General features: G+C 48.6%; 58 protein-coding genes and 1 pseudogene (1 of these 59 only partly in view). 44 read left to right on the top strand and 15 right to left on the bottom strand.

What is annotated here, in order from left to right; all coding sequences use genetic code 11:
* On the bottom strand, positions 1 to 177 hold the 5' portion of the coding sequence (locus ACKTSG_RS05545; protein WP_407892750.1) for a Cof-type HAD-IIB family hydrolase. 612 nt of this gene lie to the left of the window's left edge; 177 of the gene's 789 nt are visible here — the first part of the coding sequence; its start codon is at positions 175 to 177; its stop codon lies off the left edge, out of view.
* Between the two features lie 169 nt (positions 178 to 346).
* Here ACKTSG_RS05545 and ACKTSG_RS05540 point away from each other — a divergent pair, with 169 nt between their 5' ends.
* From ACKTSG_RS05540 to ACKTSG_RS05515, 6 genes are all read left to right on the top strand, one after another.
* A complete protein-coding gene (locus ACKTSG_RS05540) occupies positions 347 to 2,179 on the top strand; it encodes a diguanylate cyclase domain-containing protein (protein WP_407892748.1) in 1,833 nt (610 codons plus the stop codon).
* A 145-nt stretch (positions 2,180 to 2,324) separates the two neighbouring features.
* Entirely contained in the window at positions 2,325 to 3,026 is a 702-nt protein-coding gene (locus ACKTSG_RS05535; protein WP_407892746.1) for an AzlC family ABC transporter permease, read from the top strand.
* A complete protein-coding gene (locus ACKTSG_RS05530) occupies positions 3,023 to 3,346 on the top strand; it encodes an AzlD domain-containing protein (protein ID WP_407892745.1) in 324 nt (107 codons plus the stop codon). Before ACKTSG_RS05535 ends, ACKTSG_RS05530 begins: the two co-directional genes overlap by 4 nt.
* Before the next feature lie 120 nt (positions 3,347 to 3,466).
* Positions 3,467 to 6,154: an HAD-IC family P-type ATPase gene (locus ACKTSG_RS05525; protein ID WP_407892743.1), complete on the top strand. Its 2,688-nt coding sequence runs from the start codon at positions 3,467 to 3,469 to the stop codon at positions 6,152 to 6,154.
* A gap of 77 nt (positions 6,155 to 6,231) precedes the next feature.
* Positions 6,232 to 6,741 carry a transcription repressor NadR gene (locus tag ACKTSG_RS05520; protein WP_407892741.1) on the top strand — a complete coding sequence of 170 codons (510 nt, stop codon included), beginning with the start codon at positions 6,232 to 6,234 and terminating at the stop codon, positions 6,739 to 6,741.
* 554 nt (positions 6,742 to 7,295) lie between these two features.
* The gene (locus tag ACKTSG_RS05515) at positions 7,296 to 8,945 is read left to right on the top strand and encodes a peptide ABC transporter substrate-binding protein (protein ID WP_407892739.1); all 1,650 of its coding nucleotides are present in this window, start codon (positions 7,296 to 7,298) and stop codon (positions 8,943 to 8,945) included.
* Between the two features lie 102 nt (positions 8,946 to 9,047).
* Here the strand turns inward: ACKTSG_RS05515 and ACKTSG_RS05510 are convergent, their stop codons facing one another.
* Both ACKTSG_RS05510 and ACKTSG_RS05505 read right to left on the bottom strand, forming a co-directional pair.
* Positions 9,048 to 10,565 (bottom strand): DHA2 family efflux MFS transporter permease subunit, encoded by a 1,518-nt coding sequence (locus tag ACKTSG_RS05510; protein ID WP_407892764.1) that lies wholly within the window; start codon positions 10,563 to 10,565, stop codon positions 9,048 to 9,050.
* A gap of 31 nt (positions 10,566 to 10,596) precedes the next feature.
* Positions 10,597 to 11,202: a PadR family transcriptional regulator gene (locus tag ACKTSG_RS05505; RefSeq protein WP_407892737.1), complete on the bottom strand. Its 606-nt coding sequence runs from the start codon at positions 11,200 to 11,202 to the stop codon at positions 10,597 to 10,599.
* 174 nt (positions 11,203 to 11,376) lie between these two features.
* Between ACKTSG_RS05505 and ACKTSG_RS05500 the strand changes: the two genes are divergently transcribed.
* Positions 11,377 to 11,799 carry a GNAT family N-acetyltransferase gene (locus tag ACKTSG_RS05500; protein WP_407892762.1) on the top strand — a complete coding sequence of 141 codons (423 nt, stop codon included), beginning with the start codon at positions 11,377 to 11,379 and terminating at the stop codon, positions 11,797 to 11,799.
* Between the two features lie 76 nt (positions 11,800 to 11,875).
* Here ACKTSG_RS05500 and ACKTSG_RS05495 read toward each other — a convergent pair whose 3' ends face one another.
* Together ACKTSG_RS05495 and ACKTSG_RS05490 are read right to left on the bottom strand one after the other, a co-directional pair.
* Complete coding sequence (locus tag ACKTSG_RS05495) at positions 11,876 to 13,510, bottom strand: peptide ABC transporter substrate-binding protein (RefSeq protein ID WP_407892735.1); 1,635 nt, start codon at positions 13,508 to 13,510, stop codon at positions 11,876 to 11,878.
* Positions 13,511 to 13,843: 333 nt separating this feature from the next.
* Positions 13,844 to 14,563, bottom strand: coding sequence for a GntR family transcriptional regulator (locus ACKTSG_RS05490; protein ID WP_407892733.1), 720 nt, complete (start codon positions 14,561 to 14,563; stop codon positions 13,844 to 13,846).
* A 96-nt stretch (positions 14,564 to 14,659) separates the two neighbouring features.
* Between ACKTSG_RS05490 and ACKTSG_RS05485 the strand changes: the two genes are divergently transcribed.
* The 16 genes and pseudogenes from ACKTSG_RS05485 (at position 14,660) to ACKTSG_RS05410 (ending at position 29,597) form a co-directional block, all read left to right on the top strand.
* Complete coding sequence (locus tag ACKTSG_RS05485; protein ID WP_407892731.1) at positions 14,660 to 15,406, top strand: MurR/RpiR family transcriptional regulator; 747 nt, start codon at positions 14,660 to 14,662, stop codon at positions 15,404 to 15,406.
* A 278-nt stretch (positions 15,407 to 15,684) separates the two neighbouring features.
* Complete coding sequence (locus tag ACKTSG_RS05480; RefSeq protein WP_407892729.1) at positions 15,685 to 17,025, top strand: PTS sugar transporter subunit IIC; 1,341 nt, start codon at positions 15,685 to 15,687, stop codon at positions 17,023 to 17,025.
* 93 nt (positions 17,026 to 17,118) lie between these two features.
* A complete protein-coding gene (locus ACKTSG_RS05475) occupies positions 17,119 to 18,576 on the top strand; it encodes a 6-phospho-beta-glucosidase (protein WP_407892727.1) in 1,458 nt (485 codons plus the stop codon).
* Between the two features lie 51 nt (positions 18,577 to 18,627).
* Positions 18,628 to 19,551 (top strand): ROK family protein, encoded by a 924-nt coding sequence (locus tag ACKTSG_RS05470; protein WP_407892725.1) that lies wholly within the window; start codon positions 18,628 to 18,630, stop codon positions 19,549 to 19,551.
* Position 19,552: 1 nt separating this feature from the next.
* On the top strand, positions 19,553 to 20,038 hold the full coding sequence (locus tag ACKTSG_RS05465; RefSeq protein WP_407892723.1) for a hypothetical protein: 486 nt from the start codon (positions 19,553 to 19,555) through the stop codon (positions 20,036 to 20,038).
* A gap of 261 nt (positions 20,039 to 20,299) precedes the next feature.
* A pseudogene (locus ACKTSG_RS05460) lies at positions 20,300 to 20,485 on the top strand (helix-turn-helix domain-containing protein); the annotation flags it as partial.
* A gap of 87 nt (positions 20,486 to 20,572) precedes the next feature.
* Entirely contained in the window at positions 20,573 to 22,234 is a 1,662-nt protein-coding gene (locus ACKTSG_RS05455; RefSeq protein WP_407892760.1) for a BglG family transcription antiterminator, read from the top strand.
* Between the two features lie 10 nt (positions 22,235 to 22,244).
* Positions 22,245 to 23,273, top strand: coding sequence for a M20/M25/M40 family metallo-hydrolase (locus ACKTSG_RS05450; RefSeq protein ID WP_407892721.1), 1,029 nt, complete (start codon positions 22,245 to 22,247; stop codon positions 23,271 to 23,273).
* 16 nt (positions 23,274 to 23,289) lie between these two features.
* Entirely contained in the window at positions 23,290 to 23,613 is a 324-nt protein-coding gene (locus ACKTSG_RS05445; RefSeq protein WP_407892719.1) for a PTS sugar transporter subunit IIA, read from the top strand.
* A 5-nt stretch (positions 23,614 to 23,618) separates the two neighbouring features.
* Positions 23,619 to 23,969: a PTS sugar transporter subunit IIB gene (locus tag ACKTSG_RS05440; RefSeq protein ID WP_407892717.1), complete on the top strand. Its 351-nt coding sequence runs from the start codon at positions 23,619 to 23,621 to the stop codon at positions 23,967 to 23,969.
* Positions 23,969 to 25,285, top strand: a complete 1,317-nt coding sequence (locus tag ACKTSG_RS05435) for a PTS sugar transporter subunit IIC (protein WP_407892715.1) — start codon at positions 23,969 to 23,971, stop codon at positions 25,283 to 25,285. Before ACKTSG_RS05440 ends, ACKTSG_RS05435 begins: the two co-directional genes overlap by 1 nt.
* 91 nt (positions 25,286 to 25,376) lie before the next feature.
* Positions 25,377 to 26,009 (top strand): RDD family protein, encoded by a 633-nt coding sequence (locus tag ACKTSG_RS05430; RefSeq protein ID WP_407892713.1) that lies wholly within the window; start codon positions 25,377 to 25,379, stop codon positions 26,007 to 26,009.
* Positions 26,010 to 27,077, top strand: a complete 1,068-nt coding sequence (locus ACKTSG_RS05425; RefSeq protein WP_407892711.1) for a M24 family metallopeptidase — start codon at positions 26,010 to 26,012, stop codon at positions 27,075 to 27,077.
* A 9-nt stretch (positions 27,078 to 27,086) separates the two neighbouring features.
* Positions 27,087 to 28,256, top strand: a complete 1,170-nt coding sequence (locus ACKTSG_RS05420) for a MalY/PatB family protein (RefSeq protein WP_407892709.1) — start codon at positions 27,087 to 27,089, stop codon at positions 28,254 to 28,256.
* A gap of 18 nt (positions 28,257 to 28,274) precedes the next feature.
* A complete protein-coding gene (locus ACKTSG_RS05415; protein WP_407892707.1) occupies positions 28,275 to 28,640 on the top strand; it encodes a Rid family detoxifying hydrolase in 366 nt (121 codons plus the stop codon).
* A gap of 27 nt (positions 28,641 to 28,667) precedes the next feature.
* The gene (locus tag ACKTSG_RS05410; protein WP_407892705.1) at positions 28,668 to 29,597 is read left to right on the top strand and encodes a lactate/malate family dehydrogenase; all 930 of its coding nucleotides are present in this window, start codon (positions 28,668 to 28,670) and stop codon (positions 29,595 to 29,597) included.
* 127 nt (positions 29,598 to 29,724) lie between these two features.
* On the opposite strand, the gene ACKTSG_RS05405 is transcribed toward ACKTSG_RS05410, so the two are convergent.
* Complete coding sequence (locus tag ACKTSG_RS05405; RefSeq protein ID WP_407892703.1) at positions 29,725 to 31,071, bottom strand: dihydrolipoyl dehydrogenase family protein; 1,347 nt, start codon at positions 31,069 to 31,071, stop codon at positions 29,725 to 29,727.
* 59 nt (positions 31,072 to 31,130) lie between these two features.
* Positions 31,131 to 31,559 carry a MarR family winged helix-turn-helix transcriptional regulator gene (locus ACKTSG_RS05400; protein WP_407892701.1) on the bottom strand — a complete coding sequence of 143 codons (429 nt, stop codon included), beginning with the start codon at positions 31,557 to 31,559 and terminating at the stop codon, positions 31,131 to 31,133.
* A 258-nt stretch (positions 31,560 to 31,817) separates the two neighbouring features.
* Between ACKTSG_RS05400 and ACKTSG_RS05395 the strand changes: the two genes are divergently transcribed.
* Positions 31,818 to 32,438 carry a hypothetical protein gene (locus ACKTSG_RS05395; protein WP_407892699.1) on the top strand — a complete coding sequence of 207 codons (621 nt, stop codon included), beginning with the start codon at positions 31,818 to 31,820 and terminating at the stop codon, positions 32,436 to 32,438.
* A 14-nt stretch (positions 32,439 to 32,452) separates the two neighbouring features.
* On the opposite strand, the gene ACKTSG_RS05390 is transcribed toward ACKTSG_RS05395, so the two are convergent.
* On the bottom strand, positions 32,453 to 33,241 hold the full coding sequence (locus ACKTSG_RS05390) for a Cof-type HAD-IIB family hydrolase (protein ID WP_407892758.1): 789 nt from the start codon (positions 33,239 to 33,241) through the stop codon (positions 32,453 to 32,455).
* A 389-nt stretch (positions 33,242 to 33,630) separates the two neighbouring features.
* Between ACKTSG_RS05390 and ACKTSG_RS05385 the strand changes: the two genes are divergently transcribed.
* From ACKTSG_RS05385 to ACKTSG_RS05365, 5 genes are all read left to right on the top strand, one after another.
* A complete protein-coding gene (locus tag ACKTSG_RS05385; protein ID WP_407892698.1) occupies positions 33,631 to 33,759 on the top strand; it encodes a hypothetical protein in 129 nt (42 codons plus the stop codon).
* Between the two features lie 13 nt (positions 33,760 to 33,772).
* The gene (locus tag ACKTSG_RS05380; protein WP_407892697.1) at positions 33,773 to 35,467 is read left to right on the top strand and encodes an oleate hydratase; all 1,695 of its coding nucleotides are present in this window, start codon (positions 33,773 to 33,775) and stop codon (positions 35,465 to 35,467) included.
* 234 nt (positions 35,468 to 35,701) lie between these two features.
* Positions 35,702 to 35,938, top strand: a complete 237-nt coding sequence (locus ACKTSG_RS05375) for a hypothetical protein (RefSeq protein ID WP_407892695.1) — start codon at positions 35,702 to 35,704, stop codon at positions 35,936 to 35,938.
* Between the two features lie 514 nt (positions 35,939 to 36,452).
* Entirely contained in the window at positions 36,453 to 37,691 is a 1,239-nt protein-coding gene (locus ACKTSG_RS05370) for an MFS transporter (protein WP_407892693.1), read from the top strand.
* A gap of 51 nt (positions 37,692 to 37,742) precedes the next feature.
* Positions 37,743 to 38,294: a TIGR01440 family protein gene (locus ACKTSG_RS05365; protein WP_407892691.1), complete on the top strand. Its 552-nt coding sequence runs from the start codon at positions 37,743 to 37,745 to the stop codon at positions 38,292 to 38,294.
* 111 nt (positions 38,295 to 38,405) lie between these two features.
* On the opposite strand, the gene ACKTSG_RS05360 is transcribed toward ACKTSG_RS05365, so the two are convergent.
* The 6 genes from ACKTSG_RS05360 to recA all read right to left on the bottom strand — a co-directional run bounded on the left by ACKTSG_RS05360 (position 38,406) and on the right by recA (position 42,971).
* Positions 38,406 to 38,987, bottom strand: a complete 582-nt coding sequence (locus tag ACKTSG_RS05360) for a hypothetical protein (protein WP_407892689.1) — start codon at positions 38,985 to 38,987, stop codon at positions 38,406 to 38,408.
* Positions 38,987 to 39,190 carry a bacteriocin gene (locus ACKTSG_RS05355; RefSeq protein WP_407892687.1) on the bottom strand — a complete coding sequence of 68 codons (204 nt, stop codon included), beginning with the start codon at positions 39,188 to 39,190 and terminating at the stop codon, positions 38,987 to 38,989. Before ACKTSG_RS05355 ends, ACKTSG_RS05360 begins: the two co-directional genes overlap by 1 nt.
* A gap of 110 nt (positions 39,191 to 39,300) precedes the next feature.
* A complete protein-coding gene (locus tag ACKTSG_RS05350; protein WP_407892685.1) occupies positions 39,301 to 39,528 on the bottom strand; it encodes a hypothetical protein in 228 nt (75 codons plus the stop codon).
* Positions 39,521 to 40,258, bottom strand: a complete 738-nt coding sequence (locus ACKTSG_RS05345; protein ID WP_407892683.1) for a LytR/AlgR family response regulator transcription factor — start codon at positions 40,256 to 40,258, stop codon at positions 39,521 to 39,523. Before ACKTSG_RS05345 ends, ACKTSG_RS05350 begins: the two co-directional genes overlap by 8 nt.
* On the bottom strand, positions 40,251 to 41,513 hold the full coding sequence (locus ACKTSG_RS05340; RefSeq protein WP_407892681.1) for a hypothetical protein: 1,263 nt from the start codon (positions 41,511 to 41,513) through the stop codon (positions 40,251 to 40,253). The genes ACKTSG_RS05345 and ACKTSG_RS05340 overlap by 8 nt, the downstream gene beginning before the upstream one ends.
* A gap of 213 nt (positions 41,514 to 41,726) precedes the next feature.
* Positions 41,727 to 42,971, bottom strand: a complete 1,245-nt coding sequence (gene recA, locus ACKTSG_RS05335; protein WP_407892679.1) for a recombinase RecA — start codon at positions 42,969 to 42,971, stop codon at positions 41,727 to 41,729.
* Between the two features lie 200 nt (positions 42,972 to 43,171).
* Between recA and ACKTSG_RS05330 the strand changes: the two genes are divergently transcribed.
* From ACKTSG_RS05330 to ACKTSG_RS05305, 6 genes are all read left to right on the top strand, one after another.
* Positions 43,172 to 44,161: an aldose epimerase family protein gene (locus ACKTSG_RS05330; protein ID WP_407892677.1), complete on the top strand. Its 990-nt coding sequence runs from the start codon at positions 43,172 to 43,174 to the stop codon at positions 44,159 to 44,161.
* Positions 44,162 to 44,269: 108 nt separating this feature from the next.
* Entirely contained in the window at positions 44,270 to 45,073 is an 804-nt protein-coding gene (locus ACKTSG_RS05325) for an HAD hydrolase family protein (protein WP_407892756.1), read from the top strand.
* 140 nt (positions 45,074 to 45,213) lie between these two features.
* Complete coding sequence (locus ACKTSG_RS05320; RefSeq protein ID WP_407892675.1) at positions 45,214 to 45,957, top strand: class I SAM-dependent methyltransferase; 744 nt, start codon at positions 45,214 to 45,216, stop codon at positions 45,955 to 45,957.
* A 444-nt stretch (positions 45,958 to 46,401) separates the two neighbouring features.
* On the top strand, positions 46,402 to 47,274 hold the full coding sequence (locus ACKTSG_RS05315) for an ROK family protein (RefSeq protein ID WP_407892673.1): 873 nt from the start codon (positions 46,402 to 46,404) through the stop codon (positions 47,272 to 47,274).
* Between the two features lie 215 nt (positions 47,275 to 47,489).
* On the top strand, positions 47,490 to 48,176 hold the full coding sequence (locus ACKTSG_RS05310; RefSeq protein WP_407892671.1) for an EAL domain-containing protein: 687 nt from the start codon (positions 47,490 to 47,492) through the stop codon (positions 48,174 to 48,176).
* 66 nt (positions 48,177 to 48,242) lie between these two features.
* Entirely contained in the window at positions 48,243 to 48,785 is a 543-nt protein-coding gene (locus ACKTSG_RS05305) for a 5-formyltetrahydrofolate cyclo-ligase (RefSeq protein ID WP_407892670.1), read from the top strand.
* 40 nt (positions 48,786 to 48,825) lie between these two features.
* Here the strand turns inward: ACKTSG_RS05305 and ACKTSG_RS05300 are convergent, their stop codons facing one another.
* Positions 48,826 to 49,311: a hypothetical protein gene (locus ACKTSG_RS05300; RefSeq protein WP_407892668.1), complete on the bottom strand. Its 486-nt coding sequence runs from the start codon at positions 49,309 to 49,311 to the stop codon at positions 48,826 to 48,828.
* 133 nt (positions 49,312 to 49,444) lie between these two features.
* Here ACKTSG_RS05300 and ACKTSG_RS05295 point away from each other — a divergent pair, with 133 nt between their 5' ends.
* The 9 genes from ACKTSG_RS05295 to ACKTSG_RS05255 all read left to right on the top strand — a co-directional run.
* Positions 49,445 to 50,461 (top strand): WxLIP family cell surface protein, encoded by a 1,017-nt coding sequence (locus ACKTSG_RS05295; protein WP_407892666.1) that lies wholly within the window; start codon positions 49,445 to 49,447, stop codon positions 50,459 to 50,461.
* A gap of 428 nt (positions 50,462 to 50,889) precedes the next feature.
* Entirely contained in the window at positions 50,890 to 51,486 is a 597-nt protein-coding gene (locus ACKTSG_RS05290; protein ID WP_407892664.1) for a WxL domain-containing protein, read from the top strand.
* A gap of 367 nt (positions 51,487 to 51,853) precedes the next feature.
* Positions 51,854 to 52,963 (top strand): GGDEF domain-containing protein, encoded by a 1,110-nt coding sequence (locus ACKTSG_RS05285; RefSeq protein ID WP_407892661.1) that lies wholly within the window; start codon positions 51,854 to 51,856, stop codon positions 52,961 to 52,963.
* A 173-nt stretch (positions 52,964 to 53,136) separates the two neighbouring features.
* Complete coding sequence (locus ACKTSG_RS05280) at positions 53,137 to 54,246, top strand: GGDEF domain-containing protein (RefSeq protein ID WP_407892659.1); 1,110 nt, start codon at positions 53,137 to 53,139, stop codon at positions 54,244 to 54,246.
* A gap of 537 nt (positions 54,247 to 54,783) precedes the next feature.
* The gene (locus tag ACKTSG_RS05275) at positions 54,784 to 55,167 is read left to right on the top strand and encodes a helix-turn-helix domain-containing protein (RefSeq protein ID WP_407892658.1); all 384 of its coding nucleotides are present in this window, start codon (positions 54,784 to 54,786) and stop codon (positions 55,165 to 55,167) included.
* 194 nt (positions 55,168 to 55,361) lie between these two features.
* A complete protein-coding gene (locus ACKTSG_RS05270; protein WP_407892656.1) occupies positions 55,362 to 56,360 on the top strand; it encodes an IS30 family transposase in 999 nt (332 codons plus the stop codon).
* A gap of 189 nt (positions 56,361 to 56,549) precedes the next feature.
* Positions 56,550 to 56,735: a hypothetical protein gene (locus tag ACKTSG_RS05265; RefSeq protein WP_054720191.1), complete on the top strand. Its 186-nt coding sequence runs from the start codon at positions 56,550 to 56,552 to the stop codon at positions 56,733 to 56,735.
* Positions 56,725 to 57,093, top strand: a complete 369-nt coding sequence (gene tnpB, locus ACKTSG_RS05260) for an IS66 family insertion sequence element accessory protein TnpB (RefSeq protein WP_054720188.1) — start codon at positions 56,725 to 56,727, stop codon at positions 57,091 to 57,093. The genes ACKTSG_RS05265 and tnpB overlap by 11 nt, the downstream gene beginning before the upstream one ends.
* Before the next feature lie 51 nt (positions 57,094 to 57,144).
* The coding region (locus tag ACKTSG_RS05255; protein ID WP_407892654.1) for an IS66 family transposase at positions 57,145 to 57,426 on the top strand (282 nt) is incomplete at its 3' end.

The raw sequence follows: 57,426 nt of genomic DNA, 5'->3' as shown, positions 1-57,426 counted from the left end.
CTCGCCTAAGCGCATCCAATCGGCAAGTTCATAATAATTGCGCCCAGTCGACAGCACCGTCAACACATGATTGGCTTTTAACGCTTTTAATGCGGCGAGATTTTCTGGTGGGATCTGCTTTTGGGGATTCAGTAAGGTTTTGTCTAGATCAAATAATGCCACAGCTCGATAAGTCACAAAAACGCCTCCAACGATTGATACGCTTATTTTAACACGGCGGCCAGGTGAAAGAACCTAGCGCCTTTGCGGGAATTTCTCATGAAACCTGGTCAAAGCGCCTGTTCAGGCAAAAATAATTGTGAGAAAATGGAACCGATCAGGCATCCAGCCAAAAGGGGGCAGCGGCTTGAACTTTAATTTTGGTGATCTTTCAGCAAGCATGTGGCTGGTTCAAACAGTTGCGGCGACGTTTTTCACGGCAGGCTTTGTTGGCATTGAATTGTATATTTGGCGACGGGCTTTTGGTGGGCAACGCGATGCGACCTTTTTTCGCTGGTTGTTGACGCTGATGCCGCTGGCGACTGGGGCGATCATGGCTTATGGCGGGTATGCCGGATTTATGGATGGCATGATGTTTACCAATATGGCGCTGTTTATTTTGCTGGTGCCGATTTTTGATGAGCAGATCGCCATTGGTGAATACGCGCTGCGCATGCTTGGTGTTGCTGGGATCTGGTGGATGCATCATGCCTCTGGCCAATCGGCTTGGGGGTATTTGGCGATGGTGGCGATGCTAGGCATCGGGATCGCCATTCGCCTGCGGGCTGATGAAAACCGTAATCGCTCGCGGACGTTGATGATCGTGGCCGCATTTGCTGGGATCGCGTTTTGGTATACGGTGCCACCGCTGGCTGCGGGATTGCGCGTAGATGGGCGCTTGGCCACGCAAGCCGTGGGGATGTTTTTGGTGATGGCGGCGTTGACGGACTTTTTTTGGAGTTGGCAATGGCAACAATTTCAAACCCATCAACAACTCAAAGATCTCGCCGCTTATGACAAGCTGACCAATGCGACCACTTATCAGCAAGATCAAGCCGATATCACGGCATTGTTTGAAAAAGCGCAAGCCGATCATCAACCGTTGACGTTGATGGCGCTAGATATCGACCGGTTGCGTAAGATCAATCAAGAATTCGGGCATTTGGCTGGTAATGCGGTGTTGATCCAAACTGCTGAAACTTTGCTTGGCGTGTTGAAAAAACATGACTTGCATGAGCACTTCTATCGCGCTGGCGGCGAAGCGTTCAATGTGGCTTTCCCCAACGCTTCGCCGGATCAACTGTTGCCAGTGATCCGCGAATGCTTTCAAGCGATCCATGACGGGCAGTTCAGTTATGAAGGCGTCGCGATCCCAGTGACCGCGTCGATCGGCGTGACTGAAGTGCAAGTTGGCGATGGCGTGGCCGATGATCTGTACAAACGCGCCGATGACAATGTGTATGCGTCAAAGCAACGCGGGCGCGACACGATCACGATCGATGGCGCGCCGGTGCAAGCCAATGAAATGCGCAGTATCGCGCCAAAGTATGCGTTTTTTGCGCAACCGATCATGGATGCAAGCGCGCAACCGCCGCAAGTTTGGTGCAATGAGTTATTATTGCGGACTTATGATATCGCCCAAGGCCGCTGGGTGTTGCCAAATTCTTTTGATTTGGCAATCGACTTGCAAGTCCAGTTGATCTATCAAGCTGTCGCCAATGCCCACAGCAAGAACGTGGCGATCAATTTGACCTTGGCGCAATTTGCTGACCCGCAAACTGCCTATGCTTTGATCGCTTGCTTACAAAGCCATGACGGCCCAGATGCGTTGACGGTGGAAATCGTGGATGTGCCAGATCTGGCAACCACGCGCAGTATTTCCGCGATCTACCGCGCTGCTGGCATCCAGATTCATATTGATGATGTCGGGTCGGATAACTCCTTTGAATTGGTGCAACAGCTGATCCCTTATGTCGACGGCGTGAAATTTGCCATGCAGAATTTGCGGCAAACGGAATCTACCCAACGCATTCAAGAGCGGATCCGCTTTTGGGCCGAGGTGGCGCAAAAAAATTCTTTGCAGATCATTTTAGAAGGAGTCGAAGCGCAAGCCGATATCGATTTTGTCGAAGCGCTAGGGATCCATTATTTCCAAGGGTACTTCTTTGCCAAACCAGCGTTGCCGCAGTTGGCGGCGTGAAGTTGCGGCATCGACGTTTGCTGAAATCGGCAAGCGTCTTTTTTTGTGAGCAGAAATCGCCGGTGTTTATGGGGTTAGGGTTGATAATGAAAAATAAACAGGTAAAATCTAATTAAGTTCTCATATTAAAACGCGAGGTGAGCGGATGGATGCGCAATTAGACTTTAAAGCGGGGATCAAAGACGTCATGCCGACAGTGTTTGGCTATATCGGCGTGGGGTTGGCGTTTGGCATCGTGGCCCATACCAGTCATTTATCAGTATGGTTCGTGTTGTTGATGTCATTGATCGTTTATGCCGGCAGTGCCCAATTTGTGATCACCAGCATGTTGCTGGCAGGCAGTCCCATCGGCGCGATCGTGGTGTCGACGCTGTTGATCAATGCCCGCATGAGCTTAATGAGCATGACGGTGGCGCCATATTTACAAGACGAATCTATGGGCCAAAATATTGCCATTGGGACTTTGTTGACAGATGAAACTTTTGCGCTGTCCATGAACAAGCTCAACTTAACGGATCACCATTTGCGGCCGGCTTGGTTTCATGCCGCCAATGTGGTGGCTTACTTAGTGTGGATCATTGCCACGGTGATCGGCGCGCTGATCGGCAGTTTGATCCCAGATGCCAAAGCGCTGGGGTTGGATTTTGCGGTAGTGGCCATGTTTATCGGCTTGTTATATTTGCAAATGATCACGGATCGCTCGAAGCCCTTTTTGCGTCATTTGACCGTGGCGGCTTTTGTGGGGGTAGTGATGGTGATCTTGATGCGCTTCATGCCAGGGTCGACAGCTATTTTAGTGGCGACGATCTTAGGGTGCTTATTTGGAATGGCGGTGGAACATCGATGAGTAAAGTGCTGATCACGATCATTTTGTGCGGGTTGGTCACTTGGCTGATCCGTGTGGTGCCGTTTGCGTTGGTGAAAGCCGCCACGCTGCCGAAATGGCTGCTGCAGTTTTTAAGTTTTGTGCCAGTGGCGATCTTAGCGGCGATTTTTGTTGAAAGCTTGTTGGTGTATCACCAAGGGCAATGGCCAAGCGTCAATACTGAGAATTTGATCGCCAGTATTCCAGCCATCATCGCTGGGGTGATCTCCAAGAGTTTGCTGGTGGTGGTGATCGTCGGGATCGTTGCCATGGCAGTGATCCGAGCGCTAGGTTGGGTCTGAATGTGACACCTAAAATATTGCCCGGGAAATATCGAGGCTGAGACTTGCACTAATTTTCCCATCCCCGTAAGATTAAATTAGAAGCAGTGACTAAAATATTAATTAAAAGGATGATGATATATGGAAGATCCCAGTGCGCAGATAAAAATGACCCACTTAACGGTGGCACAGGTGCAACAAACCGTCAAAACGCCTGACTTAGAGGCCGGCTTGACGCAAGCCGAGGCCGAAAAACGTTTAGCCGCAAATGGGCCCAACGCTTTAGCTTCACATCGCACCCCAAAGTGGGTCTTATTCGTGCGGCAGTTCAACAACTTGATCATTTACATTCTGATCGGCGCAGCGCTGATGACCAGCATGATGCGCTTGTTGACTGACACGATCATTATTGCCTTGGTGATCATTATCAATGCGATCATTGGCTACATTCAAGAAAGTAATGCCTCTGATTCGCTTGATCAAATCAAAAAAATGCTGGCCCATAATGCCACGGTTTATCGTGACGGCCAGCGCATCGACGTCCCTGCCGAAGAACTGGTGGTCGGCGACGTCGTGTTCCTTGAAGCTGGGGATAATGTCCCAGCTGACTTGCGCATCATTGATAGCGATAACTTGATGATGCAAGAAGCAGTGTTAACTGGTGAAACCAACTCCGTCGCCAAATCGCCTGACGCATTGCCAAGCGACACCCCGCTAGCTGAACAAGCCAATATGGCCTTTTCGTCAACGGCCGTGGCATCAGGTTCTGGGTTGGGTTTGGTGATCGCCACTGGCGCAGATAGTGAACTCGGGAAGATCTCCGCGGCAGTGGCTAACGCCAAAAAGCGCCAATCGCCAATGATGAAGCAACTTGATGGCATCGGCAAAGGGATCTCTTATGGGATCTTGGCGTTTGCGGTGGCCTTATTTATCTTTGGGTTGATCGGCGGCCACTATACCTTAGGGACTTTGGCGTTAGGGATCGTGACGATGATCGTCGGGTCGATGCCAGAAGGGCTACCAGCGACGACGAGTGTGATCTTAGCCATGGGTGTGCAAGCCATGGCCAAAAACGAAAACACCATTGTCAAAGACTTGCCTTCGGTTGAAGTGTTAGGTTCAGTGGATGTGATCGCCACTGATAAAACTGGGACGTTGACACAAAACGAAATGACTGTGACGCATATTTTGACGCCGCAAGCTGAATATGCCGTCAGCGGCACTGGGTATGCGCCAGCTGGGGACTTCACCTTGGATCAACAGGTGATCGCGCCAGCAGACCACCAAGATCTCGCGGCGTTGTTGTTAGCCGGTTATGAAGCCAACGATACCACGTTAGCGCAAATCGACGGAAAATATGAGATCAACGGCGAACCCACTGATGGGGCGTTTATCACCGCATATCAAAAGGCTTTTGGCGTCACTGAAGAGCTTGAAGAATTGGATCTGATGCCATTTGATTCGGATTTTCGTTACATGGCCAAGTTGGTGCGCTTAGCAGACGGCACCAAAAAGCTGTATATCAAAGGCTCGCCAGATAAGTTATTGCCGATGGCCAAACAAGCGGATCCAAACTTTGATGAGGCCCATTATTTGGCTTGGACCAGCGCTTGTTCGCAAAAAGGCCAACGCGTCATTGCCGTGGGTTCACGCGTGGTAGACGCAGATACGATCAGTCATGATCTGTTAGCTGAAGGGATCGACTTTTTAGGGTTGGCCGCATTGATCGATCCGCCGCGTCCAGAAGTGATCGCGTCGATCCGCGACATGCGCAAAGCAGGCGTGAAAGTTAAAATGATCACTGGCGATCACCCGCAAACCGCCCAAGCGATCGCCAAAACCTTGAGTTTGGCCGATGACCCACAAGTCGTCACTGGCGCGCAACTGGCAGCCATGAGTCCTGCAGATCGCGAACACGCGATGGTGTCAGCAGATGTGTTTGCTCGCACCACGCCGGCTGATAAATTGGCGATCGTACAAGCTTTGCAAAAAGCTGGCAACGTGACGGCCATGGTCGGCGATGGGGTCAATGACGCCCCAGCGTTGAAACAAGCGGATATCGGCGTGGCCATGGGTGAGTCTGGGACTGACGTGGCCAAAGATGCCGCCGACATGATCTTAACAGACGATAAGTTTACGACCATGCAACGGGCGATCAAAGAAGGTCGCCGGATCTATGACAACATCAAAAAAAGTATTTTGTTCTTGTTGCCGACTAGTTTTGCTGAAGGGTTAGTGATCGCGTTTACCGTGTTGACCCGCGATGATATGCCGTTAAATGCCAGCCAAATGCTTTGGATCAACATGGTGTCGGCGATCACCATCCAATTAGCGTTTATTTTTGAACCAGCAGAAGATGGGATCATGTTGCGGCCACCGCGGCCTAACGATGCCCCGATGATGAACAAGCATGACGTTTTCCAACTGTTGTATGTGTCGGTGCTGATCTCTGGGATCGGCTTGATCGCCCATGACTGGTTGTTGCGCAATGGCATCGCCAGCCCAGCAGTGGCATCAACGATGATGGTCAACATCATTATCTTAGGCAAGATCTTTTATCTGTTTAACATTCGCACCAAAGCGATCGTGTTTTCCAAGCAGTTCTTCTCCAATCCGCACGCCTTTTGGATCATTGGGTTGATGATGGTGTTGCAACTAGGCTTGACGTATTTGCCATTCATGCAAAGTGTCATGCGCACCGCAGCGATGAGCTGGCGTGAATGGGGGATCGCAGTCGCGGCAGGATTTATCACCTTGATCGTCACGGAGTGTGATAAGCTGATCCGGATTGGTCTGCATCGGCGCGCAGGTCGAGCGCGCTTCCAATAATTTTGTTAATAGACTGGTCAGCACTGGTGTTTTAGCGTAAGCTGGGGGTATAAGACAATGCAACGGAGGGATTTACTATGTTAACCAGTGCTGAACGTCAATCTCAGATTCAAATGGCCTTAGCCGACGCCAAAGCCCCGATCACCGCCACGGCTTTTGCCAAAAAGTTTGGGGTCAGTCGCCAAACGGTCGTCGGGGATGTGGCTTTGTTGCGGGCCCAAGGGACGAAACTGATCGCCACACCGCGCGGCTATCAGTTTGAAGATAGCGCCACAAAAACTGCTGTGATCGTTTGCAAGCACTCCCCAGAAGATGCCGTTAAAGAAATGCAGATCATTATCGATCATGGTGGCGTCGTGAAAGATGTCATGATCGATCACCCAGTATATGGCCAATTACGCGGCTCGCTTGAAGTGGCTTCAGAACAAGAGATCCACTTGTTTCACTCACGCATGTTGCAACATGAAAGCCATATGTTGTCTGAATTGACTGATGGCGTTCACCTACACACCATTGGCTATGAAAAGCCAGAACAGATCTCTGAGATCAAACAAGCCTTGCGTGAAGCCGGGTTCTTATACGAATAAGCCTCAGCACCTTTGCGCCACGATCACTTGGATCGCGGCGCAAAGGTTTTTTTGTGTTGCCGTGTCTATTAAAAAAGCGATGACGCAGCATTAAAAAATTCACACCAATTGGTTGCAATTGGTATCGTGTCATGATAGGATAATGACAAATTCTGGTAGCTTGGTTAAGGTGCTGATTTGACCGGATGGCCGCACTTGGCAAGGACACCCGAATCAAAAGTGATTGGTACCGCCGTCAAATCAGCGAAATCTTGATGCTTTTGGTTGCAGATAACAAATTATCCGGATATTTTATTTGACAGAGGTGAAAACCTCAGGTATGCTAAGCCCATATTAAAAAAAGGAGGGGCCGCTATGAACGAATCGATGAAACAAATGCAATGTTGCTGCGTATGCATGTGCAAGTCGACGCTGATGGCGGACTCTTGGACGGCATATTTGGCTAGGTAACGACTAGACCAAATTTTGGCGCCGACGCCTTCAGCGGATGCTTTTTGCATCGTTGGAGGATCGTCGGCGCCTTTTTGTCGTAAAAATCAATTGGAGGAATTGTGATGACGCATTTCAAAACTGCCGCATTAACTGTTGTGACCTTAGCATTAGGCTTGGTTTTGGCAGCTTGCGGCAACAACACCAAAAGCCAGTCGAATTCAGCGCCGAAACAGGAACTGAATTTAAGTGCCACCGCACCTTTGGCCACGATCGACTTGGCGCAAGCCACTGGCTACGGCCAAACTGGCAATGTTTACGAAAGCTTCTGGCGCTTAGGTCAAAATGGGAAAGCCATCGCCGGTTTAGCCAGCAAAGCCGTGAAGTCAAGCGATGGAAAAACTTGGACCATTACCATTCGCGATAACGCCAAGTGGAGCGATGGTTCGCCGATCACGGCCCAAGACTTTGTCTATTCTTGGCAGCGCACGATCGACCCTAAAACCAAGTCCCCGTATAGCTACTTGTTTTCTGGGATCAAAAACGCCGATGCCATCAACCAAGGCAAAGCCAAGCCTGACACGTTAGGGATCAAAGCTTTGGATACCCACACCGTTCAAGTCAGCTTAGACACGCCGATCGCGTATTTCAAAGTCTTGATGGCTTATCCGCTGTTTGCCCCGCAAAATGAAAAAACTGTCACCAAATATGGCAAGAAATACGCCACCACCAGCAGCAAAATGCTTTATTCTGGGCCTTTTGTGATCACTGGCTGGAACGGGACTGGCAACACGTGGACCTTTAAGAAAAACCCATACTACTGGGATAAAAAAGTGGTTCGCCTGCAAAAAATCAACTTCCAAGTGGTGGAAGACACCAGCACCGGCGTTAACTTATTCAACACCAACAAGTTGGATCTGACGCCACTGGCAGTTAACCAAGTGCCAAAATACGAAAAAGACAGCACCTTCCGTTCTTACGCATACTCGTATATTGCGTACTTGCAATATAACTTCGCCGCCAAAGATGCCACCGTCAAAGCCGCGATGAATAACCAAGACATTCGCTTAGCCTTTTCCCAAGCGCTAGATCGCAAAGCGCTGACCAAAAAGGCTTTAGGTAACGGTTCAGAAATTCCAAGCGGTTTTGTACCCAATGACTTAGCCAGTGATCCGACGACAGGCAAAGATTTCGCCAAGCAACAAACTGTCGCCAACACCATCAACTATGCCGCATCGTCAGCTAAAGCCCACTGGACCAAAGGCCTCAAAGCTATCGGTAAAACCAAGTTGACCTTGACGCTGTTGTATTCTAACGATGATCCAACAAGCAAAACCACGGCAGAATATATTGCCGGCCAACTCCCTGATCAATTACCAGGTTTGACCATCAACTTGAAAGCTTTGCCATCACAAATGGCCAAGCAAAAAGAAACCGATGGCGATTTCGACTTGGCGTTATCTGGTTGGGGTGCCGACTTCAATGACCCAATCAGCTTCTTGCAGATCCCAGAATCTAACACGCCTTATAACTACGGCAAATATTCCAACGCCCAATATGACGCCTTGATCCAAAAGGCAACGACGACTGATGCCAATGATGCCGCCAAGCGCTGGGAAGATCTGGTGCAAGCCGCGAAGTTGTTCAACCAAGCTCAAGGGGTGACGCCGCTGTATCAACAAGTTACCGCCTACTTGCAAAAAGGTGACGTCAAAGGTTTGACCCATAACACTGCAGGAACGCAGTGGGGGTATAAGACCGCTTATATCAAATAGCAACGAGACACCAAATAAGGCGCCTGCCACGCAAAGCCCAATGACTTTGTGCGACAGGCGCCTTATTGATTTCTCACCTTAAAGTTAACCCGGGAAATAGTTTTAGTTCAAGTCGCCAGAATCATGCGCCTCTTGCATCAAGAAGAAGGCGGCACCAGCGCCGATCACAAACACGATCGCGGCAGTTAACGTAATGCCGCGCATGCTGTGGGCGTAAGCATTCAACACCGTGGTTTGGAAATCATGGGCAAAAGGCGCTTTGCTCATCCGCGCAGAAAAGGCGATGCCATGGCCTGCAAAAGGACCAGCGTCGACTAAGACTTTTTGCAAGGATTTAACGGCGGCACTGGGTAGTGCGGCGATCTTGTTTAAATGCGTGCTTAAGTATTGTTCATAGCGGTGGTCTTGGATCAAGCCTAACCCCACGACCCCGACTGTGGTACCGATTTGCCGAAAGACGTTGATCAAACCGCTGGCCATGCCCATGGTTTGTGGGGCGACGCCTTCCATGCCGGCAGTGTTGAGTAAAGGATTGACCATCCCATTGGTGATCCCCATTAAGATCATCGCCGGCCACATTTGCCCAAAGCTCAAATGCGTGGTCATGGCATTCATCATCAAGATAAAGCCGACTGCCCCCAGCAATAAGCTGTAGCCGATCATTTTGCGCTTGGAAAAACGCGCCCCAAGCATCCCAGTGATCGGCCCTAAGATCAGTGACCAAATCGAGATCGTCAGCTGCCGCACACCGGTTTGCAAAGCCGAATAGCCAATGTAGTTTTGCATCAACACCGTCAAAAAGGCGTTAAACGAGTACATCGCGATCCCCAAACCTAAAGCGACAATGATGGTGCCGACAAAATGGCGACTGTTAAACATGGAAAGGTCAACCATCGGATCGGTGACGCGACGTTCAACGACAATGAATAAGAGCAAACCAATCACCGCAGCGATCAGCCAACCGGCCACACCTAAACGCGTCCAAGCCCAGCTGGTGTGGGCTTCTTTTTGGATCAAGCCGTAGATCAAGCTGAATAAGGTGAACGCCGATAACGCCATCCCGGCGAAATCAATGCGCTGTTTGGCGCCATAACTCGGCGTTTCGTTGACGTAAAAGGCCGTTAACAACACGGTGATGATGCCGACTGGGACATTGACGTAAAAAATCGCTGACCAGCCGAATTGGCCGACTAAATACCCGCCGATCAAAGGCCCTGAAGCCGTTGAGATCCCGATCACCGAACCTAATATCCCTAATGCGACGCCACGTTTTTTGCCAGAGAAGTTGGACGCGACTAACGCCATGGCCAATGAGTTCATCCCGGCACCACCGACAGCTTGCACCGCCCGGCCGATGTTCAACACCATCAAATTCGGCGCCATGCCGTTGACGGCAGACGCCACCACGAACAGCACGATCGAGGCCAAAAATAATTTCTTGCGCCCATACATGTCACCAAGCTTGGACACGATCAGTAAGCTGACGGCCAATACCAAGGTGTAAATGTTGAGCACCCATTGTAAGTTGGTGAAGGTCTCATTGAAATGCGTCGCCATGGTTGGCAAAGCGACATTAACGACAGTAACGTCTAATAACCCCATAAAGGTGCCTAGTGACATCGCGACTAAGGCGATCCACTGGCGATAACTTTTATTCACGGTTGTTTTCCTCAGATTCTGTTGTGATTTTTGGAACAGCGGTAAAATGCGCATCATCAGCTAAGCCATCCATGGCTTTGAGCTGTTCATCGACCCAAGCCAAGCGCGTTTGCGAAACCCGTAACGCCAACTGTAAGGTGCGCAGCGACCAAGACACGTCGACTTGCTTACTAGCGTCAGTCAAAATGTTGCGCAAATGACCGATCACACCACGGTAAGCGTCGATATCAGCGGTGGTGGCATCACGGTAATCGTTGAGTACGGTGCGCTGAAAGCCAACTGATTCGCGCCCGAGCCCACGGAATTTAAAGCGGAAGTTGGACTCGCGCTTAGCATCCATGGCGATCGGCGTGTGCATCAGCGCTTCAAAATGATCGATGCCACTAGGCGTGATCTTGGCCAATTTTTGGGTGCGGCCTTTGATCAGCTTGACTTCCAAGGTGATATAGCCGGCTTTTTCTAGTTTGTGCAACATGGGATACATCACGCCATTGGAGATCTGGCGCCGCGGCTCCAAGTTGCCTTCTAAGATCTTGCGCAGCTTGTAGCCGGTGCGATCGCGCACGATCAGCGCACTTAAAATCAATAATTCGTACATCACAGCCTCCTAATAGGTCGAAGCGACAGGTTCCAGTATACGTCGATACGACCTATTGTCAAGGCCAAAGGGGATGCTAGAATCAAAATATTGATATTTTGATCGATGACTGAAAGAGGTGATCCTTTGGAAACGACAGTAACGGTCACGAAAACTGATGATCTGACCCCAGCGATGTTGCTAGAAATCCTAGCCGCCAGAACCAAAGTGTTTGTGGTGGAACAAAATTGTCCGTATCAAGAAGTTGACGCTAAAGACTTTAACGCGTGGCATATCCAGTTGCGCCAAGCTGGGGCGTTAGTGGCTTATGCGCGGATCATTTCGCATGATGACGGTCACTCGATCAGCTTTGGGCGGGTGTTGGTAGTCAAAGCCCACCGCCATGAACAGTTAGGTCGAATGCTCGTCACCGAAACCTTAAAGGCAGTGCGGCGCTTATATCCAGATCAACAAATCAAGATCCAAGCGCAGAATTATTTGCGTCACTTCTATGCCAGTTTTGGGTTTCAAGCTGTTTCAGACATGTATTTAGAAGATGGGATCCCGCATGTCGATATGGTGATGCAAGATCATGCGGAGTCAAAATGCCACCACTAAGTTTGCCTTAGTGATGGCATTTTTGTATCGAATCAAAAAACCTCGCTGCAGATTCGCAGCGAGGTCATTCAAGCGCTTAGTTCAACTTAGCGCCGGTGTAGTTGAAGGTGTTGGCGGGGCTATAAGTCAAGCCGGTGATCTTGGGACTTTGTAAAGTGGATAAGACCCGTTGGTAAATTGGCACGACACCCATGTCTTTGGTCAAGATCTGTTGGGCTTGGACCAAATCGTCCCAGCGCCTGTCAGCGTTGGTGGCATCAGTGGTCTTAGACTTTTTGATCAAAGCATCATATTGGGCATTGCTCCACTTGCCGTCGTTGTAGGAGTTGTCTGAGGTGAACAGATCCAAGAAGCTGATGGCATCTGGGAAGTCAGCGCCCCAAGCGGTAATGACCATGTCGAATTGGCCGTTAGCAGAGCGGGTCAAGCGCGTCTTAAATGGCACCGTCGCAGTGGTGACTTTCATGCCAGGTAAGTTCTTTTCCAAAATGTTTTGCAAATATTCGGCAGTGGTTTTGGCGTTGGTGGTATCATCAGTCATTAATTCCAAGTTCAAACTGGACAAGCCCACTTCTTTTAAGCCTTGTTTGAATAAGGTTTTGGCTTTAGCTGGGTCGTATTTGGTGTATTGGCTGGTGCCTTTGGCCGCAGTTTTAGCAAAATCAACGGAAGGATCTGATGGGTCAGACATCAAACCAGCAGGGGTGACGCCTGTAGAAGCCAAAGAGCCGTCGTTGAGCACTTTTTTAATGTATTGATCGCGGTTCAACGCATAAGAGATCGCTTGGCGGATCTTCAGATTCTTAAAGGCCGGGATCTTCTTTTCGTTAAGTTCCAAGTAGAACGCAGACGTTTGCTTCAAGGCTTTGTAGTCTTTGTTGGACTTAGCAGAAGCGGCTTGTTGCCCACCTAATGTGACTTGATCCAACTTCTTGGAGTTGTACAAGTTCAAAGCTGTGGAAGAATCTTTGACCACTTGCGTCTTGATAGTTTTAATGTGGATATTTTTGGCATTCCAGTACTTCGGGTTCTTGGTTTCAGTCCAAGAGTTACCGGTCCCGTTCCAACCCGACAAGGTATAAGCCCCATTGGTCAAAATGGCTTTAGAGTTGGTGCCGTATTTGGCGCCATATTTCTTGACTGCTTTTTCAGATTGTGGGAAAAAGGCAGGGTTAGTCAACATGGTGTTGAAATAAGGGATCGGCTTTTCCAAAGTGACTTCAAACGTTTGGTCGTTGAGGGCTTTGACGCCTAAGGTATCAGGCTTCATCTTGCCAGCCATGATCGCATCGGCATTCTTGATGCCAGAAAACAGGTACGCATATTGGGCTTTGGTGGCAGGATCGACCGTGCGCTTCCACGCATAAACGAAATCTTGCGCGGTCAACTTCGAGCCATCGCTCCAAGTCGATTTGCGCAACTTGTAAGTATAGGTCAAGCCGTTGTTGGTGGCTTTGGTGACTTTAGTGGCCAGCCCTGGGGTCAACTTGGTACCTTGATAATGATATAACCCTTCCATGGTATCTGTTAACGCTTGCCCAGAGATCGCATCCGTGTTTTTGGATGCATCCATGGTTGAGATCACATCGCCTTCCATCCGGCTCCACGTATTGGTGTTGGTGGAACTGGATTTGCTACCGCCACACGCGGCCAAGATCGCAGTTAACGCCAGCATGCCAGCGCCAGCGGTAAAGAACTTCGCTTTCTTCATGCAAAAATACCCCCTCATGATTGTCCCGGCGCCGCCATTTCAATTATGGTAGCGCTCAATTATCGCCACTTTACCTGAGAAAAATTTCAAAGTAAAGACGATTATTTGAATTCACAGAATGCTTTAATCAAAATGAAATGACGGTGTGTTAAAAATGGCATTCACGTGCGGATATGGTGGCGGGGGAGCTATGGTAGCGTAAGCAAAGCGGCATTTTGTATTTTATCGACAGCGCCATGATCGCGGAAGCGTTTGATGAGAGGGGACTGACGGAGATGATGAGGCTTTTTCTCATTATTTTGGCGGAAAATCGGCGCCATGTTTCACGTGAAACTATTGATGATAAGTATTCATCATCGCATACCCACCCCAGCGGGCCAAATTGCGTACCGTGGAGAAATCGACATGTTCGCCAGTTGATAGCCACACGACTTGGGCGATTTCAATGACTGGTTCGCCGAGTTGGGCTTGTAAATAAACCACATCACGGGAAGTGGCTAAAGTCGCAGTGATATCACGCTTGGCGCCAGATAAGCGCAACCCTAAGTGGTCACACAAATAGCCATATAGTGAACCTTTCAACACATCACGCGACAAACCGGGTACCAGCTTTAACGGTAGAAAGTTGTGTTCTAAAAACCGCGGCGTATCGTCGACTTTACGCAAGCGGTCAATGACATACACTGGCTCTTCAGCCGTTAAGCCAAGTTTGCTTTGGACCAAAGGACTGGGCATGGTGACATTAAACCCCAGTAACTCACTGGTAACGTGTTGCTCTCCTCGGGTTTCAGTTAAGCCGCTAAACCATGATCTTGGTGTTTCTTCAGCATGCGTGGCCACATCGCCTAAGACATAAGTGCCTCGCCCGGATTGCTTATACACCAAGCCCAATTGCGCTAAACGATCGCAGGCTTCGCGAATGGTGACGCGCGAAACGTTGAATTCTTTGGCCAAAGTATTTTGATCTGGCAAGCGCGACATCGGGGGATAAACTTGATCATGGATACGACGCTTGATCTCGGCGGCAATTTTTTCATATTTAGACTCTGACATGATCGGCCTCCTGTTTCCTTCTATTATAACGCCAAATGGGAGCGCTTGACCGCTGTATGCCAATGGCGCATGATAATGAAGTTAGGAGGGGTGCCTGTGTTTTCATACGAGAAACTACAAACGCTCAACGAACTAGAAACAGTGGTTTATAACTACATCAACAAACACCAAACTGCAGTCGAAACCATGACGATCCGCGCCTTGGCGCAAAAGGCCCATGTGTCGACCAGCACGATTTTGCGTTTTGCCGAAAAAATGGGTTACGAAGGCTATTCCGAGTTGCGCTTTGCGTTAAAGCAATATCGCAAACATACCCAAGAAGTGGCGCGTGGGGAAACTTATGATATCACGATGCCACTGGCGGACTTTTTTTCAAAAGTCAATTCGGTGGACTTTGGCAAGTTGATCGACCAAGCCATGGACTTGATCGAGCGCGCGCCTTTGGTGTTGTTTTATGGGATCGGTAGCGGGAATTCCTTGGCGCAATACGGGGCGCGGTTTTGGTCTAATGCAGGGAAGTTGTCGTTACCGGTGATGGATCCATTCCAACCGTTTCCTGCGCATACGCCATTACCACAAGGCACTGTGATGGTGGTGTTGTCGGTTTCTGGGGAGACGCAACAAGTGATCGAATTGGTGACTAAGGTGCAACCAGAACATGTTAAAGTCATTGCCGTCACCAATCATGGCAATTCGACGTTAGCCAAAATGAGTGACTTGGTGATCAGCTATTATATGCCTGATTTGGTGCATGGCGATTTGAACTTGACGACTCAAGTGCCGATCGTATATTTGATCGAAATGATCGCGCACAAATTAGACTCTGAGCACAGCCAAAATTAATGCATCAAGCGTGTAATTTACGACATAGAAACATACTAAAGATAAGTTGTTTACGATCATGAAACATGTTACGCGAGCGTAACATGTTTTTTGATTGCTTACGTGTTTCTCAATCGTTAGAAAACGTATACAATATTCAAGCTGGCGCATACAATGTAACTTGTGATCATGATTCGTGCGTACCCCCCAGATACGCCGCTTACTTGGGCCCAGCTCAATTTTTATCCTGCTAGCGTGTGGGCGTTGGCAGCCGCAATCAATATATTGGAGTGAATAATATGAATGACTACCTGAACAACAAAGTGTTGCCAAAAGTCATGAAGTTCACCAACAGTAAGATCATCGTCGCGTTAAAAGACGGGATGATCTACACCATTCCGTTCATTATTATCGGGTCGGTGTTCTTGATCTTATCATCTTTGCCAGTCGAATCTTGGGCGGCTTGGATGAACAGTACCGGGTTGGTGCCATACTTCAACCAAGCGACGAACTTCTCGTTTAATGTTATGTCGCTGATCGCCGTAACTGGGATCGCTTATGAATGGGCGCATAATGAACACATCGCCCCAATGCCAGCCGGGATCACCGCGCTGATCAGTTTCTTGGTCGTCCTTCAACCAACGGCCCCGATCACTGATGGCACTGGCAAAGTTTTAGTGAAGAATGTTTCGCACTTAACTGGCTTCATTGATACCTCTTGGTTAGCTGGTAAAGGGATGGTCGCAGCGATCATCATCGGGTTGATCACTGGGTGGATCTATTCTTGGTTTGTAACGCATAACATTACCATCAAGTTGCCTGAACAAGTTCCGGCGAACGTCGCCAACTCGTTTATCGCCTTGATCCCAGCCGCGGTATTGGTTACCGGCTGGATGTTGGTTTACATGGCCTTTGACCATTTTGCTCACACGTCGATGTTGCAATTCATCTACAACGTGATCCAAACACCACTACAAGGGATCACCGATTCCTTTGGTGGGGCGTTGATCGTACCACTATTGATCTCATTTTTATGGTTCTTTGGGGTCCATGGTTCCTCGATCGTTTCAGGGATCATGACGGCGATCTTATTGTCTAACGGGACTGAAAATGCCAAATTGTTCCATGCTGGCAACTTGACGCAAGCTGCTGGTGGGCACATTTTCACTCAAGCATTGCTGGATCAATTCGGGACCGTAACTGGTGCCGGGATCACCATTGGTATGGTCGTGTACATGCTGTGGTTTGCCAAGTCTGAACAAATGAAGTCCTTAGGGAAGTTGGAAATCGTCCCAGCGTTGTTCAACATTAACGAACCGATCTTGTTCGGGGCGCCGATCGTGTTGAACCCACTGATGTTGATCCCATTTATGATCACCCCAATGCTTTCAATGGGGCTGACATATTTGGCGATCCAATTCGGGATCATTCCCCTATTTAATGGGGTGTACGTGCCTTGGACCACGCCGCCGATCGTTTCTGGGTTCTTAGTTGGTGGCTGGCGTACCGCATTGTGGCAAGCGTTGATGCTTGTGATGACCTTCTTTGTTTACTTGCCATTCGTTCGTCGCCAAGACAACGTGCTGTATTCACAAGAACAACAGCGTTTGGCTGAAGAAGAAGCGCAAGCTGCTAAGTAATCGGTAAAAATGTTAAGGCGAAATACCACGCAGGAGACTAGCTGTCGCCTGCACGGAATTTCGCCTTTGTTGACACAAGGAATGGAGTTAGTTATGGCACAATTGAGAAAAGACTTCTTATGGGGCGGCGCAGTGGCTGCCCACCAACTGGAAGGTGGTTGGCAAGCAGGCGGCAAAGGCGTCAGTGTCGCTGACGTGATGACCGCCGGCGCCAATGGGGTCGAGCGGCGGATCACCGATGGCGTCAAACCTGGTGAGAATTATCCCAACCACGAAGGGATCGATTTTTATCACCACTATCAAACTGATATCGATTTGTTTGCCGAACTTGGCCTCAATTGTTTTCGCACCTCCATTGCTTGGACGCGGATCTATCCTAATGGGGATGAAAGCAAGCCTAATGAAGCAGGCTTGAAGTTCTATGACGATTTGTTTGACGCACTGTTAGCCAAAGGCATTCAACCGGTGATCACTTTGTCGCATTTTGAAATGCCTTATCACTTGGTCAAAGCCTATGGTGGCTGGCGTAATCGTCAAGTGATCCAATTTTTCGTCAATTTTGCCACTACCGTTTTCAAACGCTACAAAGACAAAGTGAAGTATTGGATGACGTTTAACGAGATCAACAACCAAGCGGACTATTCTGGCTCGTTTGCAATGTTTACCAACTCCGGTGTGCAAGTCGCACCTGGTGAAAACGCTGAAGCCGTGATGTATCAAGCCGCGCATTATGAATGTGTGGCGTCAGCTTTAGCCGTACAGATCGGCCATCAGATCAACCCTGATTTTCAAATCGGGGCAATGATCGCCATGGTGCCATTGTATCCTGCCAGTCCTGATCCACGTGATGTATTCAAAGCAGAACGCGCGATGCAAGCCCGCTATTGGTTTGCGGAAGTTCAAGCGACTGGCCATTATCCTGCTTGGCTGACTAAGTATCAAGCAGATGCCGGCTTTGATCTAGATATCACTTTAGAAGATCGTGATGTATTGATGGCAGGAAAAGTTGATTATATTGGCTTTTCTTACTATATGTCAAACACTGTGAAGGCTAAAAAAGTTGAGCCAGATTCCTTTAAATATGAAGAGTCAGTCGATCAAGTTCGAAACGTCACCGTGCCGATCTCACAATGGGGTTGGCAGATCGATCCAGTCGGGTTACGCTATGCGATGAACTGGTTCACTGATCGTTTCCGCTTGCCGTTGTTCATTGTTGAAAATGGCTTTGGGGCCGTGGATCAAAAAGATGCCAGCGGCCACATTCATGATGATTATCGTATCAGCTATATGCGCGACCATCTTAAACAAATGAAACTCGCCGTCACCGTTGATGGCGTCGACTTGATCGGCTACACGCCATGGGGCTTCATCGATTTAGTCAGTGCCGGTACTGGGCAAATGTCCAAACGCTATGGGATGATCTACGTCGATAAAGACGATGATGGCAAAGGGTCTTTGGCGCGGTCAAAGAAAGATTCATTCTACTGGTTCCAACACGTCATTGCCACTAATGGGGAAGACTTGTCGGATGTTACGCCGGATTATTGTTAAGCGCCAAAAAGCCCGCCAAGCGGGCTTTTATCGTCAGAAGGGAAGCAAAACATGCGCAATTATGTCAGTTTTGATATTGGGGGTACGACCATCAAGTATGGCTTGTTAAATGAAAAAGGGGAGATCTTGAGCCATGCGGCAGTGCCAACGCCCACTGATCGCGATGAGTTATTAGGGGTGTTGACCCGCGTCGTCAAGCAGTACGCTGATCACCAGCCGCAAGCCATCGGCATCAGTGTGCCTGGTATCGTTCAACGCGATGGTTATATGATCACCGGCGGGGCGATCAAGTGTTTATATGAATGTCCTTTAGGCGCGCTTGTTGCCAAGGCGACTGGCTTGCCGGTTCATGTGGAAAATGATGCCAATGCCGCAACCATTGCTGAAGCCTGGCAAGGGGCGGCTCAAGGGGTCAAAGATTATCTTTTGTTGGCGCTAGGCACAGGCATCGGTGGCGGGATCGTGATCAATGGCGAAGTTTTCCGAGGCGCTCATGGCATGGCAGGAGAGATCGGCTGGAACATCACCCATGATATCGACTGGACGGATGATCTAGAAGCCAGTTCCTTGAATTTCCACGCGGCAGTGGTTTCTGGCTTATTGCGCCGCTATAATGCCAGCTTGCAACAAGTCGATCATGACGCGTCAAAAGTCACTGATGCTCGGCAGATCATTTCATTGGCACATGCTGGTGATGCCATCGCTGCGCCGATTTATCATGACTTTTTGGTGGATATTGGGGTCATGTGTTGCAACTTGTTGGCCACACTTGATCCGGAATTGATCTTGATCGGTGGTGGCATTTCAGCCAATGACCAATTCATTGAAGACTTACAAGCAGAACTTTCTGAGTTGTTGGCGCGGCACACCAGTTTGAATCGGGTGAAAAAGCGTGTCTTAGGCAAAGTGGTGGCAGCAGGCTTGCGCAATGATGCAGGACTTTTAGGCGCTGTATACCCATTAGTGGAGGCATAAAATGCTCAGTTATCACTTGTTGCGTCATGATCTGACCAAAGAGCAATGTTATTTACAGCGCTGGGCTAAGCGCGGCTATCAATTGACCAGCGTCCATGGGTCTTGGCATCATTTTGAAAAAATGGCCCACCAGCCTGCCGCAACCTTGCAAGTAGTGGGCATTGATGCGGATCCTGAAGCCAGCACGGTTTATACGCGCAGACTCGGCCGGCGGATCTTGTATCGTGTTGGGATCAAGTCAGGAAATGATGAACAAGCAGTCGCCGCTTATCATGCCTTCATGCTTGATCAAGGAACGCGTCAAGAGTGGCGCGGTGGCATGGCGATCGGCTTAGGGGTGCTGCTATACGGTATCAGTCGCATTGCTAGCTTTGGCAGCTTGCTGTGGCTAGGTTTAGGGGCATTGATCGTTGGTTATGGCGCTTGGACGATGTTTGTCGGTTTACACAATACCGTCGCTTCAACGCATACTGAAGCCGCACAATAGTTTCACGTGAAACGCTGGCCGGAAATGGTTGGCGTTTTTTTGCTGTGCGCGAGATTTGGAAGGTTAGCAAAACCATGAATAGTTAACGATTTGAGGCAAACTCAGCGTTCATCAGATTAATTTTGCGGTAATGTAAGAATTGTTTACCGTTTAGTTTGAAAGCATTTATCAAACTAGGTATGATCGAACATACATTAATTAATAAAACGTTTGCATCATCTCGTGCAAAAACCGGTCTGTTATAGCACAGAAATTGTCGGTATGATGAATATGGATAAAGGGGAAGATCATATGAGACCATATCAAATTATGCGTGCACTGCTTGACGCGACTGGATATGTATCAGTTGCATTTCTGATGGATCAATTAGGTGTGTCAAAACGCACGGTTCAAAACGAAATTGCGTACTTGAGAAAATCCGGAAAAGCACATGGTTTTATTCTCCATAATATCTATGCGAAAGGGTACTTTCTTGAAATAACTGATCAAGCAGCGGTAGATCAATTCACCCAAGACTTAAATTCAAACGAGGCGGTGGTAGACGAAGAACATCTTGTGATCGATATGATCGGCGAATTGCTGTTGGCATCTGGGACCTTTTTATCCGCGCAAAATGTAGCAGATGCCTTACAAGTCAGCAAATCTTTGATTTTCTCCAAAATCCAAACTGTGGCTGATTATCTCAGTGCCTATCATTTGGGACTTGAACGTAAATCTCATTATGGGATGCGTCTTCACGGTGATCATGCGGCGGTTCGCCAGTTGATGCTGGCATTGTATATGCGCGGTGACAATCACTTCAAATCAGAAACGGATAAACGCTTAGGTGATTTTTCAAAATATCAACGGATGATCGAATCCACGATCCACGCGCGAAATTTGCGCGTTGGCTATTATGAATTTCAGGTGTTGATGACATGGTTAAAGGTGATGGTGGTATACGCCCAACTTGTGTTACCGCAGTCATCGAAAATCACCACGCTAGGCCAAACCGCCTTTGATGACGTTTTGCAAACCATCCAAGCAGACTTTGATCTTACCCCTGATCCACAAGCACAAGCCGAATTTCAACAACTGGTACAAAATCTGGTACAGCCTTCGAACAAGCCTGATGTCAACGTTGATCGGCAAACGCTGGAACAGTCACTGAAAGCTTATTTTCGTCAAGTTGATGCCAAATACCAAATGGACTTTAGTCAAGATGACGATTTTCTCAAACAATTAACGACGCACTTGATGTTTTTATTCGATCGTTTGAATCAAAACATCAGTTATAAAAATCCCATGTTACTGGAGTTATGCATTCGCTACCCAATGATTTTCGATATCGTTTTGAAGTTCTCTTCATTCTTAGAAGCACAATATCATGAAGAGATCTCGTTGGATGAGTTAGGGTTTATCACCGTTCATTTCCTCAATCATGTGGAAAATGAGCGTAATAAACGGCTGAATCGCTATGATCGCGTCGCCGTGGTTTGTACCACTGGCGGTGGGGTCAGCAACTTGATCAGAACTCAGATCTTAGGCTTGTTTCCAACTTCAACGGTACAAACCTTTTCGTTTTGGGAAACCGCTGATCTCAAAGCCTTTGATCCTAATTTAGTCTTCACTGTGGTGCCTTTGGATATCACGTTGAATGTACCGACACTTTATATTAAGGAGCTGTTGACACGGCGCGATTTAGACAATATCAAGCAGATCTTGTGCTTGGATGATGCACCAGGAACTGAGGCGGTTGCCAAAGTCTTGACCAAAGATTATGTGGATCTGTTACATCATGATCTGTTTTTGGTTACCCAAGCCACGGATTACCATACCGTGATCAAACAAATGGCCCAACAACAGATCAAGCACGGCTACGCGTCAGCTGAATTGATCGATCAAGTGATGCAGCGTGAAGAGTATATGAGCACGATTTTCAAAAATGGGTTGGCCATGCCCCATCCGCTGGAAATGAATGCCAAGAAAAGTGGCATCGGCGTTGCTGTGATCACCAATGATCTTCAAGAAGCAAACCGCCCAGTGAAAATCGTTTTTATGGTCAACTTGGCCAAAGCGGATCTTGATTTATACCAAAATATCTCAAGCGGGTTATTCCAACTGATGCAAAGTCCAGAAAAAATCGCGCAAATCAATCGTCACCATGTATTTCAAGAGGTATGCGACGTGTTGAGAAGTTTCCCAACGTCGGACTAAGGAGGAAATGATGGACTGGAATTTATTAGAAGCACTGTCCAATGCCGATGCTGTAGCATCCAATGAAGATCAAGTGCGTGAACTTTTAAAATCGGCGTTAGCGCCTTATGCCGATACATTTGAATTTGATGGCTTAGGGAGTTTGATGCTCACCAAAGCTGCCGACCAGCCTAATCGCCCTACTATCATGTTTGCAGCGCATATGGACGAAGTGGGGTTCATGATCCGCAATCTTTCAGACATCGGCTTGGCGTATTTGCAACCTTTAGGCAACGTGGAAGCACGCGCCAAATCCATGCAAATGATGCGCGCGTATACCCAATCAGGCAAAGTGGTCAAAGGGTTGATGAACGTTGATACTGCAGGGGATGCTTATGTCGATTTTGGGTTTGATTCTCGCGAAGCATTATTAGCAAGTGGGCTGGATATCGGTGATGTCGTCGTTTTTGATTCAAGCTATCAGGTGCTATCTTCAGAAGGGTTAGTTGCAGGCAAGGCCATGGATGACCGAGCAGGATGCTTTGCTTTAGTAGAAGCGATGCTGGCGCTTAAAGATGAGGCGCTGCCAGTCAATGTCGTTGCCGCGTTTACCAGCAGTGAAGAAGTGGGAACTCGCGGCGGCCGCTTAGTCTCCAAGTTAGTGGCACCAGATGTGTTTTTTGCTTTAGATGTAGCCAAGCATCCTGAGTTAGATCGTGGGTTTACCGATCATCGGGTGCTAGGGGCGGGGCCAATGTTTGAATTTTATGACAAAACCATGGTTCCCAATCGCCGCTTGCTTAACTTGGTTCAAAGCATCGCCCAAAAAGCACAGATCGCCTATCAAAAAGATATGTTCAAAGGTGGCGGTACCGATGGTGGGACAGCACATTTGGAAAATGGTGGTACGGCATCAATGGTCATCGGCTTGCCTTTGCGCTATTGCCACGATCCATATTCGTTTGCCAGCCGAGCAGATCTTGAAGCAACGACAAACTTGATCCAAACTTTGGCCCATCAACTAGGACCAGATGAAATCGCACAGTGTTATCAATTTTAAGAGGATGGTGATGGGGATGAATGCAGCAGAACAGCAAATTATGGGATTGATCTCGTCTGCCGGAGAAAGCCGCGCCAAGGCGTTTCAAGCACTTCAAGCCGCCAGAAAGCGCGATTATGAAACCGCCCATGCGCTTTTAAAAGAAGCGGCTGATGTTGATGTTGAAGCGCACAATATTCAGACGAGTTTGATCCAAGCCGAACTCAGTGAAGGAGGTGAGAAACCAAAGATCAATTTATTGATGGTACACGCGCAAGACCATTATATGACTGCACAGTTGGCTCGAGATCTGGTCGAAGAAATGATCATGATCCTCGAATCTCGCGATAATGAGGAGTGAGAACAATGAAAATTGTCTTATGTTGTGTTGCCGGTCTGTCCACGACTATGTTGATGGATAGCATGAAAAGTGTGATCAAGAAGAGTCAAAAACTTGATATCAATAATTTTGAATTGATGGCGATCCCAGTTGAACAATTACCTCAAGAAATCGAAGGCACTGATGTGGTATTGCTTGGCCCTCAGGTTTCTTACAAAAGCGACTTTGTTAAATCAGTGACAGAGCCTTTGAATATTCCCTTCATCGTGGTTGATAAAGCCACTTATGGCGCCATGGATGGGGCAACGGTGATCAAAGAAGCGTTGATCGCTAAGCGGAAGCAAGAATTGAAGAACCAGGCAGGAGGTGAAGCGTGATGTTTGACAAATTCGAAGCCTTTATGTCGAAGTACTTCACCCCGTTAGCCGATAAGATGGATAAACAAGTTTATCTCAGTGCCATCAAAAAGGCGATGGTGGCGATGACCCCGATCTTGATCATTGGGAGTTTCTGTTTGATCCCTGATGCTTTGCCGAACATGATCGGCAAACATAATATCATTTCGGAATGGGTCACTGCCAATTCTGCGATCATTTCAATCCCTTATACCGTCGGCATGGGGATGATGGCTTTGTATGTTGCCGCTATTATCTCTTATCACTTGGCCGTTTCGCGCAAACTCGATGTGCCTGGATGTGTCACCATGGGGGTCATGGGCTTTTTGATCCTTGCGGTTGACTTCACCAAAGATGGTGCGATCGATGTGACGTATTTTGGGACCAAAGGGCTGTTTGTTTCCATGTTTGGGGCGATTTTAGCCGTAGAGTTGTTCCGCTGGTGCAAAAAGCGCAACTTTACGATCAAAATGCCAGAAACTGTGCCTGATTTTGTTTCCAAGTCTTTTGAAATGATCCCGATTTCGATCATCGTGATCGGCGCGTTTGTGATCATCCGGGTATTTTGTGTCAACGTCTTACACACCTTGCCACCGATGATCTTCAGTATTATTTTTGCCCCACTGGTTGGGTCAATGGACAACCCATTTGCTTACACGTTCTTGAAGATGTTGCAATGCTTACTGTTCTTCTTTGGGATCCATCCAGCAGTGCTCAGTCCGATCACCAGCCCGATCTCCACGCAGTTCTTAGCTGAAAATATTGCCAACTTTAAAGCCGGCGCAGCGCTGACGCACTTCTTTACCCCTGGGATGGATTCAGCCTTTGGGAACTTTACTGGTACTGGGGTCACCTTCGGATTGGTGTTCTGGTGCATGTTCTCCAAAGCTGCTGCCCAAAAGAAGATCGGCCGTATCGCCTTGATCCCAGCCTTATTTGGGATCAACGAACCGATCTTGTTTGGGGCACCAGTGGTGTTGAACCCGTTATTCTTCATTCCATTTGTTATCATCGGCCCACTGGTATCTTCTCTTGGGGGCTGGGCAATGCATTTTGGCTTGTTGAAAATGTCGATTTTCACGCCACCATATGTCGGGGTCTTTCTTGAAGGGTATCTCACGACGTTTGACTGGCGAAGCATCGTTGTCAATGGCCTGCAAATGGTCTTGTCAGTCTTGATCTGGTATCCATTCTTCAAACTTTACGAACGTCGCGAATTGCAACAAGAACAAACGAAGAAATCCGCGATCTCTAAAGAAGACGAAGCTTTGATCGACGATTTGGACTTAGACTTCTAATCTCATTGACCCATATTTGGCAGTAGCGTTTACCTGATCAATGGGTAAACGCTACTGTTGATTGAAGCGCATCGTTAAAGGAGGCAACATTATGAGCAAACATCATCGTCATGCATCGATTCGCCCAGTGCCGACACCCACCAAGGCACCATTGGCCATCGAATATGGTCGTGATCGCGTGTATGCATCAGTGATCGATTGGCTGGTGGGTGGCATCGTGAGTGGGTTACCAGGGGTGGTCGCTTATGCGATCATGACTGGCACGTCAAAGCCGCTCAAGAACTTATACGCCTTTGAGGCTGCAGGGTTTTCAGCTGGCACCACGATGATCATTGCCATTTTGTGCCTACTTTTTGGACTGGCGTATTACGTCGTGGTTCCTTGGGTCATCTTTCCTGGCCAAACGCTCGGTAAGCATTGGCTACATCTACAAATTGTGCATCCTGATGGGGCGCCGATGCGATTGCGTGATTATTTGATCCGCCAAGTCGTCGGACTCATTTTACTTGAAGGCGTCGCGACGGCTACGGCGACTTACGTTCGGGTGATGATCACCACAGCCACAAGATTTTATGTTGATGGCTACTTCAGTGTCTTTTGGAACGTGGTGACATTGATCTCGATGGTCTTAGTATTTGGCACCAAGAAACATTTGGCGATCCATGACTATCTTGCCCACACTGCAGTGGTCAAGCTGCCAAAGTTAAAAACGGAGGTCATTTAATTGAACGATTCTAGACTCGATGCCTTACGGGCACAAATGCGCGCACAGCAACTTGATGCGTTTATCTTGAATGAAAAAGCCAATCGCTATTATCTGACTGGTTTTACCGGCACTTATGGCGAGGCGTTGATCGCAGCAGATGATCAGTTTATTATCGCTGACGGGCGCTATTTTGAGCAATTAAAGACCCAATCACCTAACTTTACGGTGGTCGATAATCACATGCGCATGGTTGAAGCGCTCAACCGCTTGATCACTGATCGAGGTTATCAACGCATCGGCATTGAAGCGGAGTACATGAATGTCTCTGAATATTTAGGGCTGAAAGCCAGTCAAGCGACTTTGGTCCCAACCACTGACGTCATTGAGTCCTTGCGAATGATCAAAGACCTTGATGAACAAAAGGCGATTCAAAAAGCTGGCGCGATCGCTGATGAAACCTATCAATATATTTTGGGTTACATCAAACCAGGGATGACAGAAAAGCAAGTTGCCAACGAGATCGATCGTTACGGCTTGGCGCATGGTGCCGATGCCACTGCGTTTGAAACGATCGTGGCGTCTGGTGTGCGCTCGGCTTTGCCGCATGGTCACGCGTCTAATAAAGTGATTCGAGAACATGAAATGATCATCTTTGACTTTGGCTTTATGGTCGATCACTATTACTCAGATATCACCCGTACGTTGGCGTTAGGCTCGGTTTCGTCCAAGCTCAAAGAGATCTATGCGGTGACGTTAGCCGCTCAAAAAGCGGCCATTAACGCTTGTCATGCTGGCGTTGCGATGGCTGAAATCGATCACGTTGCCCGCCAAGTGATCACTGATGCCGGATATGGAGAATATTTCCTACATGGCACTGGGCACGGGTTAGGTTTGACTGTGCATGAATTTCCATTGTTAAACCAAGACAGCCAAACTGATCTTCAAGCCCATATGACCTTTACGGTTGAACCAGGCATTTATTTAGCGGCACAAGGTGGCGTACGGATCGAAGATGATGTGTGGTTGGATGCAAATGGCGAGCCGCTGGTAATGACCCACTCTCCTAAGGAATTCATTGAATTGTGAGGATGCGCAATGACAAAAGTTGATTTTGACACAGTTGTCGATCGTTACGGCACCTATTCAACGCAATGGGATTATGTGAAAGACCGCTTTGGCGAAGCAGATCTGTTACCTTTTACCATTTCTGATATGGATTTTAAAGCGCCAGACAGTGTCGGCGCCGTCTTAAAGCAAGTCGCCGACCGTGGCGTGTATGGGTATACGCGCTGGAACCATGCGGATTTTAAAGGCACCATTCAACAATGGTATCAGCAACGTTACCACGCCCAAATCTCCCAAGACTGGGTGGTGTATAGTCCTAGCGTCATTTTCAGTTTGGCTAAATTGGTGACCCAATTCAGTCACCCGAATGCCTCAGTGCTGACGTTGAGTCCATGTTACGATGCCTTTATTGCCACGATCGAAGCTAACGACCGCCGCTTGGTGCAATTGAACATCACCAATGGATTTACCCTTGAAAAACTCGAACAGGAATTTATCCGGGTGCGCCCTGAAGTGTTTGTCTTGTGTAACCCGCATAATCCCCTTGGCGTTGCTTGGTCGCCTGAGCAACTATCAGGGATGGCGCATTTGTGCAATGCCTATCATATCGCCATGATCAGCGATGAGATCCACTTGGATGTGATGCGGGCGGGTGTTACGCCGCACTCGTTAGCTGATTATTTCGATATTTTGAATGTTCCTTGTGCAGTGTTATCTTCCGCCAGCAAAGCATTCAACATTCCGGCGTTAGGGTGTTCTTACGGCTTGATCCCAGATGATCGCCAACGTCTTGAATTCTTATTTACTTTGAAGCAACAAAATGCGCTATCGTCTGTGCCATATTTAGGCATGTTGGCGACGATGACGTGTTACCAACATGACGCAGACTGGCTGGATCAGCTAAATGAGTACTTGGATGGTAATTTTGCTTACCTGAAACAATTTTTGGCAGAGCGGTTGAATTACCATTATGAGATCCCAGACGCGACATATTTAGCTTGGATCGACATTAAGCCCTTCGGTGTGTCGATGGCTGACTTACAAAACGAGTTAGTCCGTCATCAAAAAGTGGCGATCATGGATGGCCAAATTTATGGGGTTGGCGGCGTAGATCATCTGCGGTTTAATCTAGGTGCACCGCGCAGTAAAGTTGAAGCTGGATTGAAGCGGTTAACAAAAGCCATCGAAGCGTTACAATAATCCTGAGGAGATAATGTGATGAAAACTATTTATTCCAAAAATGCACCAGAACCGATCGGACCTTATTCTCAGGCCAAGACAGTTGGCGATTTGTTATTCATTTCCGGCCAGATCGGCATCGATCCGGCCACAGGCAAGTTAGCTGGCGATACTGTTGAAGCGCAAACCAAGCAAGTCATGGCTAATATCGAAGCGATTTTACATGCTGCTGGGAAAGATTTCTCTCACGTGGTCAAAACGACTTGCCTATTGCAAGACATCAACGATTTTGCTGATTTCAATGAAATTTATGCCGCATCGATGATCAGCAAACCCGCTCGTTCAACGTTTCAAGCGGTGTTGCCGGCAGACGCGCGCGTTGAAGTTGAAGTTATCGCAGAATAAGGTGCGCTCAACAAAAGGAGGAGACCAATGACGCATACAGTAGGAATTATCGGCATCGGCCATGTCGGCGCCGCGGTGGCTGAAGCTTTGGTGCTGCGCCAAAGCGTGTCGAAGTTGATTTTGATCGATAAACAAGACGCCAAAGCCCAAGCTGAAATGTATGATCTGGCTGACCAAAACACGTTTTTGACCCCAGGCACCCAGATCCAACAAATTGCCTATGCTGAAGCTTGGCAATTATCCGAGTGTGATGTGTTGGTCATGGCGGCAGGCAATATCAGCTTGTTAGGTGGCGAAAATGCCAATCGTTTGGCGGAATTGAAAAACAGCATCAAGATCGTTAAAGCAGTTGCGCCAAAAATCAAAGCGTCTGGCTTTAAGGGCATTTTGATCAATATCACCAATCCTTGTGATGTGGTGGTCACCTACTTACAACAACAAACCGGGATCGATCGCCAGCGGATCTTTGGCACTGGGACTTTATTAGATACCGCTCGGATGCGCCATGCCGTTGCGCGAGTTTTAGGCTGCAGCCAACAAGACGTTTCTGGATATGTGCTTGGCGAACATGGCGAGTCGCAATTTTGTGCCTGGTCAACGGTGCAAGTCAACGGCGTGCCAGTTGAATCCCTGGCACAAGCCAAAGGCATGAACTTGGACCAATTGAACCAAGAAGCCAAAGCTGGCGCTTGGCGGATCGTTGCGGGTAAAGGCTATACCTGTTATGGTATTGGCTTGACTGCCGCCACGCTTGTTGAAGCGGTGTTGAACGATTCGCGGCAAGCTTTTCCGTTGTCTGCTTACAGCGCTGAATTTGACGCTTATGTTGGGCAAGTCGTTCATGTTGGTCAACACGGTTTGCTGGATCATGTCGCTTTACCATTGCGGCCAGAAGAAGTGGACGCTTTTGCTGATTCCGCCAAGCAGATCCATCAACACGTGGCTGATATTCGTTAACATCAATTGTATCATGCACTTTGTATGATATTTTGACCAAATTACTGACATAACAGCATTTCAAAATTAAAAAAATCCGCCACTTTTGCTGAATGATCGGCAAAAGTGGCGGATTTTTAGCGTGAGATCAACGCGGCAAAACGGTAGCTAACAGATCTAACACGCCAGAAGTGGCACTTGGGAAGGCGAAGATCTGTTGTTGCAACATGGTGGCGGTATAGTGGCCATTGATCACCATCGTCAACACATTGATCAAGTCTTCGCTGTCGTCAGCGTACAAGCTGGCGCCAACTAAAGCACCGGCTTGGTCGAAGACTAACGTTGCTTCAGCGTCTAAAGCATGCTTATATTGGAAGGCCAACTGTTGGCCAAAAGGTAAGACTTGCGTGTGATATTTCTCTGGTTGTTCGGCGGCTGTGGCGGTAGAAACGCCGACTTCAGCTAAGCGCGGCATGCCAAAAACAACACTTGGGATCGCGGGATAGCTGATCGGTTGGGGGTTGCCTAAGATCACGCTGGCAATGTAGTTGGATTCAAAAGTTGCGACTGGCGTCAGTTTGGCTTGTGGCTTGTCGATCACATCACCACTGGCAAAAACGTTGGCCACTGCCGTTTGCAAATGATCGTTAACGGCGATGCCACGCCGCGAAACTTTGATGCCTAATGCTTCAAGGCCTAAGTTTTCCACGTTAGCGACGCGGCCGGTGCTGCCTAATACATAATCGGCAGTGACGCTCAAGCCGTTATTGGTGACCACCTTGTAGCCGTCAGCGGTTTTGTCGACACTGGCCACAGCTTCATTGAAATGGAAGTTGACGCCTTGTGCCATCATTTTAGCTTGCAGACGCTTGACGTAAGTTTGGTTAAAAGGTGCCAAAGCACGGTCGCTGAATTCGATGATATCAACAGCTTTGCCCATGGTGGCTGCCATTGACGCAAATTCCATGGCGATGATGCCAGCGCCGATAAAGACTAAGCGTTCAGGCATGTCGGGTAGATCGAGAAATTCGCGGCTGTCATGAATATGTTCTGCACCAGGAATATTTAAGGTAGCAGGGCGCTGGCCGGTACCTAAGACAAAGTAGTCACTGGTGTATGTTTGATCGCCTACCGAAACAGTATGCGCGTCAAGCAACTTGGCGCTGCCAGTGATCATGGTGATGCCCATTTGCGTGAACAAAGTGGTCATGGTTGGCGCCAGCGGGTCGATCACTTGATGCTTGTATTGCATCAAATCAGGCCAGCTGATCTGTGGCAATTCGTGCACCCCGCTGCCTTGGAAACGTTGCAGTTGTTCGACTAGTTGAAAAGGCCCATCTAAAGCGATTTTAGCGTCACATCCATAGTTGGTGCAGGTGCCGCCGACCAGGTCTTTTTCCACGATCGCCACGCGCTTGCCTTGTTGCTTTAAGGCTACGGCAGCGTGCCAAGTGGCATGGCCAGAACCGATCATCATCACATCAAAATCATTCATGAGTAGTACCTCCAGAAGTTTTTAGTCGTGCACGACTGATTAAGGATAAAACCACTGCCTTAAGCGTCTAAGGCAGTGATCAGTTTTTGATTTAAGGCAAGGGCTTGTTCATAGTCAGCTTCAGTGAGGCGATAGCGCCCTAAACACTCAGCTAAAGCTTGTTGGATCGCGGCTTCGCTGGTTTTGGCATGGGCGGTGAGGCTGACGATCAAGCGGCGTTTGTCAGTTTGCGGATGCTTGCGAGTGACCCAGCCGTGTTCTTCCAGCCGCTTGACTAAAGGCGTCAAGGTATTGGAATTTAGCTGCAATTCCTGGCCAAGATCGCGCAACTCGCGGTGATCTTGATTCCATAAAACCGTCAGCAGCAAATATTGCGGATAGGTCAAACCAAACTCGCTTAGTGCATCTTGATAAAACTTGTTGAATAAGCGATTAACGTTATAAACACTGAAACAAAGTTGATTGGCTAAATTAACATGGGTCGTCATGAGATGCTCCTTATTAGTCGTGCACGATTGAGATCACTATACGCCAACGTGATGGACTTGGCAAGTCTGAGGGAGGCTTAATTTTCTTGCACCTTGCCGCTTCAACGCAACAAACCCCAGAAGCCATCGCGCCTCTAGCGTACCAAACCGCTTCAGCTATCACTTGCAACCAGTTGATTTAGCACTTGTGGCGGCTTAAAGTTTGCCAAAAATGCTGACTTAAGGCACACTTGGGCCATCCAAAAGGAGGGGACAGCGATGAGCAAGCAAGTTTTTGTTGAAGGGGAGATCGTTAAGATCGATCAAGTTGCCACCGTGAATTTTTCCGGCCGGTCTCGGATCATGACCATGACGCTGATCATGCCAACGCGCCTAGATGTTACTGGCGGATCTCGCATCAATTATTTTCCTTGGGTGTTGTTGCCGACGTGGATCAAAGGGGCGTGGCGCCCTGGTGAGCATTGGCGTTTTGTTGGCCGATCGATCAAAAATACCGCGATCTTGCCAATCAGCAACGTGGCTGAAGTTCTGCAAGAATCGCGGGATCTGCGGGAATGGATCGCTAAATTTGCGATCAATTGGATCAACCAACATCAAGAACGGCATACCACCACAGCGTTATCGCATATCACGGCGAGTTTTGTCGATGGCAAAGTCACGCCGCAAAGGTGGTATTCGCGCTTGCGGTTCATGACTGGGGAAGAGGCGCCGTTGGTGGTGCCAGGCGAACAATTGAGTGAAGGGTTGGTGCAGTTGAATCGGCTACTGACAGTCGCCACTATGCCAGCGATCACCTTATGTGTGGTGACGCAGGCCACCAAGTTAGGACCCGATTCTTTGATGGCGGGAACCTTTGACATCAAAGACATGTCGCACTAATGTTTCACGTGAAACTAGTTGAACAGTTTCTCTAAATAAGCCAACACCCCAGCGTGATTATTATCAAGGGTGTGATCGTCTGCGATCGCGGCGACTTGCGGGTCAGCGTTTTGCATCGCGACGCCTAAGCCGACTTCTTGCAACATTTCCAAATCGTTGCCGCCATCACCGAAAGCACACATTTCACTAAGATCGATGCCTAAGCTTTGGCCTAAACGCTTCAATCCAGCAGCTTTGTTGACGCCTGGTTGGATCACGTCGATGTCGCCATGACCGCTGGAAGTGGGTACTGCCAAGCCTTTGGTGGCTTCTTTGATCTGCGCGACGATCGCGTCAGTTTGCTCTGGCGGGCAACCCATGGCGAATTTCAAAATGTTATCGTCAGGCAATTGGTCAAAGTTGTCCACGACGGCTAAGCGGGTGTAGTAGCGGCGAGTATCGTCGATCCATACTTGGCCTTCAGAACGGCGAATATAGGCACTGTTTTCACCACAAATCGACAGCTTTAGTTCTGGGATCTGCAAGAGGGCCTCCAGGACTTTTTTGGCGTGGTCTGGCGTAAACGTTGATGCGAATAATTTCTGCGTCGCCGTGCCACAGTACGCACCATTTTCACCTAAAAATAACACGTCAGGTTGGTCAAAAAACGTCTTCAATTGATAATATTGGTTCCCTGACGCGACTACAAAGCGCGTCCCTTGCGCTTGCAATTTCGGGTAAAGCTTGGCGAAGCGTTCACGGTCATAAGTCTTTTCATCAGATAAAAAGGTGCCATCCATATCAACAGCGATCAGTTTTGGAATCATTAGTTGCCCTCACAATATTTAGGAATGCCCTCAGTGTACCACGTAAGATAACGTTTGCAAAACCGGTATTATACAAAAAAGCCGCCATGGGCTTGGCGGCAAAAAAAGGGTTGGGGTTCACTTTGGAGGAGTGAATGATTCGACCAGCGGGAACTGATCAAACCAAGAAAATGAAAAAGTGGGTAGAAATAAGGGGGTAGCTCATTTCTATGTTTCCTATACTACCGGCGAAGTGTGACGAAAGTGTGATGCGCCGATGCCGTCTTTGTGGCTTTTATCAGAATAATAAATAGCGCTTACAAGGTTTGGACAAAACCATCACTTTGTCTAAAGCCAAGCGCTGATGCCGCGCGTTACCATCAAGTTGTAATCAGAAAGGATGATCGATGATGAAAAAATTCCTGACTTTTACCGCTTTGGCGGTCACCTTGGCAGCGGCGGCAGGCTATTATACCGCTAAGAAAATGGAACTCTTTAAAACGGATGAACATGACTATGACGAGTTTGAAGCTTAGGGGGGCAAAGCATATGGTGAAATCAAAAGCAGTCATGATCGGGGCTGGCTTGGCTAATATGGCCGCGGCAGTTTATCTGATCCAAGAAGCGCATTGGGATGGTCAAGCGATCACCTTTTATGCGATCGATGATCACGGGTCCAACGATGGTGCGGTGACGCTGGATACTGTGGATGAATATTGGAACAAAAATCATCCGATGGCAAACACCCTTGGCTACGTGGCCCGTGGCGGGCGGATGCTTAACTACCGCACGTATGTCGATTTAATGGATCTATTGGCACGCATTCCTTCAGCTACTGAGCCGAATATGAGTGCCGCAGAAGATACGCGCGAGTTTGATGCGGCTCACCGCACCTTTGATAAAGCGCGCCTCTTGCAAGGCGGCAAAGGGATCATCGATGCTGGTAAGCTGGGTTTGAATAACAAAGATCGTCTGTTATTGACCAAGTTGATCATGATGGGTGATTCAGAAGAAGAAAAACTCGACAATGTTACGATCGCCGAATACTTCAAAGATTCACCGCATATGTTCCAAACCAACTTCTGGTATATGTGGGAAACCACTTTTGCCTTTCGGGTGCAAAGCTCTGCTCAAGAGTTGCGGCGCTACATGCACATGATGATCTACGAATTCACCCAAATCGAGCACTTAGTCGGCGTCAACCGCACGCGCTACAACCAGTTTGAATCCATTATGTTGCCGTTGATCAATTACTTGAAAGACCAACACGTCAACATCATTTTAAACAAACGCGTCACGGACATGACCTTCAAAGAGACCAAAATGGGCGATGAGATCACCGTCACTGGCTTACAAATGACGGATACCGAATCAGGCGAAGAAGAATCTGTCGCTATCGACGCTGACACCGCGGTGATCTTCACCAACGGCTCGATCACTGATTCGGCAACGCAAGGCGATATGGATCACGCCGCTGGGGAAAACATGGATTATGGTGCCGCTGCTGGCTTGTGGAAGAACATTGCCGGCAAATTCTACAATTTAGGCAATCCCGACAAGTTTTTTGCTGATCGCAATGCCTCTGAATGGGTCAGCTTCACCTTGACGTCCAAAGACCACTTGTTGTTAAACGAAATCGCACGCATCACCACGCAAGTTCCTGGCAATGCGCTGAATTCATTCTTGTCCACCAAGGCGATCACAGATCTTGGCCAACAAGACGTCAACATGTCCATCGTGGTGCATCATCAACCGCACTTTACCACCCAAAAGCCTAACGAAACCGTGCTTTGGGGCTACTTCTTGTATCCACGGCGCCGTGGCGAATTCGTCGACAAGCCGTATATTGAAATGACTGGTCGCGAAATGGCTGAAGAATTGATCGGGCAGTTGTCCAAAGTTGATCCAGGCCCAGTGAACATCATGACCAAAAAAGATGCGATCATGGCCGCCATTATCAACAATATCCCAGTATACATGCCTTATGCCTCAGCATTGTTCAACAACCGCGCCAAAGCGGATCGGCCAAAGGTGATCCCGGCACATTCCACTAATTTAGCCTTCACGGGGGAATTTGTGGAACAACCTTACCAGATGATCTTCACCGAACAATCGGCGGTACGTTCTGGCGAAATCGCCGCCTATCATTTCGCCGGTTTGCCAATGAGTAAATTGGTCAAAACGCCGCGTTATGACAAAGATCTCAAGACCTTAGCCAAAGCCACCAAGAAAATGTTCAGCTAAAGGCTGTGACAGCAAGCGCCTTGGGGCCCCGATTCGTTTGTTGAATCGAGGCCCCAAGGTGTTTTTATCTCTACGCGTTTTTCAATCCGTGTTGCGATGTATAACAGTTAATATAAGTACCTAAATACGCTATGATTAACTTACAAATAATTAGTTAATCATCGGTTTTCATGGTAAACTATTGAAAGCAAGAAGTGACATGAGCGGTGGTCTCCCCATTGAGGAGGTGATGCGATGGCAGATTATGCCACCCATCCCAAACGAAAGGAGATCGGTCTTGTTTACGTTTGGTTACATTCACGTAACCATTATTGCCTGTATCTATTTGGTCGGCTACTATTGCGATGCGCTGAACTTCAGCGTCCGCAAAGCCACCAAGTTAGTTCGTTCTTTGAGCGAACTAATGCAGGCTGTCAGAAAACTCTGGCAAAAGTAAGCAAGCGAAAAGCCGCACTCACTTTGACAGGTTAGTTGCGGCTTTAGCTTAACATTAATCTGACCATCGCTCTTTAAGCGATCTTGCGAGGACGATATTATGTCCCGAAAACACCGTGCTTGCCGGCGCGGTGTTTTTGTATGGTCTAATTATATCATGACCACCATTATGAGAACAACTAGTGCGTTAATCAGAATCGATGATCTTAACTGCGATGCGCTGAACTTCAGCGTCCGCAAAGCCACCAAATTAGTTCGTTCTTTGAGCGAACTAGTGCAGGCTGTCAGAAAACTCTGGCAAAAGTAAACAAGCGAAAAGCCGCACTCACTTTGACAGGTTAGTTGCGGCTTTGGCTTAGGATTCACTTGACCATCGCGCTTGTGCAACAAGAGCAGGCGAGGACGATTTTGTCTCGGAACCACCATGCTTGAAGGCGCGGTGTTTTTGTTCCTAGATCTAAAGTGTTTGCCAGATGCGCCAAACAGTGGCATACTAATGCAGACAAAATAACGCCTGTCAGAGAGCAGGCATTTTGGAGGAAAATTACATATGCAAAAGGCAACTTCTATGCGCGCTTTAGACCACATGTCACATGAGCAAAAGCTTGTGATGGCATCTACGGCATCGGGATTCTCACTGGAAAACATGGATATCATGTTCCTGAGTTTCGCATTGACGCCGATCATCGCTGAGCTCCACATTTCCAGTGGGGCTGCAGGATTGATCGGGTCGATCACCAATGTCGGCATGTTGGTCGGAGGCGCGCTTTTTGGTATCTTAGGCGATAAGATCGGCCGCGTGAAAACTTTCTCGCACACGATTTTGATTTTTGCCGTCGCGACGGCGTTGATGGCTTTTGCCAATAACTTGTGGATGATCTACGGCTTGCGCTTTTTAGCTGGGATCGGTGCTGGTGGCGAATATGGCGTTGGGATCGCGTTGATCGCCGAATCGTTCAACCATGATCGCATTGGCCGCATGACGTCAGTAGCGGCGATCGGCGGGCAGATCGGGGCAATTATTGCCGCCTTAGCTGCCAGCGTGATCTTACCGCTATGGGGGTGGCACGCTTTATTTTTGATCGGGGTGTTACCAGTCGCGTTGACTTTCTTTGTCCGCAAACACCTTAAAGAATCTGAACAGTTCTTGCAAGCACAGCAAGTGGCCAAGCAAAAACATGAACGGGTCGCTTTTTCTGAATTGTTCAAGACTCGGCAATTGGCGACGCAGACACTAGGCTTGATGGTGATGACGATCGTGCAGATCGCAGGGTACTTCGGGTTGATGAACTGGCTGCCAGTGATCGTGCAAAAACAACAAGGGTTAAGTGTTTCTGGTTCAGCGTTATGGATGGTGGCGACCATTGCTGGCATGTGCTGTGGGATGGCGGTGTTTGGCAACATTTTAGATCACTTAGGCCCACGTTGGGCGTTTGGCTTGTTTCTGACCGCGAGTGCTTTGATCGTGTTTACCATTACGTTGGCGCATTCCAGTGCAGTGTTGGTCTTGATCGGCGCGGTGGTCGGCTTTTGTGCCAATGGGATGTTTGGCGGCTATGGGGCGGTGATCTCGCAATTATATCCTGCGCGCATTCGCAGTACAGCCAATAATGTGATCATGAACGTCGGCCGAGCCATCGGCGGATTTTCCAGCGTGGTGATCGGCTTGTTGATGGATCACTACACGTTGACTATCACGATGGGCTTTTTGTCTGCGCTATATGTGATCAGCTTGTTGACGATGTTGAGCTTACCTGGGCTCAAGCAATTAAGCGTGCGGCGCGCTTAACGTGCAAATTCTCACAGCGGTGTTACAATACAGGGCAAGGGAGGTGCGATCATGATCACGAAATCTGAATTACAAACCCAACTTGCCCAAACCGTTCAAGAGGTGTTGACTGCAGCCAAATTGCACAAAGGCGACTTGTTCGTCCTAGGTTGTACGACCAGTGAAGTGGTTGGCGGCCAAATCGGCCAAGCGTCTAATCCTGAAGTCGGCGAGTGGATCGTGCAAACCGTATTGGCACAATTGCGTCCAGCAGGCATTGAACTGGCGGTGCAAGGCTGTGAGCATATCAATCGCGCTTGTGCCGTGGAACGCCGCGTTGCTCGCGCAGAACATTTTGAAATCGTGAATGTGGTACCAGGGCTGCATGCTGGTGGGTCAGCTTCAATGGCGGCATTCAAGTTGTTTGATGATCCGGTTGAAGTGGAACACATCACCGCTCAAGCTGGCATCGATATCGGCGACACGGCCATTGGCATGCATGTGCAATTCGTTCAAGTGCCAGTGCGTCCTAGCCACACGCAACTCGGCGGCGCCCATGTTACGGCATTGCGCAGTCGGCCAAAGTATGTTGGTGGCAGCCGCGCGCAATATTTGCAACTGTAAAAAGCTGAGTACAAGTCGCTTTTACCCAAAAAACAAACAAGGTGTCACGCAAAGTTTGATTTCGCGTGACACCTTGTTTGTCTATATCGCTGCAGCGTTGGTCTCGTCTGGTTAGTCATTCACGTGATAATGGCCAGCGACGTTAGCGGAATCTGCTAGAAATTCCAACCCAGTGCCTTGGATCCAGTTTTTGAACCCGATGGCATTGATCGCATCATTGAGTACATAATCACTGTCCGTTGGCGGTAATTTGGCCAAACCAAACAAGTCATGTACAGGCAAGTGCCCTGGGTTTAGCAGCAAATGTTGTCCCACGATGGCACTGGGGATGTGCAAATAAACAGTCAGCTCGTCAGTTACCACCTGTAGCATCGTGCGGTAGATCGGACCTGGGTGATCGCCGATGGTGACGTTTTGCCGCGGGTCGATTTGGTTGACGAACACGTTGATCGACTTTGGGGTCAAGGTGAGGTCTTGGTGCAATTGCTGATGCAACACCAAATGATCATCAAACACCTGAATGGAAATATCAGACAGTAGCACGTTCATAAATCCCAACATACCGGATTTCGGCAGCTTGTTTTCGCCAAAGCGCATATTGCCGCATAACAACACGTGATGATCTAAGAATTTAGGATCATCTGGGAGTGCAAATAGTTGTGTTTGTGATAGATCTGCTTGAATGGTTTGCATCAGTCAAAACCTCCAAATAAAACTGCCAACCCTAAGATCAACAACAATGCGCCAAAGAAAAACCCATAGAAATTGGCATACATGATAAACGATGAGGTACTTTTGTTACCATGCTGCTTCACGTTTTGAAATTGTTTAAATGACGCGAAAAACTGCCAACCTGCGACTAAGATCATGGCGATACCTGCTAATTTCTCCCACATATTTATCCGCTCCTTTATCAAGCTCACCCATGGCACACTTTAAGGATACAACGCTTACATTCAAAAAAGTGCACCTTGCGCCAAACGTCGCAGATCGAAAGCCAAACGTTTCACATGAGAAAAACACTGATCGCCCCGCCGATCAAAATGATTCCGATCGCGAAGCTGTAATAGATCGCCAAGCCGCTAAAGCCGCTGGTCGCGCGAGTGCCATGCTTGCGCAGGCGCTGAAACTCACTGTAGCCAGAATACAGCTCCCAAAAAGCCACCAGCAATAATGCGACGCCGGCTAATGGCTGCCAAAGTGGGTGGTTCAAGGAAAAAATCGTACTAAGCATGCGAGCCTCCGAGTAATTGTTTGAGTTTGGCGAGTTTGCGAAAGCTGACTTCGATCTGCGCGCCGTTTTGCATGATCGCAAAGCGGTTTTTGGCGTCAAGTTTGCGTAGTTGCGTCAAGTTGATCAAGGCGCTTTTGTGGCAACGAAACAAACTGGGATATTTGGTGTTAAGCGCGGTTAAATTGCCGCGAAAGCTGGCCATTTCGTTGGTGGCGATCAGTTCGATCGTATCCGACTCACTAGCAGAGACCTGCAAGGCGATCACGTCAGCTAGTGGTAAGGCGTTGATTTGGCCGCCTTGGCTGTAGGCAAATAGTTGCGGTGCGTGCAACAGCCGCTGGGCATGACGCTTAGCCGCAGCCACTAGTGCTTGATGGATTCGCGCTAAGGTGTCGGCATTTTTTTGGATCAGATCCATCGGCGTGATCTGATTGGTCAAGATCAACAGCGCCGCTTCTGGATGGCTAGTGATAAAAATGATCTCAGCAGTTAAGCTTTTGGCGCGGATCGCTTTGGCCACGTCGATGCCAGATAAGGCTTGCCCACTTAATTCAATATCCAATAAGTATAAGCTGTCATCTGGGGCGTCTTGGGCTAAAAGGGTTTGGGCGTCGCCAGTGGCTAAAGTGAGTTTGGCATCCAACGCTTCGATCATACAAGTCGTTTGCACCTGCTTGGCATAAGCTTCGCGTTGTTGAGCAGAATCTTCTAATAGGTAGATATTAAGCATGCGGCACCTCGATGATCAAACTTTGGGCCAGTTGGTGGTGGTGTAATGTCGTCCGTGCTTGAATGCGCGGGTCTTGGCTGAGTTCGTGAATGATCGCCAAACCGTTTCCATGACCTGGGCCTTTAGAAGTGTGCGTCAGCGCACTTAACGAGAAATCTGGCGGTACGGGATTGATCACCGTAATGGCTACGCGCAAGTCCGTGGCTTCCAGTAAGCAGGCGGCACTTTGGCCAATGGCGATGGCTTCGATAGCATTATCCAGCAAAATGCCGACCCCACGCAGGACTGGCATGACCAAGTCCGCTGGTTGCAAGTCGATTTGGCCTTGGGTTTGGATCTGTAAATGACGTTTGGCATTTTCGGCTTGGGTCCATTTCAGGTATAACAAACTGCGCAGCGGCGTGCATTGGATATGGTCCAATACCGTTTGGTCAGGTTGTGATTGCGCCAAGGCGTGTTGGGCTTGGACCAGCAAAGCTTGATTGGCGACAGTATCGTCATTGAGCTGCAAGGTCGCCAGAATATTTTTGTAATCGTGCAATAAGTGCCGGTTATGGGTTTGCTGGGCTTCCAGTTCAGCGTAATATTTGGCCCGCGAGGCTTCGGCTTGTTGGGTCAACTTGGCTTGCATGTTCGCGCGGTAGGCTTGCAAGCCATAATAAAGCACTAACGCGTTGGCGGTGGCAAACAGCAACACTTCTGCCATCAGCAGCCAAGTGGTGGAATCTGCCAAGTTCAACGCTTCAAAACTGATTTGGATGCCATATAAGATCAAGGTGGTCGCTGCTGTATACCAAGTCAACAATAAGCGCGTTGACGCGTCGTTAAACGCCGCAAAGTGCGTCGTCAAATCGTAGCGCTTCGGCCATGCGCGCCAAGCGACGATCCAAATGCCGACATTGATCAGGATCGGGATCGCCAGATCTAAACCGGAGCGCGCTTGCGGCCAGATCTTGGCGCCAACGTTAATGGCGATCACCATGAAGTTGGTCAACATCAAATAACTTTCCCACATCAATAAGAAAGCCAGCACTTCATTGCGATGGCGCTGAAACAAAAATAAGCTCCACACGATGCCAAACGCCAGCTCGCCTAATGTCGTGAACGCCAATGAGATCACTGTGGTAAACGCCAAAGCCGTGACGACAAACCAGAACTTGATGCGATGATAGCGAATTTGTGATTGGACGCTGAAGATCAAGGCAAATAGCGGCATCACGATCACCAAATAATTAGGCCAAGAAACACTGTGCAAAACGCTCCCCCCAGATCTTGTTATCGCTTTAATTATGGGCGTGCAGGCGCAGGCGTGCAAGGCAAGTGAGACCATCTAACAAAATTGTTCGTTAGCAATGTGAAAAAAGGGCAGATAAAAACGCCAACGCATCGCACATTCAAAAGTTGAATGCGTGACACGTTGGCGCGTAGGTGTTGGGCTAAAATCAGCCTTGTTGGAGAAATTGTGGGATCAAACTAATTGGATCGGACCGTCGCCGTTATTGTGATCATTTGAGTCTTTGTCATCATCAAATGAAACATCAGGCTTGATCGTTTCAGGTTTAGGATCATCGGCTTTGTCAGCTGCTTTAGCAGATGCAGGTTTGGCAGCGGCAGACTTTTTGTTAGCGGGTTTGTCAGCTTTGCTATCATTATCAGCGTCTGCTTCAGGCTCTGGGTCAAACAAGAGCTTGCGCATTTTGGTCGTGATCTCATCGAGCATATCAGGATGTTCACGCAAGAAGTTGACAGCATTTGGCGCCCCTTGGCCAAGGCGTTCGTCTTTATAGCTGTACCAAGAACCGGACTTCTTGATGACATCATGGTTGACCGCTAAGTTCAACATGTCATCAACAGGTTCGATCCCGTGACCATAAGTCATCGTGGTTTCGATCTTCTTAAATGGCGGGGCAACTTTGTTTTTAACGACTTTGATGGTAGTGGTTTTACCGATGGGGTCGTCTTCGCCGGCGACTTTGATCTGTTTGGTCCCACGCACTTCCAAGCGGATGGTGGCGTAGAACTTCAACGCCCGGCCGCCTGGGGTAGTTTCAGGGTTCCCAAACATCACGCCGACTTTTTCACGGATCTGGTTGATAAAGATCACGATCGTTTGTGACTTGAAGATCTGTGCGGTGAGCTTACGCAAAGCTTGACTCATCATCCGCGCTTGTAAGCCGACGAATTGATCGCCGATCTCACCATCGATTTCAGCTTTAGGGGTCAAAGCGGCGACAGAATCGACGACGACGATCTGCACGGCCCCAGAAGATACCAACGCATCAGTGATGGCTAAGCCTTGTTCACCAGTGTCAGGTTGGGACAACAGCAATTCGTCGATGTTGACGCCAAGGGCTTTGGCATAAGTGGGGTCCATGGCATTTTCGGCGTCAACATAAGCGGCGATCCCGCCTTGTTTTTGCACAGAAGCCACAGCTTGTAGAGCAATGGTGGTTTTCCCACTGGATTCTGGGCCGTAGATCTCGACCACGCGGCCACGTGGGAAACCGCCCACGCCAAGGGCTGCATCCAATGATAAGATCCCAGTTGAAACGACTTCAACATTGGTTAAGGCTTTTTCGCCCATTTTCATGACGGCGCCATCGCCGAATTCTTTGGTGATCTTCTTTAATGCTTTGTCCAAAGCGACTTGGCGTGCGTCGGCGTCGGTGATCTCTTTGACGTTTTCACGTGAGTTGGTTGTTTTAGATGCCATTGATATCCCTCCTGGGTGATTACTATCTTCTATTATCGAACATTTGTTCCGATGACGCAAGCTTTTTCAACAATTTCTCCTTCTTTATCATATGCCAGCAAGCGGGGTCTGTCCAAGAATTGCCCAGTTTATGTAAGCGTTGACGCCAGCGGCCAAAAGGGTATATTAAACATATCCCAATCACAAAGGAGATCGGTATCATGACAGTGACCATGACGCATTACGGTACGAAAAACGGCGAACAAGAATATGAATTCGCGATGACTAACCACAACGGGTTAAAAGTCTTACTTTTAAATTACGGGGCGACCTTGGAAAAGGTGTTGACCCCTGCAGGCGATAATTTGATCTTATCTTTGGACAGCCCGCAAGCCTACGACCAAGAACGCAATTTCTTAGGCGGCACAGTCGGCCGGGTGGTCGGCCGTTTGCCTGGGCATGTGTGGCATTTTGGCGATCAGGAAATCGTTTTACCTAAAGGTGAAGGCGAAAACGCGATCCATGGTGGGGCAGAAGGCTTGGATACCCAAGTCTTTACTGGCAGCTACCGAGAGTTTGAGACTTATGATGACGTGACGTTCACTTTGTTGGATCCAGCCGGTCATAATCATTTCCCGGGAAATGTTTTGGTCACAGTGACGTATCGGTTGGATGACGACGACAAATTGACTTACCACGTGCAGGCGGCCACTGATGCACCAACGTTATTTAACCCGACGAACCATGTTTATTTTGCGTTAGACGGCGAAGGCTCAACGGTTGATGACACCACGTTGACATTGGCGTGTGATTATTACGCGCCGTTGACGGATCACTTACCGATCGATGGCTGGGCCCCAGTTGCTGGCACGCCATTTGATTTCACCCATGGTCAGCGCTTAGGCGACGTGATGCCAAAAGTGCTCGATGGTGCTGGGTTCGACCATCCCTTTTTAAACAAGTCAGCGCAAGCCGCGACTTTGGTGGGAGCAAGTGGCCGCAAAATGCACTTGACCACCACGGCGCCTGGCATCGTGGTGTACACGGCTAACCACTTCGATCATACTGGTATCGCCCATAACATTGGCGCCCATGCTGGCGTGGCGTTAGAAGCGCAGATCCCGCCAGCGAGTGGCTTAGATTGGTCGGCGATCACCTTGTTGCCAGAAAAGCCTTATGACTTGACCACTAGCTGGCAGTTTGAAGGGTAAAACCGCGAAAATAAAGGGAAAAGATGAGTTGTACCTACAAATTCGCTAGGTTCCAGACTATTGCAGTGTTAGAATGTAAACGTTGTCTATTTTAGGAGGTGATGCGCCATCGCAAAATATATTTTTACGGCCTTAGATGGCGCGTTGCTCAATGACTTAGGCAACTTGACCACGACGACGGCTTCAGCGTTGAATAATTTAGGCGCGCCGCTGTCGATCATCACTGGCCGCGCCCCTTTTGAACTCAACGGCGTGTTAAAAAGGCTTCAAACTGACGCGCCGCAAATCGCTTTTCATGGGGCGTTGATCTATGCGCCACGCACTGGCAAAAAAGGGCTACTTGGTGCGTGGCCGCTGGCGCCTTTGGCCATGATGGCATTGGTGCGCTCATTATTGGCTAGTTTTCCGGAGCTAGGCATTAGTGTGTTTGACGCACTGCATGGCTATGCTGTCAAAGAAGCCGCTGGCGAACGCTACAAGTTGCTAGGGCGCAAACGTTTGGCCGTGTTGCCGATGCAAGATCTGTTTGATGCCAAGCTCAAAGAAGTGTACATGATCTCTTTGCGTCTGGCGCAAGCCCAACAAGTCAAAGCTGTCGCCGATTTCTTACATCGCTTGCATTTGCGCGATATTCGCGTGGTGCCAGTCGGCGATCGCCAGTTGGATATCGTCAGCCGCGATGCGCGGCCCACGCGCGGAATCGACTACATCATGACGCGCTATCGCTTGTATGCCGGGGACATTGTATATTTTGGTTGTCACTATGACGAAGTGCGCATGGCGGATTTCGCTGGGGTGCAGATCGCCATGGGCAATGCTGAACCGGCGTTGCGCGCCGATGCTGATTACGTGACGGCGACGAATAACGATAATGGCGTCGCGTTGGCCTTACAACGCTTCAAGTTACTTTAAGCCGGGAAACCGGCTTTTTTCGTGCTGGATGGCAGGTAAATTGTTACACGTGAAACACACCTAGATAGCCAAATCGGACAAACTCGCCAAATTATGATAAGATAATAATGTTCTAACTAAATTTTAAGGAGTGGCGCAGCATGGAATGGGATGCAACAGAATATGATGCCGAACATGACTTTGTCTTTAAGAATGGTGAAGCGTTGTTGGCGCAAATGCCTAAAGCACCAGGCAAAGTATTAGACATCGGCTGTGGGACCGGTGAATTGAGCCAAGCACTTGCTGAAGCTGGATTTGATGTCGTTGGCATCGATCAAAGTGAAGCCATGCTGGATAAAGCCATCGCACATTTTCCAGCGGTGGAATTTAAACTCGGTGATATTTTGAATTTCGCCGGCAAGCCAGCGCAGTATGACGCCTTATTTTCAAATGCATGTTTCCATTGGATCCGTGCGCAAGACCGCTTAGCCAATGTGATGCATCGGCTACTGAAGCCTAATGGTGTGTTAGTAGCCGAATTTGGCGCTGCTGGCAATATTCAAACCATTATTGACGGCGTGAGTGCCCAATTGGCCAAATTAGGCAGTGAGTACCGCTCACCGTTTTATTTTCCAACTGAAGATGAATATCGCGACTTATTGCAGCGCCACGGCTTTCAAGAAGTGGACATCGACGTGTTTGACCGCCCGACCCCATTGAAAAATGGGCGCGAAGGGTTGCGCCACTTTGTCGCCCAATTTTTTGCTAGCGACTTAGAACCATTGACACCGGAACAACAAGCCACGTTATTTGACCAACTCGATGACGCCTTAGCGCCTAAACTTTGGCATGGCGATCATTGGGAAGCCGATTATCGGCGCTTACGCGTACGGGCCCAAGCATAAAACGTGACAGCGCTTTCTAAACCTGCTATACTATGTTTGCAAGAGTTGGGAGCATCTCTTGCACAACCGTTTGTGGGATGACGGATAGTGGTAGTGACGATCTTCTACATGTGATAAGATCGTGGGCGTGAAACGATAGATGGACCAGCGACCCTTATAGCGGTCGCTGGTCTTTTGTATACCCAGAGCGCTTCAAAGCGCTTTTAGTCGACTCGGTAGCCTAGCCTCAGTGCTTGCGCCGCATTTTGGCGCGAGTGCTGGGGCGTAGCTAGCGACATTGGCGTTGCTTTGAAGCGCTCGACGATCCAGAGCAACCCCAAAGTGCTTTTAGCTGATTCACTGCCGCTCAGCATTTTCCCATATGCCAACTTTGTGCAAACGGTCCATTTTTTTAGGCGGGATTTTGTGATAAGCTATAACCAAAACTTGGAGGCGCTTACGCATATGACAAAACAATTATTTGGTAGCATTGAAGCTGGTGGCACAAAGTTTGTCGTCGCAGTTGGTGATGCCGAGCTCAACATTATCGAAAAGGCGCAGTTCCCAACCACCACGCCTAAAGAAACTTTGGCAAAATGTGTGGATTTCTTCACGGCACATCCGGTATCGGCATTAGGCATCGGCTCATTTGGCCCGATTGATATTGACGAAAAATCAGCCACTTATGGCCAAGTCTTAGCCACCCCAAAGCCTGGCTGGGCCGGTGCTGATGTGGTCGGCACCTTAAAGGCTGCATTGAACGTGCCGATCGCATTCACCACTGATGTGAATGCCTCAGCTTATGGCGAATATATTGCCGGCTCTGGCAAAAATGTCGATTCATTGGTTTACTTCACCATTGGCACTGGCATCGGTGGCGGCGCCATTCAAAATGGTAAGTTCATCGGTGGCACTGGCCATGCCGAAATGGGTCATGCGCTATGTGTGCCGCGGCCTGATGATGATTATCAAGGCACTTGCCCATTTCACGGGCGCCACTGCTTTGAAGGCATGGCGGCAGGGCCTTCGCTTGAAGGCCGCACGGGGATCCCTGGACAAGACTTGCCACGCGATAACAAAGTGTTTGAATTTATCAGCGATTATATCGCTCAAATGCTGTTCAATACTTATGTGACCTTGCGCCCAGCAAAAATGATCTTAGGTGGTTCGGTATTATCGGATGCGGAATTGCCGATGGTGCGCCAATATTTTGAAAAGTACAACAACGGCTATGTAGCGACCCCAGATCTGGCAGATTTGATCGTCACGTCTAAAATGCCGAATAACTCTTCAGCAACTGTTGGCGATTTCGCCTTAGCCAAGCAAGTCTTAGGTTAAGTCGACCCGCCAAAAAGTCTTCATCAAAACCCGAACGCAGGGTGGCGATGAAGACTTTTTTAGTAAACAAGTTCACAATATAACGGACGATTTGGTAAAATTAAACTCGACTATTCGATGTGTGCACCTTTTTAAGCAAATCTGCACACATTGCAGGGTTTTACAGTATAATATTCAGTGAAGGTAATGAAGCGTTTTCCGGGGTGGTGATGGGCATGCGACGGTTTATCGGACAATCTAAGTTCTCTGGCGATGGCAGTCGCCAACATATCGGCTATGAATTATTTGCGCGCGAATATGAAGATGGACAGTGGTCGCTACCAGGAGATTTCAATACGATTTCGGCGATCGATATTCGGCGCATGTTATCAGAAGCGCTGTTGCATTTGGACTTCACCACGAAATTGGTGTCGTTCAACTTAGAGCAGCGGCAATTCATCGATCCAGAGTATGTCGATGCCGTGGCGTTGGCACAATCGCGCACACCGATCAAGTTGATCACCGAATTAACCGAGCGTCCCGATGCCCAAGTGACCTTGGCGCAGTTGCAACGCGGCGCCAAGCGGTTCCATGATGCCGGCTTAGAAGTGTGCATCGATGATGTTGGCACTGGCAGCAATGATCTGACTTTGGTTGAGGCGTTATCGCCATATGTGGACGAATATAAATTTGCGCTACAGAACTTGCGCCCATTCGATCACATTTCAGACATCGCCTCAAAGTTGAATTATTGGTACAATATCGCCGTCACCCATCATAAAGTCTTGGCCATTGAAGGGATCGAAACCGGACCTGGGGTGGCGGAACTGGAGCATGATTATCCTTGCGACATTTTGCAAGGCTACTTCTTGGCCAAACCTGCGCCGCTCCCTAAAGGCAACCAGCTACATTGGAATTTCTAAATGGATCAGATAGCCGTGCACAACTGCACGGCTGTTATAATGGAAAAAAATCAAGGAGGCCTAGCGTTGGAGAAAAAAGCATTTCGTGATGCCCAGATCAAAAGAATGCAACAAGCAGCGAGCCAAACGCAACAAGCCGCAGTAAACTTGATCACCCAATTAACGGCACTGCCGCAGTGGCAACACGCCCACACGGTGGGGTTAACGGTTTCCAGCCCGATCGAAGTGCCGACTGAAGCCTTAATCCAAGCCGCACAACAAGCTGGCAAAGTCGTGTTGTTACCGAAATGCTTACCGCATCGCCAAATGGATTTTTTGCCAGATCCTGGGGCAAATCAGCGGATCAAAAGTAACTTTGGGATCCCAGAGCCGCCTTATGCCGCGGCTAAAGTGGATAACCAGCCAGATTTATTGATCGTGCCAGGGATCGCTTATGCATTGGATTCGCATGCCCGGATCGGCTTTGGTGGTGGTTATTATGACCGGTTTTTGGCGCAATACAAAGGGCCAACTGTGGCGCTTGCGGCACCGGTGATGACTTACGCGACGGCGCAATGGCCGCTGGAAGCTTTTGATGTGTTATTAGAAACGATTTTAACGGTTGATTAATGCCGCTTGCGGAGAGATCACTTCTCCGCTTTTTTATTGGTCAGCTGGTGAAATAGCCCAGCGTTTTGAAGGCTAAAGGCGCTTGCGGCAAAGTCGGCGTTTTGTGCAGGATAAAGGCGGCCAAGTCGATCTTCAACAGTTGTTGGGCTTTTTGGACTTCAGTGGGCCAGTCGCTACCAGCAATAATGTGATCTAGCGGCGGTTGGGGATTTTGCGGGATATAGGTACTGAAGTAAGTTGCCACTGCGGTGTGATCATGTTCGCGAAAATAAGCATTGACCATTGACGGCAATGCGCGCTGATTGGACTGTTGCCAATCTGTTGCCGTCATCACATGCAAGCGCTCGTTGCGCACTGGCAAAGCTGGCTCTGGCCCGCCGATATTTGGCTGATAAGCCAGTAGCCATCGTGTGCGTGCCGGCTGGTGCACCCGATGGTCATAAACTTCTTGGATCAAGCCCACAATGAAGCTGAAGTGCGACTTGGTGATGGTGATGGTATTGTAATAGACCCGCGGCGTTTCCATAATGTCACCTCCAAGACTTACCATACTAGCTTTTGGTGATTTGTCATTTTCTAAGCCTTGTCAGCGGCAAATTTTCACTGCGCGGCGCAAAAAAGTCCGCTAAACTGTTCATAGAAAGAAAGGATCGGGTGCCATGAAAAAATTATTCTGCTTATTGGTCGCCTTGATCAGCTTGGCTTGTTGGTCGAAACAACCGGTTCAAGCTGCCAGTTTGCATTTTTCCGTTGCGGCACAATTGCCTAGCAATCAAGCCGATCCCAATGTGTCGTATTTTTCATTGAAAGTTGCGCCTGGCCAAACTCAAAAGTTAAAGCTGGTGATCAACAACACCGACCAAACCGCGCATCGCTACCGCATTGCCGTTGATCGTGCGACCACTAATACCAATGGAGAGATCGACTACACCAAACATCACCAACCGCGTGCCAAGTCGCTGGCGGCAGATATTGAAACCATGACACCGAAACCGTTCGTGGTGAAAGTGCCAGCCGAACAAAAACAAACTGTCAGCGTTAAGTTGACCATTCCGCAAACGCCTTGGCAAGGGTTGGTGTTAGGCGGCATTCAAGTGACGGAATTGGACACGCCGCAAGCGCCAAAGCCGAAAAAAGGGCTGACAATGGCCAATGAGTATGCCTATGTGGTGGGCTTAGCGCTACAAGAATCAGGCAATTATGCTGGGATCACCCCAAAGCTTACTTTGAAAAGCGTGGCTGCGCATCAGCTGAATTACCGCAACACCATCACTGCGACGCTGGAAAATATCACGCCAACGCCGATCCATCAACTTAAGCTCAAGGTGAAGATCACCAAAGCTGGCGCCAAGCAAACCTATATCCGTTATGAAAAAGCCGACATGGCCATGGCGCCAAACAGCACGTTTGCCTTTCCGATCAGTACCAACAATACGCCGCTGGTGGCAGGACATTACCATATGGACTTGCAAGCGACGACGGCCACGCAGAAATTTCATTTCGTCAAAGTCTTTACCATTACCGCCAAGCAAGCGCGGCAGTTGAATCAAACGGCAGTTGATCAGCAAGTATCGCCATTTCATTGGCTGTTGATCGGTGGTGGGATCATTTTAGGATTATTGTTACTGGCAGTGATCGCCTTGAGCCTCATGTTGGTCCGGCAGCGGCGTCATTAAAAACTGATTTAGATCGTGCACAAGCAAGCGATGTCCATTTTTCGGATATCGACTTGCTTTTTTTGAATAAAAATCATGATTTTGATGAAACGGTCAAAATCGTTTTATCACACCATAAACGGTCAGGGTGACAACAGGAATGACTGAAATGATGGTGATAAAGTGCGGTATGACGGAATTATGGCAAAAAAATAAAATTGCTTTTGACCAACTAAAAATAACATGGCGGAAATTAGGAAACCGCTACCAATGCGGCTTTCACACGTTTTGAATAGCAAAATTTGATATCGTGCCGGTGAATATGAAAGCGAAATTATTAAAATTAATTCATATTTATCTAGTATTTGTGAGACCTGTATGATATAACAGTAGTGTATTAATGCGTATATTAGCACCACTTGTCACTAACCGGTTTGGGGGAATCGTTAATGAACAAGCACCTTTCTTTCGTGTACCTTTCTGCGCTTGCCGCAGGAATGGCAACATGGTGTGCATTAGGCACACCGCTCACGGTTTTTGCTGATGACGTGCAAACGTCAAAAGCTTGTGTCACGTTCACAATGCCCAAAGACAGCGCGATCGCTGCCAGCGACATGCCGACCATCGACTTCAGCTCAACTGAGGTTTCATCATCTGCTCAAGACGTCACCGCAGATCGCGTTGACGCGCCAGTGGCAGTGACAAATCCTGGTTTTGCCAATGCGTGGAGCGTTTCTGTGGCGGCGTCGGATTTTACGAATGCCGACAACAGCCAACAGATCCATTCTGCACAATTGACTTTTGATGCGACAGCAGCGCAAAACAGCGATCGCGACTCTGTGGCCACAGCGCCAACAGTCACCGATACCACCATCACCACTGGTGGGGATGCGGCGGCTTTGGTCAAAGCCAGTCGCAATGGTTCAGCAGGCACGTTCAAGACGGAATTTGCGTCGTCTGCTGTACATTTGCATATTCCTGCCGGTAATACTGCCGGCAGTTATACAGCCAAGCTGAAGTGGACGTTGACTGACGCGATCGAATGAAAGGTGCGCGTTAATGCATTGGTGTGGTGTAAGTTTGGAACCACTTGCGGTTAGAAAATTTTGTTTTAAAAAAGCTTGCCTTTGATAGGCTTTAGCGATATGATGAATAAGTAATCAAGAACAAGTGAATTTAACCGCTCACCTAAGCACAGGCCTTATGGCACGCTTAGGACGACCCGTCCGCAGGAGTATTTCGATACTTGCTGTGACGGGCCGTTTTGCTCTTGTACAGGTTTCTCGATGATCTTCCCCCAAACCATCATCGACTAATCAGTGATGTGTGTGCATATACGAGCCATTCAATTGGCAATAAGTTCCGCAAAAAGCCATCAGTGCGATGGCCTTTTTGCGTTTATGAGGAAAATATATGATTGATCAAGCGATCGTTGCCAGTTTGGTGATGACATTTTTTAATATTGGCGTCATCGGCGGTTGGCAGCGATTGGTGCATGGCCTCGATACTGATGCGCAAAAGCAAGCCGGCTACCCAAGGCGTCATGAACTGATCTATGGCGCGTATGAAGTGGTGATCGCCGCTTTGTTGTTAGGCTCGGCGCATTTTACCAGTGGCTTTGCCCAAGCGCTGTTGGTGGATATCCAGCTGGTGGTGGCATTGAATTTCACCAACGCGTTGAAAACCTTGCCGGCAGTGATCCCAACGGTATTGCTTAACTTCGGCTTGTTTGCGGTGTTAGTCGGCGGTGCCGATTGGCAATTAGGCTTAGCCGTCGTCATTTACTTATGCTGGTTGGCAGTGGCGCAAGTTTATTTTTCACCTTTTGACGACCATATGATGATCCACGTATTGGCGACGTTGGTTGCTGGCGGCGGTTTTTGGGTGCTGATGCAAGCCAGTTGGGCGATTTTAGCCACCATGAAAGCCGCGTTACTGATCGGCTTTGTGGTTGCCACGTTAGGCAGCTTCACTTATATGTTGCTGTTGCGCCGCGAGCGCTTGATCGATCGGGCCAATGCGCGTGCGGTCCGCTTTGATGGCTTGACTGATGCTTATAATTGGTTGAGTTTTCGCAAAGCGTTGACCCACCGCTTTGTGCAAGCAGAGGATCTGAGCTTATTGGCGCTAGATATCGATCACTTCAAACCGGTCAATCAACGCTTCGGCCGCGCTGTTGGCGATCAAGTGCTGATCGTATTTGTCGACACCTTGCAAGCAACGCTGGAAACGATCGCCCCACAAGCCATGTTGGCGCGCATTGGCGGCGAAGAATTCATGGTGATCTTACCTCATACCAATGCGGCGCAAGCATTAGCAGTGGCGCGAGCTTGCCAAGCGCGCATTCGCGAGGTGTTGATCCCACTAGCCGATAGTGACGCCATTGCCGTGACCGCCACCATCGGCGTGGCCACGCGGCAAGAAGAAGATCACCATGCGCGTGAGCTGTATCACCGCGCGGAAGCCAACTTATTGGCTGCTCAAGCTGCCGGCCGTGACCGCATCGGCACTGGGACGAAGTAAAAGGATTGTCGCTGAAATCAGCGGCATTTTTTTTGGCCTTGATCAGGTGTCAACGGGTCCTATAATTCTGAAATTGAATGGGTCTAACCGTGTATTTACGGCATAAAATGTTGTATGCTTATAAATGCATATTATTATTGACTTAGGATGATTAAAAATAGGGATGTGCCAGAATGGAACTTGTTGGTAATACGTTCTTTTGGACGTTCTTTTTCATGATCGGCTTCGTGGCGTCTTTGGAGATCGTTGAAGATCTGGGTCCAGACTTAATGTTACGCTGGTTTCACCGCCATGTTTCGGCAGCGGTGATGATCGCTGTGTATGTGGTGGCGATCATGCTTTTCGTGCGAATGCTACGTTTATTTGGCACCACCTACTCTTGGACTGCCAATGCGCTTCGCAATGGGGCGTTGATCTATGTCTCCAAGCGCTTGAAAGATCGCAAAGTCTTTCGCTGGTCATTAGTGGCGGTATTTTTCAGCTTTTGGCCGTTTTGGAATTGGGATATCGGCGCGACGCTTGGGTTTATCGGCACATTATTGGTGCTGATCCCGTTGAACGATCATCAAGATTGGATCAAAGCCAACTGGTTTCGCCATGCGCCAGTGTTGATCGTGGTCAGCTTGATCTATTGGCTGTTTGACATGTACAGCTATCACTACCAACTGGGCCAAACGTTGATGGTGGCGGCGGCTTTTATCGCGGTGATCGTCTTGGCCCATGCTTATGATCACTTGCTGGTGTACCGCAAACGCGAAACTTCCAATTTACAATACGACAACCAACATGACGCGTTGACTGGGGTGCGTAATTTAAGTAAATTTACCACTGACTTTACCCGTTATCGCCAGCTGTCAGCCGATGGCACGATGCCTGCGGTGCACTTGGTGATGATCGATATCGACCATTTCAAACGCGTCAACGATACTTATGGGCATTTAGCCGGCAACGATGTGTTGAAGACTTTTGCCAAAGATCTGGAAGCTTATTTGGATGCTGGCGCGTTTCCAGCTGATGTGTACCGCACCGGCGGCGAAGAGTTCAGCGTGCTGATCTATGGTGGCGCCACTGATGCCCAAGCGCGCGCGCTTATTGACGGGTATATGGCGCATTTGCGCCAGCTCACTGTTAAAACTGCTGGCGTCACGCTACATTTAACGATCTCTGCTGGCATCACTCGCGTCGTTGCCGAAGACACGAAAAACGATCACACCATTGCCCGTGCAGATGCGAACTTATACGCAGCCAAAGATGCCGGTCGTGATACCTTGATCACGGATTAAATACCAAAGCCTTGTTTCGATTATTAACGAAATAAGGCTTTTTTTATTTCAGATTATGAGTTCAGGTGTGCTTAAATCACCAAATTAAATTGTTTATCGTGCAGTTTGACGTGACATCTGTTGGCTAAAACGCAACTTGTGAAACACAAGACGCGTCGCGACGGTTCAAGACACACGATTTGCATAAAAACCGAAATATTCTCAAAAGTGTATTACGCTGAGGTCATAAGCCCTGGTTGTTTTGAGTGCGTAGTAACCAAGTGGAAGACGTGCTCATGAGTTTGATTTGATTTTTTGCCGACGCAAGCAAGGTAGTACCACTGATGATCGAAGCAGTTTTGACAATATGCACAGGCATAATAGGGGGTAAAGGCTGATTCGCGCCGCAGTGTGCTGACCGCAATCGTTTGCAGCAACGTCGCGTTGGTAAAAAGGGTATCGATTTCTGTTCCATCAACAAAATACTAATGAAAGGATATATGATTCTTTACTAGTGTCATCGACATTCTTCCACGTTATATATAATAGGTGGCGCGTGTGAATGCAGAACGCCTCGCAGACCTCCGGCATGAACAGCCGAGAACGCGACAAGTAGATATTGCCAAGATGCTTGGCATCGGCACCAGTACCTATTCCATGTATGAACAAGGCTTGCGGGAGCCAGACGATGAAACCAAGATCAAAATCGCCCAGTACTTTAATGTCTCAGTCGATTATTTGGTTGGGAACTCAGATTTAAGAACGCCATATCCGACGCGTTCGGTGGATACAGAATTGAGTGCTTTGCGCCATCAGCTCCGAGATCCAACGGCCAAAGTCGTGTATCACCAACAAGAATTAGGGGCGCCAGTGCGCAAATCCTTAGCCGCGTTGCTTGATGGCGTGGTGGCCGCAGCGGATGCATTAACTGAAAATGACTAACACCAAGCTGGCGCTTCATCACCAAGGGCCTTCAAATCACACATTCGTTGGTTGAATGTGCGGTTTGAAGGCTTTTTTTTTGACCGACGGATTTACAATGTAAGTGCAACAAATTAGCCAAATAGAAAAGACTCACAGCCTGAGTCCTTGTACAATGAAATCACCACAAGATCACATACAAGGAGAACTCGACTATGAGTCCGTACAAACATCTTACCTTAAAAGAACGTGAAACGATACTGTTGGGAATCAATAATGGATGGACACAAGAAGCAATCGCCAAGAAAATCGGTCGTTCTAAGAGCACCATTAGTCGCGAGGTTTCACGCAATGGCGGTTGGGAAAACTATTCTGTGGCAGACGCTTATGTCCGCTATCAGGGCGTCCGACAGAGCTGCCGGCGTCATCGTATTCTCGACCGCCCAGAAGTGCGTGAATGCGTGATCACCTTTATCACACGATACCACTGGTCTCCCGAACAAATTGCAGGACGATTGCGACACGAGAATAGCGATATTAAAATCAGCTATCCGACAATTTATCGAGGCATCTATCGCGACAATCTTGGGATCCCATTAAAGAGTCATGGCGCACGTGGCCTTCCTCGGCAACTGCGACATCGCGGTAAGACCCGCAAAGTGAAAGGAACCATCAATGAGCGGCGGGGTCGATTCAACGATGTCCCATCAATCCATGAACGCCCTGTTTCAGCGGAGAAGCGTAGCTGGTTTGGTCACTGGGAAGGCGACACGGTCCGAGGCAAGACCGGCCGTTCCGCCCTCGTCACGCTCGTTGATCGCAAGTCACGCTTCCTTCTTTCGATGCGCGTTCCAAAGGTCAACGCGGATAACGTCAAGGACGCAATGGTGACTCTCCTTGGCGCACAGCCAAGCAATCGCGTGAGGACCGTCACTCCAGACCGAGGGACCGAATTTGCACGTTATCGTGAACTAGCCCAAGAACTCAACACAAAGGTCTTCTTCCCTGATCCTCATGCGCCACAGCAACGAGGAACAAATGAAAACACCAATGGGCTCATTCGAGAATACTTTCCAAAGAACACAGACTTAAACTTACAAAGTGATGAGGCCATAGAAGCTTTCGTTGAACAACTGAATAACCGACCACGCAAGGTCTTAGGCTGGAAAACCCCATCTGAAGTTTACCTAGGTAAAAAGTTGCACTTGAGTTGACAATTCGTCCCACCAAATAAAAAAACCAGCCGTGAGTTACGGCTGGTTTTGATGGTTAATATAAAGATTCAAGGTAAGGCTTCATGGCGGTGACCACTGGACTAGAGTAAGCAGGAGATAACAGCACGGATTCCCTAATCAAATTTCCAGCGGTACACTGACCTCATCAATTATGGTGAGGTATTTTTTATGTCAGATAAACCCGATATCGTCCAAATCAAGATGGATCAACCTAACCTGCCTCGTCCGGCGGCGGTAGCGTCCAAAGCACTGCAAATCAAGTTGGCCGATAATGAGTCAGTCATCGTATACAACCACATCCAAGGCTATATCTTGGATGCTTTGATGAAGGCGGTGTTTGATCGTGCTCATTGATATGCGCCAGCTTCGCGGCATCTATTTGGTCTGTGGCAAAACTGATTTACGGCGCGGCATCGATGGTCTCGTCGATGTCGTGAAAGAACAATTCGAACTAAACCCATACAACCATGCGTTGTATCTTTTTTGCGGTACTCGCAAAGACCGGTTCAAGGCACTTTATTGGGACGGCGATGGCTTTGTGCTTTTGTATAAGCGTATCGAAGATGGTCGGATTCAGTGGCCAACAAATCAAGATGAAGTCAGAAAGCTACATGCCAAGCAATTGACCCGGCTACTTTCAGGTTGGTCTTTAGACGCGAGCGTGCGGCCGTTTTGGCCAAGTAAAAAAGAGGTGAAAAGCGCTAGGCAATAAGCTTTTCAAGTGGTACACTCACACCATCAACTACGAATGGTGGCAAGTGCGATGCCAAGCGACGCAACCGAGATAAGCAAACTACGTGACCAAGTTAAAGCATTAGAGGAACAAAACGCCGATCTTTTGGAGCAGCTTGCCCGATTTCAACGTTTTGTGTATGGCAATCGTTCAGAAGAGATTCACTCTGAACAAGGCACCCTCTCGAATGAGGATGCCAGTGTTTTCTTCGTCCCAGAGCACACTGGGGATCAAAGCGACCAGAGCGCAACCGCAGCTCAAGTACAAGAACCGAAGAAAAGCAAAGCTACACGCAAAAAAGCACTGAGCAAG

Source organism: Lacticaseibacillus salsurae, from assembly GCF_045862175.1.
In the GTDB taxonomy this organism is placed as follows: domain Bacteria; phylum Bacillota; class Bacilli; order Lactobacillales; family Lactobacillaceae; genus Lacticaseibacillus; species Lacticaseibacillus salsurae.
This window is presented reverse-complemented; position numbering and strand designations above follow the sequence as displayed.

Bases quoted from the DNA above. Each gene is read 5' to 3' on its own strand.
- ACKTSG_RS05535 (WP_407892746.1), top strand. From the start codon at position 2,325: ATGGATGCGCAATTAGACTTTAAAGCGGGGATCAAAGACGTCATGCCG.
- ACKTSG_RS05530 (WP_407892745.1), top strand. From the start codon at position 3,023: ATGAGTAAAGTGCTGATCACGATCATTTTGTGCGGGTTGGTCACTTGG.
- ACKTSG_RS05525 (WP_407892743.1), top strand. From the start codon at position 3,467: ATGGAAGATCCCAGTGCGCAGATAAAAATGACCCACTTAACGGTGGCA.
- ACKTSG_RS05520 (WP_407892741.1), top strand. From the start codon at position 6,232: ATGTTAACCAGTGCTGAACGTCAATCTCAGATTCAAATGGCCTTAGCC.
- ACKTSG_RS05515 (WP_407892739.1), top strand. From the start codon at position 7,296: ATGACGCATTTCAAAACTGCCGCATTAACTGTTGTGACCTTAGCATTA.
- ACKTSG_RS05510 (WP_407892764.1), bottom strand. From the start codon at position 10,565: ATGTCACTAGGCACCTTTATGGGGTTATTAGACGTTACTGTCGTTAAT.
- ACKTSG_RS05505 (WP_407892737.1), bottom strand. From the start codon at position 11,202: ATGTACGAATTATTGATTTTAAGTGCGCTGATCGTGCGCGATCGCACC.
- ACKTSG_RS05500 (WP_407892762.1), top strand. From the start codon at position 11,377: ATGTTGCTAGAAATCCTAGCCGCCAGAACCAAAGTGTTTGTGGTGGAA.
- ACKTSG_RS05495 (WP_407892735.1), bottom strand. From the start codon at position 13,510: ATGAAGAAAGCGAAGTTCTTTACCGCTGGCGCTGGCATGCTGGCGTTA.
- ACKTSG_RS05490 (WP_407892733.1), bottom strand. From the start codon at position 14,563: ATGTCAGAGTCTAAATATGAAAAAATTGCCGCCGAGATCAAGCGTCGT.
- ACKTSG_RS05480 (WP_407892729.1), top strand. From the start codon at position 15,685: ATGAATGACTACCTGAACAACAAAGTGTTGCCAAAAGTCATGAAGTTC.
- ACKTSG_RS05475 (WP_407892727.1), top strand. From the start codon at position 17,119: ATGGCACAATTGAGAAAAGACTTCTTATGGGGCGGCGCAGTGGCTGCC.
- ACKTSG_RS05470 (WP_407892725.1), top strand. From the start codon at position 18,628: ATGCGCAATTATGTCAGTTTTGATATTGGGGGTACGACCATCAAGTAT.
- ACKTSG_RS05465 (WP_407892723.1), top strand. From the start codon at position 19,553: ATGCTCAGTTATCACTTGTTGCGTCATGATCTGACCAAAGAGCAATGT.
- ACKTSG_RS05450 (WP_407892721.1), top strand. From the start codon at position 22,245: ATGGACTGGAATTTATTAGAAGCACTGTCCAATGCCGATGCTGTAGCA.
- ACKTSG_RS05445 (WP_407892719.1), top strand. From the start codon at position 23,290: ATGAATGCAGCAGAACAGCAAATTATGGGATTGATCTCGTCTGCCGGA.
- ACKTSG_RS05440 (WP_407892717.1), top strand. From the start codon at position 23,619: ATGAAAATTGTCTTATGTTGTGTTGCCGGTCTGTCCACGACTATGTTG.
- ACKTSG_RS05435 (WP_407892715.1), top strand. From the start codon at position 23,969: ATGTTTGACAAATTCGAAGCCTTTATGTCGAAGTACTTCACCCCGTTA.
- ACKTSG_RS05430 (WP_407892713.1), top strand. From the start codon at position 25,377: ATGAGCAAACATCATCGTCATGCATCGATTCGCCCAGTGCCGACACCC.
- ACKTSG_RS05420 (WP_407892709.1), top strand. From the start codon at position 27,087: ATGACAAAAGTTGATTTTGACACAGTTGTCGATCGTTACGGCACCTAT.
- ACKTSG_RS05415 (WP_407892707.1), top strand. From the start codon at position 28,275: ATGAAAACTATTTATTCCAAAAATGCACCAGAACCGATCGGACCTTAT.
- ACKTSG_RS05410 (WP_407892705.1), top strand. From the start codon at position 28,668: ATGACGCATACAGTAGGAATTATCGGCATCGGCCATGTCGGCGCCGCG.
- ACKTSG_RS05405 (WP_407892703.1), bottom strand. From the start codon at position 31,071: ATGAATGATTTTGATGTGATGATGATCGGTTCTGGCCATGCCACTTGG.
- ACKTSG_RS05400 (WP_407892701.1), bottom strand. From the start codon at position 31,559: ATGACGACCCATGTTAATTTAGCCAATCAACTTTGTTTCAGTGTTTAT.
- ACKTSG_RS05395 (WP_407892699.1), top strand. From the start codon at position 31,818: ATGAGCAAGCAAGTTTTTGTTGAAGGGGAGATCGTTAAGATCGATCAA.
- ACKTSG_RS05385 (WP_407892698.1), top strand. From the start codon at position 33,631: ATGATGAAAAAATTCCTGACTTTTACCGCTTTGGCGGTCACCTTGGCA.
- ACKTSG_RS05380 (WP_407892697.1), top strand. From the start codon at position 33,773: ATGGTGAAATCAAAAGCAGTCATGATCGGGGCTGGCTTGGCTAATATG.
- ACKTSG_RS05375 (WP_407892695.1), top strand. From the start codon at position 35,702: ATGGCAGATTATGCCACCCATCCCAAACGAAAGGAGATCGGTCTTGTT.
- ACKTSG_RS05370 (WP_407892693.1), top strand. From the start codon at position 36,453: ATGCAAAAGGCAACTTCTATGCGCGCTTTAGACCACATGTCACATGAG.
- ACKTSG_RS05365 (WP_407892691.1), top strand. From the start codon at position 37,743: ATGATCACGAAATCTGAATTACAAACCCAACTTGCCCAAACCGTTCAA.
- ACKTSG_RS05360 (WP_407892689.1), bottom strand. From the start codon at position 38,987: ATGCAAACCATTCAAGCAGATCTATCACAAACACAACTATTTGCACTC.
- ACKTSG_RS05355 (WP_407892687.1), bottom strand. From the start codon at position 39,190: ATGTGGGAGAAATTAGCAGGTATCGCCATGATCTTAGTCGCAGGTTGG.
- ACKTSG_RS05350 (WP_407892685.1), bottom strand. From the start codon at position 39,528: ATGCTTAGTACGATTTTTTCCTTGAACCACCCACTTTGGCAGCCATTA.
- ACKTSG_RS05345 (WP_407892683.1), bottom strand. From the start codon at position 40,258: ATGCTTAATATCTACCTATTAGAAGATTCTGCTCAACAACGCGAAGCT.
- recA (WP_407892679.1), bottom strand. From the start codon at position 42,971: ATGGCATCTAAAACAACCAACTCACGTGAAAACGTCAAAGAGATCACC.
- ACKTSG_RS05330 (WP_407892677.1), top strand. From the start codon at position 43,172: ATGACAGTGACCATGACGCATTACGGTACGAAAAACGGCGAACAAGAA.
- ACKTSG_RS05320 (WP_407892675.1), top strand. From the start codon at position 45,214: ATGGAATGGGATGCAACAGAATATGATGCCGAACATGACTTTGTCTTT.
- ACKTSG_RS05315 (WP_407892673.1), top strand. From the start codon at position 46,402: ATGACAAAACAATTATTTGGTAGCATTGAAGCTGGTGGCACAAAGTTT.
- ACKTSG_RS05310 (WP_407892671.1), top strand. From the start codon at position 47,490: ATGCGACGGTTTATCGGACAATCTAAGTTCTCTGGCGATGGCAGTCGC.
- ACKTSG_RS05300 (WP_407892668.1), bottom strand. From the start codon at position 49,311: ATGGAAACGCCGCGGGTCTATTACAATACCATCACCATCACCAAGTCG.
- ACKTSG_RS05295 (WP_407892666.1), top strand. From the start codon at position 49,445: ATGAAAAAATTATTCTGCTTATTGGTCGCCTTGATCAGCTTGGCTTGT.
- ACKTSG_RS05290 (WP_407892664.1), top strand. From the start codon at position 50,890: ATGAACAAGCACCTTTCTTTCGTGTACCTTTCTGCGCTTGCCGCAGGA.
- ACKTSG_RS05285 (WP_407892661.1), top strand. From the start codon at position 51,854: ATGATTGATCAAGCGATCGTTGCCAGTTTGGTGATGACATTTTTTAAT.
- ACKTSG_RS05280 (WP_407892659.1), top strand. From the start codon at position 53,137: ATGGAACTTGTTGGTAATACGTTCTTTTGGACGTTCTTTTTCATGATC.
- ACKTSG_RS05270 (WP_407892656.1), top strand. From the start codon at position 55,362: ATGAGTCCGTACAAACATCTTACCTTAAAAGAACGTGAAACGATACTG.
- ACKTSG_RS05265 (WP_054720191.1), top strand. From the start codon at position 56,550: ATGTCAGATAAACCCGATATCGTCCAAATCAAGATGGATCAACCTAAC.